53 protein-coding genes and 9 pseudogenes (1 of these 62 cut by a window edge) are annotated in these 51,100 nt (G+C 68.7%); 37 read left to right on the forward strand and 25 right to left on the reverse strand.

The features are described 5' to 3' along the window. From ACIOHP_RS45685 to lpdA, 4 genes and pseudogenes are all read left to right on the forward strand, one after another. Window positions 1-799: the 3' portion of an alpha/beta fold hydrolase gene (locus tag ACIOHP_RS45685; RefSeq protein WP_401897119.1), read on the forward strand. The gene continues 110 nt to the left of window position 1, outside the view; the window shows 799 of its 909 coding nt (coding positions 111-909); its start codon lies beyond the left edge, outside the window; the stop codon is at window positions 797-799. 66 nt (window positions 800-865) lie between these two features. Beyond that, window positions 866-1,066: pseudogene (locus ACIOHP_RS45690) on the forward strand (IS1380 family transposase); the annotation flags it as partial. A 127-nt stretch (window positions 1,067-1,193) separates the two neighbouring features. Continuing rightward, the gene (locus tag ACIOHP_RS45695) at window positions 1,194-1,598 is read left to right on the forward strand and encodes a DUF4345 domain-containing protein (protein WP_401897122.1); all 405 of its coding nucleotides are present in this window, start codon (window positions 1,194-1,196) and stop codon (window positions 1,596-1,598) included. A gap of 244 nt (window positions 1,599-1,842) precedes the next feature. Further along, the gene (lpdA, locus tag ACIOHP_RS45700) at window positions 1,843-3,252 is read left to right on the forward strand and encodes a dihydrolipoyl dehydrogenase (protein WP_401897123.1); all 1,410 of its coding nucleotides are present in this window, start codon (window positions 1,843-1,845) and stop codon (window positions 3,250-3,252) included. A gap of 313 nt (window positions 3,253-3,565) precedes the next feature. Here the strand turns inward: lpdA and ACIOHP_RS45705 are convergent, their stop codons facing one another. Both ACIOHP_RS45705 and ACIOHP_RS45710 read right to left on the reverse strand, forming a co-directional pair. Then, window positions 3,566-3,865 carry an amidase family protein gene (locus tag ACIOHP_RS45705; protein WP_401897125.1) on the reverse strand — a complete coding sequence of 100 codons (300 nt, stop codon included), beginning with the start codon at window positions 3,863-3,865 and terminating at the stop codon, window positions 3,566-3,568. A 215-nt stretch (window positions 3,866-4,080) separates the two neighbouring features. Next, on the reverse strand, window positions 4,081-4,449 hold the full coding sequence (locus ACIOHP_RS45710; RefSeq protein WP_401897127.1) for a hypothetical protein: 369 nt from the start codon (window positions 4,447-4,449) through the stop codon (window positions 4,081-4,083). Between the two features lie 159 nt (window positions 4,450-4,608). Between ACIOHP_RS45710 and ACIOHP_RS45715 the strand changes: the two genes are divergently transcribed. After that, on the forward strand, window positions 4,609-5,487 hold the full coding sequence (locus ACIOHP_RS45715; RefSeq protein ID WP_401897130.1) for a hypothetical protein: 879 nt from the start codon (window positions 4,609-4,611) through the stop codon (window positions 5,485-5,487). Between the two features lie 146 nt (window positions 5,488-5,633). On the opposite strand, the gene ACIOHP_RS45720 is transcribed toward ACIOHP_RS45715, so the two are convergent. Together ACIOHP_RS45720 and ACIOHP_RS45725 are read right to left on the reverse strand one after the other, a co-directional pair. Next, window positions 5,634-5,813 (reverse strand): hypothetical protein, encoded by a 180-nt coding sequence (locus tag ACIOHP_RS45720; protein WP_401897132.1) that lies wholly within the window; start codon window positions 5,811-5,813, stop codon window positions 5,634-5,636. A 139-nt stretch (window positions 5,814-5,952) separates the two neighbouring features. Next, on the reverse strand, window positions 5,953-7,155 hold the full coding sequence (locus ACIOHP_RS45725; RefSeq protein WP_401897133.1) for a low temperature requirement protein A: 1,203 nt from the start codon (window positions 7,153-7,155) through the stop codon (window positions 5,953-5,955). Between the two features lie 308 nt (window positions 7,156-7,463). Here ACIOHP_RS45725 and ACIOHP_RS45730 point away from each other — a divergent pair, with 308 nt between their 5' ends. Next, window positions 7,464-7,823 carry a DUF1214 domain-containing protein gene (locus ACIOHP_RS45730; protein WP_401897135.1) on the forward strand — a complete coding sequence of 120 codons (360 nt, stop codon included), beginning with the start codon at window positions 7,464-7,466 and terminating at the stop codon, window positions 7,821-7,823. Here the strand turns inward: ACIOHP_RS45730 and ACIOHP_RS45735 are convergent. From ACIOHP_RS45735 to ACIOHP_RS45755, 5 genes are read right to left on the reverse strand one after another with little or no spacing between them, the layout of a single operon-like run. Further along, window positions 7,805-8,449, reverse strand: coding sequence for a GAP family protein (locus tag ACIOHP_RS45735; protein ID WP_361558822.1), 645 nt, complete (start codon window positions 8,447-8,449; stop codon window positions 7,805-7,807). The two genes, ACIOHP_RS45730 and ACIOHP_RS45735, sit on opposite strands and share 19 nt — an antisense overlap. Then, entirely contained in the window at window positions 8,428-9,144 is a 717-nt protein-coding gene (locus ACIOHP_RS45740; protein ID WP_401897137.1) for a transposase, read from the reverse strand. The genes ACIOHP_RS45735 and ACIOHP_RS45740 overlap by 22 nt, the downstream gene beginning before the upstream one ends. Further along, window positions 9,063-9,554 carry an IS3 family transposase gene (locus ACIOHP_RS45745; protein ID WP_401897138.1) on the reverse strand — a complete coding sequence of 164 codons (492 nt, stop codon included), beginning with the start codon at window positions 9,552-9,554 and terminating at the stop codon, window positions 9,063-9,065. The genes ACIOHP_RS45740 and ACIOHP_RS45745 overlap by 82 nt, the downstream gene beginning before the upstream one ends. A gap of 40 nt (window positions 9,555-9,594) precedes the next feature. Beyond that, on the reverse strand, window positions 9,595-10,554 hold the full coding sequence (locus tag ACIOHP_RS45750; protein ID WP_401897141.1) for an anti-sigma factor RsbA family regulatory protein: 960 nt from the start codon (window positions 10,552-10,554) through the stop codon (window positions 9,595-9,597). Next, window positions 10,551-11,330 (reverse strand): MEDS domain-containing protein, encoded by a 780-nt coding sequence (locus ACIOHP_RS45755; protein ID WP_401897143.1) that lies wholly within the window; start codon window positions 11,328-11,330, stop codon window positions 10,551-10,553. The genes ACIOHP_RS45750 and ACIOHP_RS45755 overlap by 4 nt, the downstream gene beginning before the upstream one ends. Window positions 11,331-11,883: 553 nt before the next feature. Here ACIOHP_RS45755 and ACIOHP_RS45760 point away from each other — a divergent pair. Continuing rightward, window positions 11,884-12,087, forward strand: a complete 204-nt coding sequence (locus ACIOHP_RS45760) for a hypothetical protein (RefSeq protein WP_401897146.1) — start codon at window positions 11,884-11,886, stop codon at window positions 12,085-12,087. Between the two features lie 323 nt (window positions 12,088-12,410). Continuing rightward, entirely contained in the window at window positions 12,411-12,944 is a 534-nt protein-coding gene (locus ACIOHP_RS45765; RefSeq protein ID WP_401897149.1) for a cupin, read from the forward strand. A 13-nt stretch (window positions 12,945-12,957) separates the two neighbouring features. On the opposite strand, the gene ACIOHP_RS45770 is transcribed toward ACIOHP_RS45765, so the two are convergent. Next, window positions 12,958-14,430, reverse strand: coding sequence for an APC family permease (locus ACIOHP_RS45770; RefSeq protein ID WP_401897151.1), 1,473 nt, complete (start codon window positions 14,428-14,430; stop codon window positions 12,958-12,960). Window positions 14,431-14,480: 50 nt separating this feature from the next. After that, entirely contained in the window at window positions 14,481-15,215 is a 735-nt protein-coding gene (locus ACIOHP_RS45775; protein ID WP_401897152.1) for a FadR/GntR family transcriptional regulator, read from the reverse strand. A 240-nt stretch (window positions 15,216-15,455) separates the two neighbouring features. Here ACIOHP_RS45775 and ACIOHP_RS45780 point away from each other — a divergent pair, with 240 nt between their 5' ends. After that, the gene (locus ACIOHP_RS45780; protein ID WP_401897155.1) at window positions 15,456-16,895 is read left to right on the forward strand and encodes an amino acid permease; all 1,440 of its coding nucleotides are present in this window, start codon (window positions 15,456-15,458) and stop codon (window positions 16,893-16,895) included. Between the two features lie 224 nt (window positions 16,896-17,119). Next, a pseudogene (locus ACIOHP_RS45785) lies at window positions 17,120-17,427 on the forward strand (GlcNAc-PI de-N-acetylase); the annotation flags it as partial. A 119-nt stretch (window positions 17,428-17,546) separates the two neighbouring features. On the opposite strand, the gene ACIOHP_RS45790 reads toward ACIOHP_RS45785, so the two are convergent. Beyond that, window positions 17,547-17,774, reverse strand: coding sequence for a transposase (locus ACIOHP_RS45790; protein ID WP_401897156.1), 228 nt, complete (start codon window positions 17,772-17,774; stop codon window positions 17,547-17,549). A gap of 162 nt (window positions 17,775-17,936) precedes the next feature. On the opposite strand from ACIOHP_RS45790, the pseudogene ACIOHP_RS45795 reads away from it, so the two are divergent. Next, a pseudogene (locus ACIOHP_RS45795) lies at window positions 17,937-18,251 on the forward strand (IS5/IS1182 family transposase); the annotation flags it as partial. 312 nt (window positions 18,252-18,563) lie between these two features. Next, window positions 18,564-18,980, forward strand: a complete 417-nt coding sequence (locus ACIOHP_RS45800) for a hypothetical protein (protein ID WP_401897158.1) — start codon at window positions 18,564-18,566, stop codon at window positions 18,978-18,980. Between the two features lie 603 nt (window positions 18,981-19,583). On the opposite strand, the gene ACIOHP_RS45805 is transcribed toward ACIOHP_RS45800, so the two are convergent. Then, entirely contained in the window at window positions 19,584-19,892 is a 309-nt protein-coding gene (locus tag ACIOHP_RS45805) for a hypothetical protein (protein WP_401897159.1), read from the reverse strand. A 484-nt stretch (window positions 19,893-20,376) separates the two neighbouring features. On the opposite strand from ACIOHP_RS45805, the gene ACIOHP_RS45810 reads away from it, so the two are divergent. From ACIOHP_RS45810 to hypE, 17 genes are all read left to right on the forward strand, one after another. After that, window positions 20,377-20,691 carry a DUF6400 family protein gene (locus tag ACIOHP_RS45810; protein ID WP_401897161.1) on the forward strand — a complete coding sequence of 105 codons (315 nt, stop codon included), beginning with the start codon at window positions 20,377-20,379 and terminating at the stop codon, window positions 20,689-20,691. Next, the gene (locus tag ACIOHP_RS45815; RefSeq protein ID WP_361560505.1) at window positions 20,678-20,935 is read left to right on the forward strand and encodes a hypothetical protein; all 258 of its coding nucleotides are present in this window, start codon (window positions 20,678-20,680) and stop codon (window positions 20,933-20,935) included. Before ACIOHP_RS45810 ends, ACIOHP_RS45815 begins: the two co-directional genes overlap by 14 nt. A 194-nt stretch (window positions 20,936-21,129) precedes the next feature. Then, window positions 21,130-22,911, forward strand: coding sequence for an enoyl-CoA hydratase-related protein (locus ACIOHP_RS45820; protein ID WP_401897212.1), 1,782 nt, complete (start codon window positions 21,130-21,132; stop codon window positions 22,909-22,911). Between the two features lie 63 nt (window positions 22,912-22,974). Then, window positions 22,975-24,063, forward strand: coding sequence for a hydrogenase expression protein HypE (locus ACIOHP_RS45825; RefSeq protein WP_401897163.1), 1,089 nt, complete (start codon window positions 22,975-22,977; stop codon window positions 24,061-24,063). Between the two features lie 89 nt (window positions 24,064-24,152). Further along, window positions 24,153-25,937, forward strand: a complete 1,785-nt coding sequence (locus ACIOHP_RS45830; RefSeq protein WP_057610712.1) for a nickel-dependent hydrogenase large subunit — start codon at window positions 24,153-24,155, stop codon at window positions 25,935-25,937. Then, window positions 25,934-26,452: a hypothetical protein gene (locus ACIOHP_RS45835; protein WP_401897166.1), complete on the forward strand. Its 519-nt coding sequence runs from the start codon at window positions 25,934-25,936 to the stop codon at window positions 26,450-26,452. The genes ACIOHP_RS45830 and ACIOHP_RS45835 overlap by 4 nt, the downstream gene beginning before the upstream one ends. Further along, complete coding sequence (locus tag ACIOHP_RS45840; RefSeq protein WP_361495982.1) at window positions 26,449-27,090, forward strand: DUF5947 family protein; 642 nt, start codon at window positions 26,449-26,451, stop codon at window positions 27,088-27,090. Before ACIOHP_RS45835 ends, ACIOHP_RS45840 begins: the two co-directional genes overlap by 4 nt. After that, window positions 27,087-27,770 carry a DUF6084 family protein gene (locus tag ACIOHP_RS45845; protein WP_361560517.1) on the forward strand — a complete coding sequence of 228 codons (684 nt, stop codon included), beginning with the start codon at window positions 27,087-27,089 and terminating at the stop codon, window positions 27,768-27,770. Before ACIOHP_RS45840 ends, ACIOHP_RS45845 begins: the two co-directional genes overlap by 4 nt. Next, the gene (locus tag ACIOHP_RS45850; protein WP_401897169.1) at window positions 27,767-29,197 is read left to right on the forward strand and encodes a hypothetical protein; all 1,431 of its coding nucleotides are present in this window, start codon (window positions 27,767-27,769) and stop codon (window positions 29,195-29,197) included. The genes ACIOHP_RS45845 and ACIOHP_RS45850 overlap by 4 nt, the downstream gene beginning before the upstream one ends. Next, the gene (locus ACIOHP_RS45855; protein ID WP_401897171.1) at window positions 29,194-29,760 is read left to right on the forward strand and encodes a hydrogenase maturation protease; all 567 of its coding nucleotides are present in this window, start codon (window positions 29,194-29,196) and stop codon (window positions 29,758-29,760) included. Before ACIOHP_RS45850 ends, ACIOHP_RS45855 begins: the two co-directional genes overlap by 4 nt. Further along, a complete protein-coding gene (locus ACIOHP_RS45860; protein WP_388842187.1) occupies window positions 29,757-29,861 on the forward strand; it encodes a DUF6893 family small protein in 105 nt (34 codons plus the stop codon). The genes ACIOHP_RS45855 and ACIOHP_RS45860 overlap by 4 nt, the downstream gene beginning before the upstream one ends. Window positions 29,862-30,004: 143 nt before the next feature. After that, window positions 30,005-30,406 carry a hydrogenase maturation nickel metallochaperone HypA gene (hypA, locus tag ACIOHP_RS45865; protein WP_361560526.1) on the forward strand — a complete coding sequence of 134 codons (402 nt, stop codon included), beginning with the start codon at window positions 30,005-30,007 and terminating at the stop codon, window positions 30,404-30,406. 3 nt (window positions 30,407-30,409) lie between these two features. After that, window positions 30,410-31,165 carry a hydrogenase nickel incorporation protein HypB gene (gene hypB / locus ACIOHP_RS45870; protein WP_401897174.1) on the forward strand — a complete coding sequence of 252 codons (756 nt, stop codon included), beginning with the start codon at window positions 30,410-30,412 and terminating at the stop codon, window positions 31,163-31,165. Further along, window positions 31,162-33,546, forward strand: coding sequence for a carbamoyltransferase HypF (gene hypF / locus ACIOHP_RS45875; RefSeq protein ID WP_401897175.1), 2,385 nt, complete (start codon window positions 31,162-31,164; stop codon window positions 33,544-33,546). The genes hypB and hypF overlap by 4 nt, the downstream gene beginning before the upstream one ends. Window positions 33,547-33,577: 31 nt before the next feature. Next, complete coding sequence (locus ACIOHP_RS45880; protein ID WP_361560535.1) at window positions 33,578-33,880, forward strand: HypC/HybG/HupF family hydrogenase formation chaperone; 303 nt, start codon at window positions 33,578-33,580, stop codon at window positions 33,878-33,880. Then, window positions 33,877-35,004, forward strand: a complete 1,128-nt coding sequence (gene hypD / locus ACIOHP_RS45885; RefSeq protein WP_401897178.1) for a hydrogenase formation protein HypD — start codon at window positions 33,877-33,879, stop codon at window positions 35,002-35,004. The genes ACIOHP_RS45880 and hypD overlap by 4 nt, the downstream gene beginning before the upstream one ends. Beyond that, the gene (hypE, locus tag ACIOHP_RS45890; protein WP_401897181.1) at window positions 34,997-36,079 is read left to right on the forward strand and encodes a hydrogenase expression/formation protein HypE; all 1,083 of its coding nucleotides are present in this window, start codon (window positions 34,997-34,999) and stop codon (window positions 36,077-36,079) included. The genes hypD and hypE overlap by 8 nt, the downstream gene beginning before the upstream one ends. A 50-nt stretch (window positions 36,080-36,129) precedes the next feature. Here hypE and ACIOHP_RS45895 read toward each other — a convergent pair whose 3' ends face one another. Further along, window positions 36,130-36,525, reverse strand: coding sequence for a hypothetical protein (locus ACIOHP_RS45895; RefSeq protein ID WP_361560545.1), 396 nt, complete (start codon window positions 36,523-36,525; stop codon window positions 36,130-36,132). A 754-nt stretch (window positions 36,526-37,279) separates the two neighbouring features. After that, window positions 37,280-37,771 carry a MarR family winged helix-turn-helix transcriptional regulator gene (locus ACIOHP_RS45900; protein ID WP_401897184.1) on the reverse strand — a complete coding sequence of 164 codons (492 nt, stop codon included), beginning with the start codon at window positions 37,769-37,771 and terminating at the stop codon, window positions 37,280-37,282. A 101-nt stretch (window positions 37,772-37,872) separates the two neighbouring features. Between ACIOHP_RS45900 and ACIOHP_RS45905 the strand changes: the two genes are divergently transcribed. Then, a complete protein-coding gene (locus ACIOHP_RS45905; RefSeq protein ID WP_401897186.1) occupies window positions 37,873-39,351 on the forward strand; it encodes an MFS transporter in 1,479 nt (492 codons plus the stop codon). A 106-nt stretch (window positions 39,352-39,457) separates the two neighbouring features. Here ACIOHP_RS45905 and ACIOHP_RS45910 read toward each other — a convergent pair whose 3' ends face one another. Beyond that, the gene (locus ACIOHP_RS45910; protein WP_401897189.1) at window positions 39,458-39,676 is read right to left on the reverse strand and encodes a hypothetical protein; all 219 of its coding nucleotides are present in this window, start codon (window positions 39,674-39,676) and stop codon (window positions 39,458-39,460) included. Between the two features lie 181 nt (window positions 39,677-39,857). Here ACIOHP_RS45910 and ACIOHP_RS45915 point away from each other — a divergent pair. Further along, a pseudogene (locus ACIOHP_RS45915) lies at window positions 39,858-40,443 on the forward strand (transposase). A 30-nt stretch (window positions 40,444-40,473) separates the two neighbouring features. On the opposite strand, the gene ACIOHP_RS45920 reads toward ACIOHP_RS45915, so the two are convergent. After that, the gene (locus tag ACIOHP_RS45920) at window positions 40,474-40,902 is read right to left on the reverse strand and encodes a hypothetical protein (RefSeq protein ID WP_401897192.1); all 429 of its coding nucleotides are present in this window, start codon (window positions 40,900-40,902) and stop codon (window positions 40,474-40,476) included. A gap of 127 nt (window positions 40,903-41,029) precedes the next feature. Continuing rightward, the gene (locus ACIOHP_RS45925) at window positions 41,030-41,509 is read right to left on the reverse strand and encodes a hypothetical protein (protein ID WP_401897195.1); all 480 of its coding nucleotides are present in this window, start codon (window positions 41,507-41,509) and stop codon (window positions 41,030-41,032) included. A 330-nt stretch (window positions 41,510-41,839) separates the two neighbouring features. Between ACIOHP_RS45925 and ACIOHP_RS45930 the strand changes: the two genes are divergently transcribed. Continuing rightward, window positions 41,840-42,139 (forward strand): hypothetical protein, encoded by a 300-nt coding sequence (locus ACIOHP_RS45930; protein ID WP_401897196.1) that lies wholly within the window; start codon window positions 41,840-41,842, stop codon window positions 42,137-42,139. A 43-nt stretch (window positions 42,140-42,182) separates the two neighbouring features. Here ACIOHP_RS45930 and ACIOHP_RS45935 read toward each other — a convergent pair whose 3' ends face one another. Beyond that, a complete protein-coding gene (locus ACIOHP_RS45935) occupies window positions 42,183-42,923 on the reverse strand; it encodes a hypothetical protein (RefSeq protein WP_401897198.1) in 741 nt (246 codons plus the stop codon). Window positions 42,924-43,178: 255 nt separating this feature from the next. Continuing rightward, window positions 43,179-44,006 (reverse strand): helix-turn-helix domain-containing protein, encoded by an 828-nt coding sequence (locus ACIOHP_RS45940; protein WP_401897214.1) that lies wholly within the window; start codon window positions 44,004-44,006, stop codon window positions 43,179-43,181. 112 nt (window positions 44,007-44,118) lie between these two features. Between ACIOHP_RS45940 and ACIOHP_RS45945 the strand changes: the two genes are divergently transcribed. Beyond that, window positions 44,119-44,895, forward strand: coding sequence for an alpha/beta fold hydrolase (locus ACIOHP_RS45945; protein WP_401897201.1), 777 nt, complete (start codon window positions 44,119-44,121; stop codon window positions 44,893-44,895). Between the two features lie 435 nt (window positions 44,896-45,330). Continuing rightward, window positions 45,331-46,173, forward strand: a pseudogene (locus tag ACIOHP_RS45950) (IS5 family transposase). A 51-nt stretch (window positions 46,174-46,224) separates the two neighbouring features. On the opposite strand, the gene ACIOHP_RS45955 reads toward ACIOHP_RS45950, so the two are convergent. Continuing rightward, window positions 46,225-46,503 carry a hypothetical protein gene (locus tag ACIOHP_RS45955; RefSeq protein ID WP_401897203.1) on the reverse strand — a complete coding sequence of 93 codons (279 nt, stop codon included), beginning with the start codon at window positions 46,501-46,503 and terminating at the stop codon, window positions 46,225-46,227. 41 nt (window positions 46,504-46,544) lie between these two features. Next, window positions 46,545-46,808, reverse strand: a pseudogene (locus ACIOHP_RS45960) (hypothetical protein); the annotation flags it as partial. 13 nt (window positions 46,809-46,821) lie between these two features. On the opposite strand from ACIOHP_RS45960, the gene ACIOHP_RS45965 reads away from it, so the two are divergent. Further along, a complete protein-coding gene (locus tag ACIOHP_RS45965) occupies window positions 46,822-47,691 on the forward strand; it encodes an alpha/beta fold hydrolase (protein WP_401897206.1) in 870 nt (289 codons plus the stop codon). A gap of 125 nt (window positions 47,692-47,816) precedes the next feature. On the opposite strand, the gene ACIOHP_RS45970 is transcribed toward ACIOHP_RS45965, so the two are convergent. Both ACIOHP_RS45970 and ACIOHP_RS45975 read right to left on the reverse strand, forming a co-directional pair. Next, window positions 47,817-48,236, reverse strand: a complete 420-nt coding sequence (locus ACIOHP_RS45970; protein ID WP_401897208.1) for a hypothetical protein — start codon at window positions 48,234-48,236, stop codon at window positions 47,817-47,819. A gap of 159 nt (window positions 48,237-48,395) precedes the next feature. Continuing rightward, the gene (locus ACIOHP_RS45975) at window positions 48,396-49,532 is read right to left on the reverse strand and encodes an amidohydrolase family protein (RefSeq protein ID WP_401897209.1); all 1,137 of its coding nucleotides are present in this window, start codon (window positions 49,530-49,532) and stop codon (window positions 48,396-48,398) included. A gap of 421 nt (window positions 49,533-49,953) precedes the next feature. Between ACIOHP_RS45975 and ACIOHP_RS45980 the strand changes: the two are divergent. Together ACIOHP_RS45980 and ACIOHP_RS45985 are read left to right on the forward strand one after the other, a co-directional pair. Then, window positions 49,954-50,158, forward strand: a pseudogene (locus ACIOHP_RS45980) (transposase); the annotation flags it as partial. Between the two features lie 159 nt (window positions 50,159-50,317). Then, window positions 50,318-50,516 (forward strand): annotated as a pseudogene (locus ACIOHP_RS45985) (transposase); the annotation flags it as partial. Window positions 50,517-50,913: 397 nt separating this feature from the next. Here the strand turns inward: ACIOHP_RS45985 and ACIOHP_RS45990 are convergent. Continuing rightward, a pseudogene (locus ACIOHP_RS45990) lies at window positions 50,914-51,100 on the reverse strand (RNA-guided endonuclease TnpB family protein); the annotation flags it as partial.

The raw sequence follows: 51,100 nt of genomic DNA on the forward strand, positions 1-51,100 counted from the left end.
GACCTCCGACTGCTGGCGGCCGGTACTGGGCGAGCTCTCCGCCGACTTCACCGTCGTCGCTCCCGACCTGCGCGGGTACGGTCTGAGCGACAAGCCCACGACCGGGTACGACAAGCGGCGGATGGCAGCCGACATGGCCGGCCTCGTCGAGGCGCTCGGCTTCGAGCGTGCCGCGGTAGTCGGTCACGACCGCGGCGCTCGTGTGGGGCACCGGTGGGCGCTGGACCGTCCGGAGCAGGTGGAACGACTGGCCGTGCTCGACATTGTGCCTACGCGGGAGATGTTCCGTCGGCTGGACGCCTCGCTCGCCTCCGGGTACTGGCATTGGCTGTTCCAGATGCAGCCTGATCTGCCCGAGCGCCTCGTGGGGCGCGACATCCGTGGATATCTCGAGTACTTCTTCGAGCGCTGGACCTACAACCGCCACGGTCTGACACCCGAAGCGGTCGACGGCTACGTCCGCGCCTTCTCCCGTCCGGGCGCCATGCGTGCGAGCTTCGACGACTACCGCGCCATGGAACAGGACGTGACACTGGACGACGTCGACGCCGGGGAGGGCCGCCGTCTCACCATGCCTGTGCTGGCCCTGTGGGGTTCCCAGGGGCTCCCGTCCCGCCTGCCCACGCTGGAGATCTGGCGCGAGTACGCGGACGACGTCACCGGTGCCGAAATCCCGGAGTGCGGCCACTTCATACCGGAGGAGCAGCCGGCAGCGATGCTGGCGCACCTGCGGCCGTTCCTGGCTGACGGAAGGGCTGTTCAGCCCGGGCCTTTCAGGAAGCTTGCCCGCGGTTCATGATCGAAAATGAGGAAGGTGCCTGCTGCCTGGGATGATCTGGCTTGCCGAAGGCCCTGACCGTTCGCCATGGAAGGCACCTGCCGAGCGAGGGCTACCGGGTCGCGCCCGAAGATCATCGTGAGTGCTGACGGGCGTGGCGTGGTAGGTCACGCCGGTGCCCGGCTGCTCACCGACGTCGCCGAAGTGACCGGCCTGACCGCAGCGTGAGGTGATGCCTTGGCCGGGTTGCGGCAGCGCTGCGGTGTGCATGACCCAGGCCGGGTCTCCAAAACAACGCCTCACTTCGGATCTGCCCCGATGCCGGCCATGGCGGCGTCTTCCCCCACCACGAGCAGTTCGTGCCGCATGTTCTGGAGCTTCTTCGATGAGCTCTCACACCGGAGGTATCAGAAAGATGAGTCTGAAGAAGCTGGTTCTTGGTTCCGCGGGCCTCGGGATCGCCGTGATCGGGTTGATCTATCTCCTGGCTCCGCACCTCTTGCTCGACGTCTACGGGGTCGACATCCAGTCGCCATCGGAGGCGAACATTTTCAGGAGCGGTTCCGGGTCACTGTTCGTAGCCGTGGCGATCTTGTTCTGCCTGGGAGCCTTTAACACGCGTTACACCAGGACTTCACTCATCACGCTGTTCACCTTCATGAGCGGCCTGGCTGTGGGGCGCGTGGTCAGCATCGTGGCGGATGGGTGGCCCCATGCGGTGCTGATCGCCGTCCTTGTCGTCGAAGCTTCCTACGCCGTCGCTGCGGCCTATGTGTTGCGGGTGGAGGACTCCTCCCCGCAGCTGAGGGAGGACGCCTGACAGCCAACGCCCCCGTGCGGCAGGGCTCACGACAACAGCTGGCCGGCCATAGATCACCGTTGCGTGGCGCTGAAGCTGACGCCGGGAAGCCGCCGTTCGAGATGGTGGACCATACGGTCACCTCCACCGTTTCGCTGCTGCGGGAGGTGGCGGATGCCGCCGGCGTGTTGATGAACAGATCGTTCGATCGGGAGCACGTCGGCCCCTCACGGGGGGCGGCCGCTCCAGCGGAAAGGAACCGTCCATGGATGAGCAGGAGCGCTTCGACGTCGTGGTACTCGGCGCGGGCCCCGGCGGATACGTTGCCGCCATCCGGGCCGCCCAACTGGGCAAGCGTGTCGCGGTGGTCGAGGAGAAGTACTGGGGTGGCGTCTGTCTGAACGTGGGCTGTATCCCCACCAAGGCCCTGTTGCGCAACGCCGAACTCGCGCACGTCTTCACCCGCGAGGCGAAGACCTTCGGCATCAAGGTCGAGGGTGAGGTCTCCTTCGACTACGGGGAGGCGTTCCGCCGTAGCCGCAAGGTCGCGGACGGCCGGGTGACGGGCGTCCACTACCTGATGAAGAAGAACAAGATCACGGAGATCAGCGGTCGGGGCACGTTCCTGGACGCGCACACACTCCAGGTGACCGACTACGACGGCAACACCCGCGCCATCGGCTTCGATCACTGCATCATCGCCGCCGGGGCGACCCCGAAGCTGCTGCCCGGTACCCGCCGTACGTCGCGCGTGGTGACGTACGAGGAGCAGATCCTCGCCGAGGACCTGCCGCAGTCGATCGTGATCGCGGGCGCCGGCGCCATCGGTATCGAGTTCGCCTATGTGCTGCACAACTATGGCGTGAAGGTGACGATCGTCGAGTTCCTGGACCGGATCGCCCCGCTGGAGGACGTGGAGGTCTCCGCCGAACTGGCCAAGCAGTACCGCAAGTTGGGCATCGACGTCCTCACCTCGACCCGGGTCGAGTCGATCGACGAGTCCGGTCCGCGGGTACGGGTCACGGTCACCGGCAAGGACGGCACCCAGCAGGTCTTGGAGGCCGACAAGGTCCTCCAGGCGATCGGCTTCGCGCCGAACGTCACCGGCTACGGCCTGGAGAACACGGGCGTCACGGTCACCGAGCGCGGCGCGATCGACGTCGACGGACGGTGCCGTACCTCCGTCCCGCACCTCTACGCCATCGGTGATGTCACCGCGAAGCTGATGCTCGCGCACGCCGCCGAGGCGATGGGTGTGGTCGCCGCGGAGACGCTCGCGGGTGCGGAGACGATGGAGCTGGACTACGTGATGATCCCGCGGTCCACCTTCTGCCAGCCGCAGATCGCCAGCTTCGGGTACACCGAGGCGCAGGCGAGGGAGAAGGGCTTCGACGTCCAGGTCGCCAAGTTCCCGTTCACCGCGAACGCCAAGGCCCACGGCCTCGGTGACGCGACCGGGTTCGTGAAGCTGATCAGCGACGCCAAGTACGGCGAGCTCCTCGGCGGCCACCTCATCGGCCCCGACGTCACCGAACTCCTGCCCGAGCTGACCCTGGCCCAGCAGTGGGACCTCACGGTCCACGAGGTCGCCCGCAACGTCCACGCCCACCCCACCTTGGGCGAGGCAGTCAAGGAAGCCGTCCACGGCCTCGCCGGCCACATGATCAACATGTAAGGGGATGCTTGCCCCAGCGGCGACAGGGCCCGCTGGGGCTCAGATCGGCTTCGCGCTCTTGAGCCTGCGAGGCCTCCGAGACTTCCCGAACAGGAGCGCCCGGCAGGATCGCCCTGTACGAGATCTACGACCTGGCCGTGACCATGGCCGGGTTGCGATCTGGTTTGCTGCGGCGCCGAAGACGTCGTGCGCGATGCGGTCGTCGCTGAGGAGGTCGCGGTGTGCTCTGAGAACTGGCAGGCGGGATCGGCAGCCGTGACACGTCGCGGGTCGGGTGGTGTGCGTCGTTTTCCTGGTTGCCTGGGTTGGGCGGTCAGATCTGGACGAGGGCCGGAGGCGGTACGAAGCCGTCTACTTCCCGGCCGAGCAGTGCGGCGAATTCGATTGTGGTGAGATCGCCTCCGCTCGGGCCCATGGCCTGCAGCCCGATGGGCAGTCCGGTTCTGCCCTTGTGCACGGGGATGGTCGTTGCCGGCCCTCCGGAGACGTTGGCGACGGCGCTCCACTTGACCTGGTCCCAGTAAGGGCGTTGTACGCCGTCGACCTCGCGCTGCCGGAGTTCGTCCCGCACCATGTGGGCCCGACGAGGCGTTTCTGCTTGGCGCGGGTGCATTCGATGTTCTTCGGCAGTAGCTTCAAGGTCGAGGACTTCGCACACACCACGGGCCCAGAGAGGGCCAGTGACCTCGTCGAAGACGGCGAGGATGCGGGGGTGGGTCCGGGTACTCGGGCAGGCCGGGCGCGGCGGTCTGGGCCGGGAGGCGGTCCGCGAGAGCAGTGATGGTCTTCCGGGTGATTGTCAGGCCGGGCGACGAACCGGGGGATCGCTCACGACGGCCAGTCGGAGGGAAGTCCGTCGTTTTCGTTGTAAAAGTCTTCCCCCGCTTGGGCGATCGCCGCCATGGCGCTCCGGTAGGCGTAGCCGTATTCGGTGACCGACAGCGACTCGCAGCCGGGCGGCCGGGTCTCCGGCGGGGTCGTCCGCGACCAGTCCGCGGTGAAGAGCGAGTCGATGCCCGTCATACAGGCGCGGATCGCCTCGGCGTCGGCCGGGGGCGCGGTGGTGGCCGTGGCGGCCGTCGGGGAGGAAGCTGTGGCACCGTCCTCCGGGCTGCCGGAGTCCCCTGATCCCTCCGAACAGGCGGCAAGTGTCAGCAGCAGGGCTGCCGTGGATATGAGCGCTGCCGTGGTCCGCATGTCCCCTGCCCCCAGGTGATGTTGAAGAAGAGATCACATAGTGGCAGATGCGATCAGTTGGCGCACTGGTGTGTGTTGTGCCCGGTCTGCGCTCCGGCAAAGGGAGTTCGAGCAGGGGAACGGTGGTTGCGGTGCCGGTTCCCTTCGATGGGGACGGCTTTGGCGGCCGCTCTTACTGCCTCGGGCCCCGCCGGCGACACGCCGCGGCATCTGGCTGCTCTCCTCGGCGACGATGCGGAGGCTTTCGTCGACGGGTACTCGCACCTGTGGTCGGCAACGCTTCGTCGCGAGGGCAAGGCCGGGCCTGCGACGGCGCCCACCGCGCTGCTCGTCGCCGAGCTCCTGGACAATCCGCTGCTGGGGCCGGATGATCCCTCGTTGCCCGATGCCATGCTCGCCTATCTGTATGAGGTCGGTGTCGCCGCCGACCTCGGAGACCGGGCTGCGGAGATCCGTGCTCGGGTCAAGGACCGCGCACCGGAGCTGCGGGCCTGGACTGCCGAGTACGTGTCGACGGATGCGGACGGCAGGGCCCGGATGTGGCGGGACGGCACGGGTCTGGGTGAACTTGTCCTCGATCAGGCGGCGCTTGCCTGCTTCGACCTGGCTCCCGCGCTCTTGCGGCGGACACTGTCGTACCTCGCCTCGGAACGGGCCAGGCGCAGGACATGCGCCGCAGCAGCTGTCGGGTCACTGGCGCGGCATCCCGCAGCCGACGTGCAACGCCGGGAGTTGCCGGACCAGTTGACGCCGATGGCCCGGGCCGCCGATTCCTCGTATGACCTGGCGGCGATTGTGATTGCCATTGGCCACCTCGGCGGCGGCACGCGCCCCTGGCTGGCTGACCCGCATGCAGGCGTTCGGGCCTGCGCGGCCCTGGCGCCCGACCTGGCCGGCGATGACGCTGCCGACCAGGTGCTGATGGAACTGGCGCGGTCGCCGCAAGCCTTCGGCGAGTCCTTTGGCGACATGGCTCCACCCCTGCAGCTCCAGTCCAAGTCGTACCAGGACTTGCTCGCAGCGCGACGCGCGAGCTGATGTCCGGTGTCCGGCACGGGGGTTACGGTCGCGGCAGGGTGAACAGTCCCTGCTCGGTCTCGGCCAGGATTCCCCGCTCGGCGAGCCGCTTGAGCTTCAGGCGGACGTTGTTGATGCTGTTGGGCACGGTCTCCACGTCCATCGCCTCACACACCGCCCGCGCGCAGCGGGGCATTGGCCGCGGCGAAGACCGCCATGATCTGCTGGTAGGCCGGATGGTCCGGCAGTTTCGCGGCCGGCGGCTCGGACGGGGGTGGATCGGGCAGTTCCAGCAGTGCCTTGCGGGTGATCCGGATCTCCTCAGCGGCTGTGTCGAACCCGTCCAACAATGCTGTCAGTTCCGCGATCTCCTGCCGAGCCGCCTCAGCCTGCGCGGGGATCTCAAGCCTTCCTGCGCTCCCCGCGTCTGCGGGGCGCCGCTTGGCTCTCCTCGCTGACCCCCGCAGGGTCTGGCCGGCCAGGGGCTCAGCCGGCGGCGGTCACATGGGGCCGGACGGTGGTGTCCGGGACGAGGATTATGGCGGTCACGAGCGCGGCCAGGAGGGCCAGGGCGACGAGAGAGGGGACGAAGGTGACGGCGGGTCCTGCGACGAGGCAGACGGCTCCGCCGGCGAGGAGGAGCGGGGAGCGGTGGCTCGTGGTGCGGAAGAGCAGGGCTGCCGAGGCGAGGAGGAACATACCGACGCCGCCGGGCAGGGCCCAGGCAACGACACCGTGGAGGGGTTCGGTCAGGTCGTAGTGGCCGGTGTCGGCGATCTGCGTGAGGGCCTTCTTCATGCCGAGGGCGGTGATGACGATTCCGGCTACGAGCGGAAGGTGGAGGAAGGTGTACGCGTCACGGGCCAGCCGGGTGCGGTCGTCGCCGGTCACGGTGGTCAGCCGATGCTCGACCGGCTCGGCGAGTTGACGGAAGTACAGGCGCCACAGCCCTGCGGAAACGAGCAGCCCCAGGGCGGCACCGGCCACGACCGGAGTGCTCAGCGCGAAGCCGGAGACGCCGACGCCGATGGCGACGATCGACTCGCCGAGGGCGATGATGACGATCAGGCCGTGGCGTTCGGCGAAATGGCCGGGTGAGGCGACCCGCCAGCCCGATTTTCCGGTGAGGAAGATGCCCAGGTAGTCGATGAACACGGCGGCGAGCCAGATCAGGATCTGGGTGGTGCCGGTGAACGCCGCACCGATGAGGAGCAGGGCGAACGGCGGGGCCACCGAGAACAGGGCAGTGCGGCGCAAGACGCGGTGCAGTGCCTGATCGGTGGGGTCGGACAGCCAGTACGTGACCAGGTGAAGCACGCGGACGGCGCCGTAGCACAGGACGAAGACCAGGGGGGCGGGCAGTCCGCCGGGCGCATCGTCGTAGATCTCGGGCACGGTCAGCGACACGATCAGGACGACGGCCATGACGGACACCAGCACGGTGAACATCGCGCCGGAGTCGGCCCGTACGACGTTCCCCAGCCAGGCGAAACAGCACCAGCACCACCACAGCAGCGCCAGCGCGACCATCCCGCCGAGCAGCCGCAACCCTCTCGGGTCGGCCGCCATCAGTGCTGTGACCTGAGTGATCGCATACACGAACACCAAGTCGAAGAAGAGCTCGGCCGGTGTCACTCGGTGGCCGCCCTCGGTCGCGACCAGCCGCGACCCCTCGCCATTCGTTACCACAACTTCCCCCTCCGGGGCGCCCCACCGCCCACCGGCGGAACGATAACCCACTGGCTATGGCCAAAGATGGCTATTGCTGGGTACGGGAGTTCGCTTCCCGCGGACACAACGGAAGAGGGAAGTGATCCTCCGTTTCGGGGCCGAGCCCGGCCCGAGAAGACCTTGGAGACACGGCGTCGGGTGTTGGGTGCGGAGCATCCGGACGCGCCGTCCACTGGGCGGCGCTGAGGGTCTGAGCCTGTATGAGCCGGTCGACGGCGCGGGCACGAGCCGCGTCGGATCCGTTCGGATCCACGTGCGGGGTTGCAGTGACAAGCCATCCGGCCCCGATCAGGGCGAGCATCCAGCCGAACACCGCAGGCGGCCGCAGCGGCATGCGCACCCACCCCGACGGCTCCCTGGACATCTACGTCCAGCGCGAGAACCCGGGGCCAGACCGCGAGCGCAACTGGCTGCCCGCCCCCGCGGGCAGATTCAACGTCTTCCTGCGCCTGTACTGGCCCCAGCGGCCTGCCCTCACCGGCGACTGGACCCTGCCGACGCTGCAACGCACCAGCCGAATCCTGCCGGCCCTGGTGCCTCCCCGAAGGGTTCCTCGTCGATCACTCGAGTCCGACGAGGGGGGTGATCGTAGCTGGGGCCGCCTGCGTCAGGTGACCAGCTCGTAGATGCTCGCGGCCGTCAGCCACAGGCCGGCGAGGAGGGAGAGCGTGACGATCAGCTGCTCCTGATGTTGGCCCAGCCAGTTCCTCAGGGCGTTCAGCCTGGCTTCCGCGGCCGCAGGCGCCCAGACCGCGTACATCTCCATGACGATGAGGCTGAGGGTGGCCAAGAGGCAGTAGCCGGTCAGCGCGACCCAGTCGCCGTCGGTGGAAAGGTTCGCCTGAAGGGCCGTCGCAGCACCGGCGCCGACCAGGCCCCAGGGCTGCAGCAGCCAGGCCAGACCGGCTGCCGTAACCCAGGAGGCGTTGTCGATCCGGGTGGCCCAGCGCGGTGGGCCGTGGGGGCGGGGCGGTCGGCGCCGCCGGTGCTCGCCGTACAGCACCAGGGCCAGACCGATGGCGAGTTTCGCGGCGATCGCGCCGGTCGAGGGCACACTGTGACGGGCCGGGGGCTGACCGCCGGTCAGCAACACCACGACGGCAATCACGGCGATCAGGTTGGCCAGCCACGACAACAGGAACGCCAGCCCCTGACGGACACCGCGCCGCGAGGAGAGCAGCAGGATGAAGGCGCTGTTGTGCAAGGGCCCCAGAGTGATGGCCGTACCGATCACCACCAGGTCGAGGACCATCGGATCAGTCTCTCCTGGGCGTCAGGGCCGCCCGCCACCCATGGACTAGGGACCGACCGGCAGAGGGATGCGGCGCTGCAACGGCGCCGCATCCCGACTGTGCAGGCGGCGGCCTGGCGGGTCAAGCAGGACACGCCCACGAGGCCCTGCCGGGCGTTTGGGAAAGGTATCGCCGGCTCACGTCCGCCTCGGCTCCGACGCGGCCACTGAGACGCGATCCGGGGCGCCACCAGGCATCTCTTCACAGCCCGAACCGCCTTTGCGCGGGCCTGCAGCCTGAGCCGCTTTCGAAACTGAGCTGTACTGGGATTCGTGGAGTCCCCGGACTCTCCCGAGTTGGGTGGAGTCGAGTTGCTTGGTTTGAGCTCCAGCCGGGTCCGCCACCGTCTGCGGTTGAGGAGTTCGACCTGGACGCGGGCCCAGAAGGATTCCATCATCGCGTTGTCCACGCAGTCCCTGATGGAGCCCATCGAGGGCAGCAGGCCGGAGGCCCTCGCGCGCTGGGTGAACGCCCAGGACCCGAACTGCACTCCGTGAGCGGAGGGGATGATGGCGTCGCCCGGGCGTGGGGAACGGTTGCCGATGGCCCTGGCCATGGCCAGGGCGTTTGTGGTCAGCGCCGCGGTGGGCGAGGCGTCGATCGACCAGCCCACAACGCGTCGCGAGAACGTGTCCAGGACGACCGTGCAGTACACCTTGCCCTCGAAGGTGGGGTGTTCGGTGCTGTCGGTGACCCATAACTGGTCCCGGGCGTGGCGGGTGAAGTTCCGCTCCACGAGGTCGGCGACGGATGGGGTGACGTGCTTGGCGCGGGGGCGCCGGTTGCCGGGCAGGCCGTGCAGGCCGGCGCGCGCTGCATCAGCAGTTCCACGGTGCCGTGGCTGACATGGATACGCAGGCCCAGACCGAGCTCGGCGTGCACCCGGCGGGAGCCGTAGGTGCCGCGGAATGCGGTGTGGATGCCCACGATGGCCTCGGTCAGCCAGGCGTGCTTGACCAGGCGGTTCGAGGGCGGACGGTTGTGCCAGGCGTAGTACCCGGATTCAGCGACGTGCAGCGCTGAAGTGGACCCCGCCCTCGGCCCGCCCCAGCTGCTCCTCGACACGCTCCCGGGCCTTTGGGTCCAGGCTGCCGCGGGCTCTGGGTCAGTCGGTGAGTTCGGTGTGGAGGCGGATCGTGGTACCGGTGGCGGGGGCGGAGTGGATTTCGACGAGGTCGCAGAGCTGGTGGGCGAGCCACAGCCCCCGCCCGCCGACCTGGGTGCTGCTTGGTCTGTGCCGTCCCACCAGGGGATCTGCGATGTAGCCGGCGTCGCGGAACTCGCACACCAGCCGTTGGTCCTCGCTCCAGGTGCGCAGTGTGCCGTGTCCGCCGCCGTGGCGGATGCTGTTGGCGGCGATCTCGGTGGCGGCCAGGTGCAGCTCGCGCAGTCGGCGGCCGCCCAGTCCGAGTTGTTCGGCGCAGGCCGAGATCTTCTCCCGCAGGGCGGGCAGGTCACCGGTGGCGTAGATGAACTCCTCGTAGGGGTCGCACGGCTGGTTCAGCGGGGCGAAGTCGAACGGAGCCTGCGGGTCGTAGTCCGTGCACGGTGTGTTGCGGCCGCCCGAGCGGATCTGGGGGTGGCAGCGGGCGAGCTGCTCCAGGGCGGTGTTCTCGCCGGCGGTGTCATAGGGGCACAGCAGCCACCAGGCAGGGCCGTCGGCGAATGCCCTGTTGAGCAGCCATTCGTGATAGCGCAGCTGTTCCGCCTGCGCGTGGCTGCGTACTTCCTCCCAGGGAGATTCGCCGATCCCGCGCACGGGCCGCCCTCCTGCGGCGTGCTCATTGATCCATTCCTGCCAGGCTCCGATGAGCCGACCAGGGTGGTGCGCCACGGCGCTGGTGTCGACGTAGCGCACCGCGCCGTCCTCGGGGACCTCGGAGCGCAGCAGGGATGCCTTGGCCTCGGGGACGGCCACGACAACGGCCTCCCCTTCGGCGAGGGCTTCCTGGATGAAGTCGACGGTGCCCTGCAGGAACTCGTCGCGGCCCGCGTACGGGTACAGCTCATGCCGGTACCCGGCTTGCGCCGACGGGGGAGAGTCGGAGCGCGAAGGGGAGGTCACGGCGCCATCACCACCGGAATCGAGGGGACGGCGAAGCCGGACAGTTCCCACGCCAGCCGCACCGTTTCGTTCGTGCCTTCCAGGACGACCTTGCGGTCGGGAAGATGCCGGGAGGCCTCGGCCAGGGTATTCATGGTGGCCGCGTCCAAGAACTCCAGACCGTGACAGAGCAGGCGCACGGTCGCGCTCTGCGCAAGCAGGGTGCGCAGGACCGCGCCGAAAGCGTCGGCGCCTTCGGCGTCGATGACCCCGTTCACCGTCCAGCCTTCCTTCCCCGTCCGGTACACCGTGAATGGCGGTGCCGGACGGCTGCCCACGTAGTGGGGGTGCACACACCTGACTTCTTCCAATGTAGAGGCGTCCCACTCGGCACCGCGGTACGCGCAGACCACCAAGGTGCCACTGTCGGCGGCGAACTCCTCCAGGTCCAGCTCGCTGCGCAGCAACGCCTCAGGGCCCTCGGGCCACGCACCAGGAGTCACGTGGTTCAGCACGCGCAACGACCGGTACCCCTCCCGCCCGGCGCTCTCCGCCTCGCGACGCACCGCACCGATCAGTGAGCCCTCCAGCCGGGCGGGGTCCAGCACCGTCTGGGCGAACTCGCCGGCCGCCTCCACGGCCCGCCCGACGATCATCACCTTGTCGCCGAACAGAGCCCCGTCCGCGACGAAGGCCCGGCTGCGGTCCATGACATCGTCCGCCGGCGCCATCAGCTGGCAGACGTGATCACCGATACCGGCCTCGTCGAGCGTGGCCAGTGTGCGCGCCGCTCTCACCCATCCTCCCTCGCTCTGGTGCGTCTCACCCTACTGGCACACCCCTTACAGGCTCCGGGCAGCTGGACTCGGGACGGGGCGCGCGCAGGCACTGGCAGGTACGCATGCATGGCGCCCGTGGGCTGGCGTCGTCGACGGCCCCCTCGATGGTGTCGGGGATGAGCGGTCAGGCCTCGACGGCGCCGAGCAAGCGGCTCTCGCCTCGCACGTCCGGGCGATGACGCACATCATCCGCGGCTCCTACGACTGGGCGCGGACGGAGACAGCCCGCGGTGACCTCAACGGCGTCGCACTGGCTGTCGCCTCCGGCTACGAGGACATCCACCACTGAGGTCCGGCGAAGGCCTCGGGCGCAAGGTGTCCGAGGCCGGCCAGGTACAGGGAGCACCCATGGAGCCCGGCCAACGCCAGCGCGAGTGTGTCCTCGGGGAACTGGCCGTGGCCCCGGCCGCTGCTTGCCCGCGCAGCGGTCCGAATTTTCTGTCCTGATATTCACGGCGGCACGAGACCCCGGCCGTTGCCATGACAGGCCGGGGTCCCACGGTGCACTTCCTTGACCGGAAAGCCCAACGAGCACGAGACGGCCGTGGTCACGCTGTGGGGCCGCAGCCTGAGGGAGCAAGCCGCCCCGACCGGAGTGGCGGAGCAACACAGCGGGTCCGCGTCGACGGCGTGCGACGCGGGCCCCAGGGCCCTGCCTGACAGTCCGGTACGGATGCTGGTGACCGTGGGGTGGGTCAAGGGCCGCTGGTCATAGCCTGGTTGGTGGCGTATGGCGGCACGGTTCGGGGGACGACGGATGGCGGGTGCGGGGGCGTCTGACGGTACGTCGGATCTGCGGTGGTTCGTCAGTCATGCTGGTGCGGATCGTGTGTGGGCGGAATGGGTCGGCTGGCAGTTGATCGATGCCGGGGATGAGATCGAGCTGGATTAATGGGACTGGGGTACCGGCGATGTCATGGTTCGCCGCCCCAGGGCCCTGTCCGTCCGTCGACCCCGGCAGGCGTCCGAAGGGCGCGAACTTGGTCCCGAGCACGTCCTCTCCGCAAGTTCCGCTCCCGGCCTCACGGGATGATCCCGATGACCTCGCAGTCTTTGTCGCCGCCTCCGCCTGACGGCTTCCACCCGGACCTGACCGGTGGTCCGAGCGGTCCGCTGTCCGAGGCGCGCACGCGGGTGCATCACGTCCGTGCCGATGACCTGGACGGCGGCACCGCGCAGACCGACGGTATGCGTCGCTTCGCCGCGATCGGCGGTGTCAGGGTGGGTTCGGAGGGGATGTGGATGGGGCAGACCGCAGTCGCGCCCGCGACCGTCTCGGCCGACCATCACCACGGTGACTCCGAGACCACCATCTACGTCGTGAGCGGCCACCCAGAGTTCGTCTTCCTCGCTGATCCCGGTCCCGATCTCGCTGAGCGCGGGGCGGGGCCCGAAGCAGTGCGGTTGTGCACCGGGCCGGGCGACTACGTCTTCGTACCGCCTTTCGTGCCGCACCGTGAGGAGATCCCGGACCCGGACGAAGTGGCCGTTGTCGTGATCGCCCGCAGTACGCAGGAGGCTGTGGTCGTCAACCTGCCGGGGCTGTACGTGCTCCGGTCCGGCCAGCAGTGACCGCCCGTCCGGCTTATTCCGCGTCGGCGATGACCGAGCCCACCCGCTCGGCCAGGCCGGGGTCGCGGCGGACCAGGAGGGTTGCGTAGCCGACGGCTGCGAGCAGGGTGGCCAGGGCCGCGTACGGGAACCAGCTGTACGGGGCGGGCTGGCCGGGCTTGGCGAGGTAGTAGAGCGGGACCAGGATGGCGAGGGCGCCGATCGCGGGCAGTACGAGGTGGCGGACGGTCCGGAACTCCTGGGGGCGGTATCTGCGGTAGTACAGCGGCAGCGCGATGTTGGACGCGAGATAGACCAGCAGGATCAGAATGGCGCCCAGGCTCGACGACTCCGTGAAGAAGACCACCGGGTTCATCGAACCGCCCTCGGACCCGAGCAGATGGCCCAGGCCCCAGCCTGCGATGATCAGCAGCGCGGTGACGGCGAAGGTGACGATCGCGTTGTTCGGCGTACGGCGGATGGGGTGGACGTAGCCGAAGAAGGACGGCAGCAGTCCCTCGCGTCCGGCGTTGAACACCAGGCGGGCCTGGGAGTTGATGCCCGCGATCAGTACGCCCAGGGTGGAGGTCAGGCCGCCGACGTAGGCGAGGATCGCCAGCGCGCCGAGCGTGTGGTGGGCGACGTCGATGAAGGGGATCGGGGAGGCGCCGAGCCGCTCCACGTCGTAGCCGAAGCCGGTCACCGTGGCGTAGGAGAAGAGGATGTAGCTGACCGTCATGATCGCCACCGACGAGAACACGGCGCGGCCGACGTTGCGCCGTGGGTTCTCCGTCTCCTCGGCGAGTGCGGCCGAGTTCTCCCAGCCGATGAACAGGTACACCGCGAGCGGGAAGCCGGCCGCCAGCCCTTTGAGGCCGTGGGTGAGGTGGTCGGGCTGGAACGGGGTGACGGAGAGGTCGCCGCGGTGCTCGATGAGCGTGGCGACCGACACCACGACGAGCACCAGCATCTCCACGCCGAAGAAGTAGCCGGCCCACTTGGTGGAGACCACGATCCCGCGCAGCATCAGGACCACCGACAGCCCGGTCAGCAGCAGCGTCCAGATGATCCACGGCAGGTCCACGCCCGTGTAGTGGTACAGGGTGATCTGGACGAAGCCGCCCGAGATCGCGATCACCGAGGCCATCGCGATGATGTAGCCGAGTCCGGCCAGCAGGGCCGTGGTCACCGCGCTGACCGGTCCGAAGGTCTTGCCGACGAAGGTGGTGAAGCTGCCCGCCGAGGGGTGCGCCCGGGAGAACTCGGCCAGTGTGTTGCCGAGCAGCGCGACCGCGACCCCCGACGCCAGGATGGTCAGCGGTGATGCGACCCCCGCGGTGGTGGCCAGGAAGGCGAAGCCGAAGAAGAAGCTCATTGCCGGGCCGACGTTGGCCATTGTGGCGGCGGCGATGTCCGCCATGCCGAGGACGCCGCCGCGCAGCCGCTGGGGCGCGCCGGCGACGGGGCCCGACGTCGACGACGGGCCGACGGCTCCGGGGTCCGGCATGGCGACAGCTCCTTCTGCGGGGTGGCGACACGGGGGAGGGGGAGGAGGGATCAGTTCAGGCCGGCTTGGCGGTGTGCCTTCACCGCGTGTACCGCCGGGTCCATCGCGCCTCGGGTGAGTTCGTCGAGCAGGTCGGCGTGGCAGCGGTTGCGCGCTCGTACGACCGTGGGGTCCGGCGTGGGCCCCAGCAGGCACTGCCGTCCCAGCAGGTCGGCGGCGAACTCACGGATCCCGGCGCCGCCGAGGGCCTCCGCGAGGCCGAGGTGGAAGCGGGTCTCCAGCTCCACCAGCCGGGCCGGATCCTCGACCAGGTCCATCTCCTCGACCAGTGCCCGCAGTCCGTCGAGCCGCCCGTCCGGGACCTCTCCGGTGCTGTGGGCCACGAGACCGCATTCGAGGAGCAGATGGAAGGATTCCAACGCGGCCGCCTCGTCGGCGTCGTGCAGCACGGCGACGACCGCCTCCCAGTCGGCGGCGACGAAGGTGCCGCCCGCCCGGCCCCGACGGCGGTCGAGCAGGCCGTCCTGGCACATGGCCTCCAGCGCGCGGCGCACGGTGATTTCACTGATCCCCAGTTCCTCGGCGAGGACGCCCGCGTCCGGTAGCCGGTCTCCCGGCGCCGCGGACCTCAGGCGGACCCGCAGAGCGATCCTGGACCGGACGAGCTCCGCTCCCGTGGGGCCCCGGCCTGCCAGGACGCGGGTGTCCCACGCCCCGCCGGCCGGCGCGGACCGCGCGGGCACCGGCTGGTTGTAGGGACCGAACTTGCCCGCTGCATTCACCACGACGCCACCCTAACGGCCAGCCGAGCGCGGGTAGGGCCCACGGCGACGACATCCGCACGGAGGGTTCTCGCGGGCATGCCGCAGTGTGGTGCATGGGGGCTCCCCAGGGGACCGGAAGGCGCCGTGCGCGCTGCTCGAAAAATAGAGCAAGGTGAACAGTTAAACAAGTCTTGTTCTTTTAGATCGTACTGAACTAATTTCCAGACTCCCTGGTCCGCCCTCCCTCCCATGGATGTCGAGATGACCGCTACCGTCCCCAAAAGCCCTCCCACCGAACCCGAGTCCGGCCTCCAGGCCGGGCTCAAGAACCGCCATCTGTCGATGATCGCGATCGGCGGTGTCATCGGCGCCGGCCTGTTCGTCGGCTCCGGTTCCGGCATCGCCGCCGCCGGCCCCGGCATCCTGATCTCGTACGCCCTCGTCGGCGTCCTGGTCGTCCTCGTGATGCGCATGCTCGGCGAGATGGCCGCTGCCAACCCCACGTCCGGCTCGTTCTCCGCCTACGCCGACCGTGCGCTGGGCCGGTGGGCCGGGTTCACGATCGGCTGGCTGTACTGGTTCTTCTGGGTCGTGGTGCTCGCCGTCGAGGCGACCGCCGGGGCCAAGATCCTGGCCGGCTGGATACCGGCCGTCCCGCAGTGGGGCTGGGCCCTGATCGTCATGATCGTCCTCACCGCCACCAACCTGGCCTCGGTCAGCTCCTACGGCGAGTTCGAGTTCTGGTTCGCCGGCATCAAGGTCGTCGCGATCGCCGCGTTCATCGTGATCGGCGGACTCGCCATCTTCGGCGTGCTGCCCGGCTCGGACCACCCGGCGTCCGGCTTCACCAACCTCACCGCGCACGGCGGATTCCTGCCCAACGGTCCAGGGGCGATCCTCACCGGCGTCCTGATGGTCGTCTTCTCCTTCATGGGCAGTGAGATCGTCACGCTGGCGGCGGGCGAGACGGCGAACCCCCGGGCCGCCGTCACCAAGGCCACCAACAGCGTGATCTGGCGGATCGCGGTGTTCTACCTGGGCTCGATCCTGATCGTGGTCGCGCTGGTGCGCTGGGACGACCCGGCGATCCTCAAGGACGGCTCGTACGTCGCCGCCCTCAGCTCCGTCGGCATCCCGCACGCCGCCCAGATCATGAACGCCATCGTGCTGACCTCGGTGCTGTCCTGTCTCAACTCCGGTCTGTACACGGCCTCGCGCATGGCCTTCTCCCTCGGCCGCCGCAGCGACGCCCCGGCCGCGTTCGGCCGGACCACGGACCGAGGCGTCCCGCGCTCGGCCATCCTCGCCTCGGTGGTCTTCGGCTTCGTCGCGGTCGCGTTCAACTACCTGTGGCCGGACACCGTCTTCCAGTTCCTGCTCAACGCCTCCGGCGCGATCGCCCTGTTCGTCTGGCTGGTGATCTGCTTCTCCCAGCTGCGGATGCGCAAGATCATCCAGCAGGAGTCCCCGGAGAAGCTGGTCGTCCGGATGTGGCTCTACCCCTACCTGACCTGGGCCACCATCGCGCTCATCACCTTCGTCCTGGGCTACATGCTCACCGACACGGCCGACGGCGGCGGCCGCGACCAGGTCGTCCTGTCCACCCTGGTGGCCGTGGGCGTGGTGGTCTTCGCCGTGGTGCGCCAGCGCCGGGCCGCCCGGAAGGGGACGCTCACCTCGGACCGCGCCAAGGTGTCCTAGCGCCCTAGCAGGACGAAGCACCGCTTCCGCCCCGATCCCCCTCGGTGGTGGCATGAGCCTCCCCAGCCCATGCCACCACCGAGGCGTCGCTTCTGCGGAGGGCGGTGCCGGCCGAACGCGCCGAGCGGCTGCGTCCTGGAACAGCAGGCCGCAAGCTGTATCGAGGTGCATGTTGCCGAGCGTCATGGAGAGCTGGTTGCCGGTGTAGTCCGGCCGGCGCAGGCGGCTTCTACGGCCATCCCGACCACATCCAGGCCCGCCGCATCACGATGGCGGCGCTGGAGATGACCGGGCTGACACCGAAGGTGTACTGGACCACGATGCCCCGCTCGATGATGCAGCGATTCGGGGAGGCGATGCGCGAGTCGGGGGCGGACTGACAGGAGCCGGATCCCGCCGAGGCCGCGCGCTGGCCGAGATCGGCCTTCCCGACGAGGAGATCACCACCTGGGTGGACACCACGGCGTTCGGTGGTGAGAAGTTCGACGCGCTGGCCGCGCACGCCAGCCAGGGCGAGAACGTCTTCTTCCTATTCGTCGCCCAGGCGCCGGGCGGACTTCGGCCGCCTGCGGCGGGCGTTGTATGCCGAGACCGAAAGGCCCAGCTCCCGGCAGACCGGCTCGACCCCGACGTCGTCGCGAAGGTGGTTGATCACCGCGTCGGCCTCGTGCGGGGCTGGTCGAGCTCCTTCGCGAAAAACACCGAGGCGGCTTTCAGGATCTCGTTCGCCCGCCTCAACTCGGCTTTTTCCTTGCGGAGTTGGGCGAGTTCACTCTTCTCGGCCGTGCTGAGCAAGTCGGGCCGGCCGCCCTGGTCGGCCTCGGCCTGACGGATCCATTGCCGCAGGGCTTCCTTGTGGATGCCCAGATCCCGGGCCACGTGCGCGACCGGACGACCCGAGGTTTGAACCTCGCGGATCGCTCACTCACACAGTTCGTCGGCGTACTTCCGTGGTGCAGGCATCGGACCTTTGTTCTTCCATCCGCCGAGGCGATCATGCCTGGCTTCAGGGCCGCTATAAAAATCCGGGTCAGCTCAAACCGGCTGGAGAAGGCCTTGGTGGACCAGGACTTCAAGGACGAAGTCCTCATCCATGGCGCGTTGTTGGACATCGACGTCGAAGTCGTCCGCCGCAACCCCGAAGACCAGGGCAAAGGCTTTGTCCCGCAGCCCAAGCGGTGGATAGTGGAGCAGGTCAACGGAACGTTGATGCTGCACCGCCGCCTGGCCCGCGAGTACGACCACCGCCCCGACACCTCCACCTCGCATGTCTACTGGGCCTCCATTGCGAACATGGCCCGCCGTCTCACCACACCGAGTCCGGCGTGGCGCGACGCCCTCGAGTTGGCCGCCTGAACATCACCGAGCTCCTGGTCGGCCTCCAGGCCCAGCACGAAGAGACCGCCATTCGGGCCGGTGAACTACGTGACCAGAACGCGCACTTGACCGCCACCCTGACCGAGACCGACGCGCGACGCGTTGACCTGGCCACCACTCGAAAGGTCATCGCAGAACTCGCACCGCCCCAAGACGAACCCGAACCTCCCGAGGCGAACACCGCTTACCAGGCCATCGTGAACGCCTTTAACGTCCACTAAGAAGTCAAGTTCGGAGCCGTGATTCCTTATGTAGCCTGTCGATCTATTCGAACGCACTGAGGGGCTGAGGGTGGACAGGGAACACCAGCAAGTTGGCATCCAACTCCCCGAGGGGTCCTGGTGGGACTGGGACGTCATCGCCTGGAACGCTGGTCAGTTCCGTCTGGCGGCCGGACATGACCTCACCTACCACCATGGCTTGGAGCTGGTTTTCGGCGATCCCGCCTTCGTCAGTTGTCCGGCGACGTTTCACGATCCGGTATTCCGCATGCCGACGAACGAGGAGCTGATGCGAATCGCTCGTCAGCTTGGTGAGGAACCGCCGGTTCTCGTCGCGTTCGAAGCGGACGCGGGCGGTCGGGAGCCCGTCTCCTGCCTCATCGCCGCAGAGCGGGTCGAGGTCGTGCACGAGACCGTGCTGAGGTACTGGCGGGACGACGCAGCCCCTGGTCAGCGCTTTGCTTCGTGGGTGCGGCCTCCGATCTAGCCAGCGAGGCGAACTGAGCGGCCACCTCAGGCGCGGCGAGAGCGGTCGGGAAGGCGGTGTGTTCGTCGAACAGAGTGTGGTGCTGGAGGCAGCGGTAGAGCTGGCCGAGCATGCGGTTAAGGGGTTGCGCTGTGCGGCGGCGTGCCAGGCTCCGTCGTCGTCGCGCCGTCGCCGGTAGTAGGTCTTGGCGCCGAGCGAGGCGGTGATGGCGGAGAAGGCCCAGAGGTAGTCGGCTGCGTTGAGGCGGTCGCTTTTGACCCACCGGCGGGTGATGGGCGAGGCGCAGGGCGCGGCTCCACTTCGATGGCCAGCCCCACCGGAACCGGCTGAGCCCGGACCATCACGCGCGTTTCGGGGGCGGAGAAGCGGCATCCGTTCTCGATCAGCTCGGCCAACAGATGGGACAGGTCTGGCCCGACCTGCGGGGCAGCCTGATCGCGGTGCCGGTCTGGCCCGTCACCAGGTCGACCCTCGGGTAGGCGACCACCTCCGAGACCGCGCCGCGCAGCACCACCGACACCGACGCTTGCCGCCTGGTGGCGCGCTGCGACTGGCCTGCCAGCCGCCCGTGCTTTCCACCTGCCGCAGTGTCCTGGTGTTGGACTACGCGCTCTGGTTCACGACCAAAGCAAAACCCTCCAGAACCCCATTCAAGTCCCCTTCCGCCGCTGTAGTGCCCGGCTCGTACAGCTTCACCGGCTCTAGCAGCGTGTAGCTCTGGTTCACCGGCGGGAAACTGCGCAGGTTCGTCTGCAGGCTCGCGGCGACTTCCTGCGGCACGATCACTTCATTCCCGTCCAGTCCGATCGCGTCCGCGTCCAGCCCCTGAGCTTCGGCAGCTTTCGTGAATACCTCCGCGACCTCCTCTGCCGACTGGCCTTCCGCTGGGATGATGTGGATCTCGTCGCTCACTTGGACTCCGTCTTCCGGGTCGATGGTGCAGGGCCGTCCGGCATGCTGCCCGGGCCGGTGATGCCATAGGCGTGGACCCGCCCAGAGAGGCCGCGAGTTCACCCGCACGGGGCCACCACACCGAGCGGCGCCGCTCAGAGGTTCTGTGTGTCCTGCAGCCGGAGTCTGTGGGCCACAACAGCCCGCGCGCAGTATCCGCACACCCGAGCGTCATTAAACCCACCGGCATTCACAGGCCAGGCCCGCGGCCCGGCGGGCGGCGCGGGCCTGTTCGCCGGCCGTGCAGGCGTAGATGGGTGTGGCGCGCGGCGAGGCCCGCTGCGGGCCTTCTCCCGGGGCGTACCCGTGCGGTGTGGGGAATTCGCCCAGCTCCCACCCGGCCGATGTGGGGTCTGCGTCCGGGTGCCCCGGGGTCGCAGGGCCTGTTGTGACTTCTCCCACCTGCTCTTGCCGGGGCGAGGAACGCTTACCTACGTTCGGTCGCATGTCCCCCCATGACCGCGCCCTTCCCGGCGAACCGGACGAACCCGCTGCAGCGAGCAGGCCTGCGGCGGACCGACCTGGCGCCCTCCCCTCGGTCGACCTGGACGTCGACCTGAGCTCACACGAACTGCTCCGGCGCGCTCATGTCCTGGACGCTCTCGGCCCCGACTGGGACCCCGTCGCCGCACTACGCGGCGAGGAAGCGGCGTATGAGCTGCTCTATTCCGGCCTCAGCGCGGAGCAGCAGCGCGTCTACGACGAACTGGTCTCGGCCGGTGTGCTTCCGCGGGGAGGGGGCGGCCATGCTTCCGCTTGACCCACAGGCCGACGTCGGGCGTCGCGCCTGGGTGACCTGCCCGAGCTGCGACGACCGTCGCGGGTGCGCCACCTGCGAGCAAGGGCGCACCTGCTCCGAGCACTGGCGCTACCTGCTCTCCAACGTCGGCAGCCTGCTCCACCTGCAGTGCCGGTCGTGCACCCACATCTGGACACACGAGACCCACTTCGGTGCCACCCGATCCGCGTGGGAGCGCATTACCAGCGGCCTGCGAAGACGGTGATCATTTACAACGGCTGACTCAGTTGAGCCGGGTCGTCGGTGCCGCCGCGGGCTGTGGCCGGTAACGCCGGACGGCGGATCGGCGCCCGCTTTCGGATGACCTCACGGTCTGTCGTCGGGGACGGCGGACAGCCTTGGCCGAGGATCGCGGTCGGCAGCCATCGCTGCCTGCCGTTCGTCCGCCCGGAGGCAGCCGTGCACATCCTGCTCCTAGCCAGCGCGTTCAACAGCCTGACGCAGCGTGCCCACGCCGAACTGCGGGACCGTGGCCACACCGTGGCGGTGGAACTGGCCCTGCCCGGCAGCCCGTTGCCGGAAGCCGTGCGACAGCATGCGCCACAGCTCATCGTGGCGCCGATGCTGAAGACGGCGATTCCCGAGGAGGTGTGGACGGCGCACACGTGTCTCGTCGTCCATCCGGGGCCCGTGGGCGACCGCGGACCGTCCTCCCTGGACTGGGCGATTCACGAGGGCGCCGACGAGTGGGGCGTCACCGTCCTGCAGGCCGATGGGGAGATGGACGCCGGTGACGTGTGGGCCTCCGTACCGTGCCGGGTCCCTCAGGTTCCCAAGAGCGAGCTGTACCGGGGCGAGATCGCCGACGCGGCGCTCGAGGCCGTCATGCTCGCGGTGGAACGCTTCGCCTCGGGAACCCACGTACCGCGCAAGCAGGACGCGGCATGCACGGCCGACGCTCGCCTGCGCGTCCGTCCGTACCTCGACCAGAGCGTACGGCGGATCGATTGGGCCGAGGACTCCACGCAGGACGTCCTGCGCAAGCTGAGAGCGGCGGACTCGCAGCCCGGTGTGCTGGACGTGCTGCTCGGCGGTGAGTGGTATCTGCACGGCGGTCATCCCGAGAGTGTGTTGCGCGGCCGCCCGGGCGAGCTGCTGGCCACCCGGGCCGGAGCGGTCTGCCGGGCCACCAGGGACGGCGCCGTGTGGATCCCCGAGCTGCGGCCCCGGCGCGTGCCCGGGCAGCCGCCCACGTACAAACTGCCTGCCGTGCGAGCACTGGGCGACCTGCTGCCGCCCCTGCCCGATCATGCCCTGCCCGTGCTGCCCGAGGTGAGGCACCGTACCTGGACGGACATCCGCTACCGGGAGGACGGGGACGTCGGGTTCCTCTCGTTCTCCTTCCCCGGCGGCGCCATGAGCACGGAGCAGTGCCGGCGTCTGCTGGACGCCTACCGGGAAGCGTGCGAGCGGCCCACGTCCGTCCTGGTGCTGGGCGGCGAACGGGACTTCTTCTCCAACGGGATCCACCTGAACGTCATCGAGGCCGCGGACGACCCGGCTGCCGAGTCCTGGTCGAACATCAACGCCATCGACGATCTGGTCGAGACGGTCCTGACGACGACGGACCGGCTGGTGGTCGCCGCGGTCGCGGGCAACGCCGCGGCGGGCGGGGTGATGCTCGCCCTGGCGGCCGACGAGGTGTGGTGCCGCTCAGGCGCCGTGCTGAACCCCCACTACCGCCTGATGGGCCTGTACGGCTCGGAGTACTGGACGCACACCCTGCCGCGCAGGGTGGGTCCGGCGACGGCCGAACGGCTCATGCGTGAGGCCCTCCCGGTGAGCTCGGCGGCCGCCCTGCGCCTCGGCCTCGTCGACCGGGTGGTCGACTGCGCTCCGCGGGCGTTCGCGGGGGAGGTCGACGGCCTGGCGGCCCGGCTGGCGTCACTGTCGGCGACGGCGTCAAGGATCTCCGCGAAGAAGTCGGAGCTGGACCGGCTGGAGAGCATGACCCCGCTGGCCGGCTTCCGTGAGCGGGAGCTGGCGCGGATGCGCCGGACCTTCGACGACCCGGATGCCCCGTACCACGCGCTGCGTCGTTCCTTCGTCCACAAGGAGCGGCCGGCGTGCACCCCGCCGCACCTCGGTCCCGCCCGGGTCGCGCAAACCGGTCCGACCCCCTCCACCGCGGATGTCACCGGAATGGCCCTGCATGGCGTCTCGTCGCGGCCGAACGGTTGATACGAAGAGAAGCGATGGTCGAAATCTGGGCTTTCATTCCTTACCTCCCCAGGAGGCGGTCCCATGACTGAGGCGACGCCGGACACGGTCGGCGCTGCGGACGCGAGCGGTGCGCCCGCCGACGAGACACCCACGATCCACATTCTCTGGATCAACGCGGGCCTGAGCTGCGACGGTGACTCGGTCGCGCTGACGGCGGCCATGCAGCCCAGCATCGAGGAGATCGTGCTCGGTGTGCTGCCGGGTCTTCCGAAGATCGCCGTCCACTGGCCGCTCATCGACTTCGAGTGCGGTCCGGTCGGCGGCTCGGACACGTTCATCGAGTGGTTCTTCAAGGGGGAGCGGGGCGAGATCGACCCGTTCGTCCTGGTCGTCGAGGGCTCCATCCCTAACGAGGCGATCAAACCCGAGGGCTATTGGTGCGGATTCGGCGACAACCCGGAGACCGGCCAGCCGATCACCACCAGCGAGTGGATCGACCGGCTCGCCCCGAAGGCATTGGCGGTCGTCGCCATCGGCACCTGCGCCACCTACGGCGGCATCCACGCCATGGCAGGCAATCCGACCGGCGCGATGGGCGTGCCCGACTATCTCGGCTGGGACTGGAAGTCCCATGCCGGCATCCCCATCGTGTGCGTCCCCGGCTGTCCGATCCAGCCCGACAACTTCTCCGAGACGCTCACCTATCTGCTCTACCAGGCGGCCGGCGCCGCCCCGATGATCCCGCTGGACGACAAGCTGCGCCCGACCTGGTTGTTCGGGGCCACCGTGCACGAGGGCTGCGACCGCGCGGGCTACTACGAGCAGGGTGAGTTCGCCCTGTCGTACGACTCGCCGAAGTGCCTGGTCAAGCTCGGCTGCTGGGGTCCGGTCGTCAAGTGCAACGTGCCCAAGCGCGGCTGGATGAACGGGATCGGCGGCTGCCCCAACGTCGGCGGCATCTGCATCGCCTGCACCATGCCCGGGTTCCCCGACAAGTTCATGCCGTTCATGGACGAGCCGCCCGGCGCCAAGCTCTCCAGCACGGCCAGCGGCGCCTATGGAGCCGTGGTCCGCAAGCTGCGCTCGATCACGGCGAAGACGGTGGACAAGGAGCCCAAGTGGCGCCGCACCGGAGAGAAGATCACCACCGGCTACCGGCCCCCGTGGTGAGCATCCGCCGCGAGTGACGCGGTAATCCGCTCCCCGCTTCGTGCACCCCCCACACGAACCTCCCGCGCAACGAAGGGCACGGCACACAGATGGCACCGACGACGAAGGCGGCCGGCGACGGCAGCGGCCTGGTGGAGATGGCCTGGGACCCGATCACGCGGATCGTGGGCAGCCTGGGCATCCACACCAAGATCGACTTCAAGCAGAAGCGGGTCGCGGAGTGCTACAGCACGTCGTCGGTCTTCCGCGGCTACAGCGTCTTCATGCGCGGCAAGGACCCGCGCGACGCCCACTTCATCACCAGCCGCATCTGCGGCATCTGCGGCGACAACCACGCCACCTGCTCGGTGTACGCGCAGAACATGGCGTACGGCGTGAAGCCCCCGCACCTCGGTGAGTGGATCATCAACCTCGGCGAGTCCGCGGAGTACATGTTCGACCACAACATCTTCCAGGAGAACCTGGTCGGGGTCGACTACTGCGAGAAGATGGTCAAGGAGACCAACCCCGGCGTCCTCGAACTCGCCGAGCGCACCGAGGCCCCGCACGCCGCAGAGCACGGCTACCGCACGATCGCCGACATCATGCGCTCGCTCAACCCCCTGGAGGGCGAGTTCTACCGCGAGGCCCTCCAGGTCAGCCGCTACACGCGCGAGATGTTCTGCCTGATGGAGGGTCGCCATGTGCACCCCTCCACGCTCTACCCGGGCGGCGTCGGAACCATCGCCTCCGTGCAGCTCTTCACGGACTACCTCAGCCGGCTGATGCGCTACGTGGAGTTCATGAAGCGCGTCGTGCCCCTCCACGACGACCTGTTCGACTTCTTCTACGAGGCGCTGCCCGGGTATGAGGAAGTCGGCCGCCGACGTGTCCTGCTCGGCTGCTGGGGCGCGCTCAACGACCCCGAGTACTGCGACTTCACCTACGCCAACATGACGGACTGGGGCCGGCGCATGTTCGTCACGCCCGGCATCATCGTCGACGGCAAGCTCGTCACCAACGATCTCACCGAGATCAACCTCGGCATCCGCATCCTGCTGGGCAGCTCCTACTACGAGGACTGGCAGGGACAGGAGCAGTTCGTCACCCATGACCCGCTCGGGAACCCGGTGGACCCGCGTCACCCGTGGAACCAGCACACCATCCCCACCCCGCAGAAGCGGAACTTCGACGACAAGTACAGCTGGGTCATGTCCCCGCGCTGGTTCGACGGCAAGGACCACCTCGCCCTGGACACCGGCGGCGGCCCCATCGCCCGCCTGTGGTCGACCGCCCTGTCCGGTCTCGTCGACATCGGGTACGTCAAGGCCACCGGCCAGAGCGTGGTCATCAACCTGCCCCGCACCATGACCAAGCCGGAGACCACCTTCGAGTGGAAGATCCCGAAGTGGTCCAACGCGCTGGAGCGCAACCGCGCCCGCACGTACTTCCAGGCGTACTCCGCCGCCGTCGCCCTGCACTTCGCGGAGAAGGGACTGGCAGAGGTCCGCGCCGGACGCACCCAGACCTGGGAGAAGTTCGAGGTTCCGGACGAGAGCATCGGCGTCGGCTTCACCGAGGCGGTCCGCGGTGTCCTCTCCCACCACATGGTGATCCGGGACGGCAAGATCGCCAACTACCACCCGTACCCGCCGACCCCCTGGAACGCCAGCGTCCGGGACACCTACGGCACACCCGGCCCGTACGAGGACGCCGTGCAGAACACGCCCATCTTCGAGGAGAACACCCCGGAGAACTTCAAGGGCATCGACATCATGCGCGCCGTCCGCAGCTTCGACCCCTGTCTGCCCTGTGGCGTGCACATGTACGTCGGGGGCGGCAAGACGGTGAAGTCCATGCACGTGCCCACCGGCCTGAGCGGACTGGGCGGATGAGCGCGGTCAGCTCCACGGAGCAGACCGGGCGCCGTGTCGAGGAGGTGCTCGACCGGCTGGCCGCGAGCGGCGACCCGGCCGCCGCCGCGGCGGCGGAGGAACTCGTCCGGTCCCTCATGGACTTCTACGGTGCCGGCCTCGCCCGCATCCTCCAGCTGCTGTCCGGTGCTCCCGGCGAAGCAGCGGCACGCCTCCTGGGCGACGACCTGGTCGCGAGCCTGCTCGTCCTGCACGACCTGCACCCCGAGGACCGCGACACCCGCATCGCCCGCGCCCTCGACGGTGTTCGGGAACACACCCTGGAGGTGGTGGGCTTCGACGACGAGAGCGGCACCCTGACGCTGCGGTCCCGGGAGCCCGGCGGCTGCGGTTGCGGCTCCGGCACGGGTGCCCGGGAGGCCGCGGAGGCAGCGCTCGCCTGCTTCGCGCCGGAGGTCCGGGCCGTCGACGTACAGACCGCACCCGCCGGGCCCACGCTCCTGCAGATCAGCACGGCACCGACGGGGGCTCGATGACGGCGTCCCCGGAAACGCGCACGCCCGGTCTGCGGAGGTTCCTCACCGAGCGACCTCCGCAGACCGAACGGTGCGAGCTGTGCGCCGTGGCGGTGGAGGCGGGCCACCGTCATCTCGTCGACACCGACAAACGCGCCCTTGTCTGCGCCTGCGCCCCGTGCGCGCTGCTGATGGAGCAGCCGGGCGCCGCCGCGGGCCGCTTCCGTACGGTCCCGGCCCGCTACCTCACCGATCCCGGACACCGCCTCGACGAGAGCGCGTGGGAGGCGCTGCAGATCCCGGTCGGCGTCGCCTTCCTCTTCCGTAACGCGGCGCTCGACCGGCTGGTCGCCCTCTACCCGAGCCCGGCCGGAGCCACCGAGAGCGAACTCGAACCGGCCACGTGGACAGATGTCCTCGGTGGCAGCCGGCTCACCGAACTGCTCGAACCCGACGTGGAGGCGTTGCTGCTGCGCCGCACCGACGGCCGCTTCGAGTGCCACCTCGTACCGATCGACATCTGCTACGAACTCGTCGGCCGTATGCGCCTGTTGTGGCAGGGATTCGACGGTGGAGCCGAGGCCCGCGCCGCGCTGGACGCGTTCTTCGCGGACGTCGCGCGACGCGTCCGGCCCCTGGGAGAGGTGGGGCACCCGTGACCGAATTCTCCTTCGCCTGCACCGGCGTCCGCGCCGACCGGTACGCCGCTGGGCCGACCCTCGTCTTCCGGCTGCGCGTCACCGCCGCAGACAACGCGCGCGTGCACGCCCTCGCGTTGCGCTGCCAGATCCGCATCGAACCCGCCCGCCGCGGCTACGAGCCCGCCGAGGCCGACGGCCTCGCGGACCTCTTCGGCGAGCGCTCACGCTGGGGCAGCACGCTCCAGCCGGTGCAGTTCGCCCAGGTCTCGGTCATGGTCCCGAGCTTCACCGGAGAGATCGAGACCGACCTCGTCGTGCCCTGCACTTACGACATGGAGATCGCCGCCACCCGCTACCTCACCGCCCTCACCGACGGCGAGGTCCCCCTGCTGATGCTCTTCTCCGGTACGGCGTTCACCGGAACCGGCGGCTTCCAGGTGGAGCCCGTCCCGTGGGACCGCGAGGCAGCCTTCCGGATGCCCGTCACCGCCTGGCGGGAGATGGTCGAGCAGCACTTCCCCGGCTGCGGCTGGATCCGGCTGCCCCGCGACACCATGGACGCCCTCCTCGCCTACCGCTCCCGGCACGCCCTGCCCTCCTGGGAGGCGACCGTCGCGGCGCTGCTGGAGGGGGCCGACCCGCCCGCGCACGACCCCCTGCGCGCCCTCACCGCCACCACCGGAAGGACCGATCCGTGACCGTGACCGCGTTCGCCCCCGAGACCGAGGAGCGCCTCGCTCTCGCCCGACAGGTGGCCGACGCCGTCCTCTTCGAGGGCTATGTGCTCTACCCGTACCGCGCCTCGGCGGCCAAGAACCGGCTGCGCTGGCAGTTCGGTGTGCTCGTGCCGCCCGGCTGGGGCACCGAGTGCGAGGAAAACGACTTCCAGCACACCGAATGCCTGATGGAACCGAAGGCGGGGGCGACCCTCTCGGCCGAGGTGCGGTTCCTGCACGCCCGAAGGCGCACGGTGCAGCGGGCCCGTCCGGACGGCGGCTTCGACACGGTGCCCGAACTCCGCCTCGACGACCGGGTGTTGGTGCCCTGGGACGAGGGAAGCGAGGAGCGCGTCGCGGTGGTCGCGCCGATTGAGGAGCTCCTCGGTGACGGCGTCACACATCCCTTCCGGCTCCCTGCCCGCGAGGACACCGAGCCGGTCCTGGACGAGGTCGGCCGAACCGTCGGCCGACTGGTCCGGCGCTGCGAGGAGATCAGCGGGACCGTACGGCTCTCCGCCCGCGAACTCGACGGCCCCTACCGGGTGTTGCGGCTGACCGCCGTCGTCGAGAACACCAGCGACTGGACAGCGCCCGAGGGCCGCGGCGCGGACCGGGAGGCGGCGCTGCCGCACTCCCTGGTCGCCAGCCACCTCCTCATGGCCCTCAGCGCCGGATCATTCCTGTCGATGACCGATCCCCCCGAGTGGGCGAAGGGCGCGGTCGCTGCCTGCCGCAACCTGCACACCTGGCCCGTACTCGCGGGCGAGGCCGGCCGCGCCGACCTCGTGCTGTCCTCGCCGATCATCCTGGAGGACCATCCGGCCATCGCGCCGGAAAGCCCCGGCGCGCTCTACGACGCCCTCGAGATCGACGAGATCCTCGCCCTGCGCACCGCGGCCCTCACCGAGGAGGAGAAACGCGAAGCCCGGGGTACGGACGAGCGGGCGGCCGCCGTGATCGAGCTGGCCGACTCGATGCCGCCCGAGGTTCTGGAACGTCTGCACGGGGCGGTGCGGAGCCTGCGTGAGGTGACCGGGCCCGGCCCCGCCGCTCCGGACGACGGCTTCCCCGACGAATACGGGGTGATGCGGCCGGACACCCCCTGGTGGGACCCCGCGAGCGAGGCGGGCTTCGACCCGGCGCAGGACCGTGTGCTCGTCGACGGCCGGTCGGTGGGCCAGGGCAGCCGCGTCGAACTGCACCCGGGCCTGCGGCGCACCGACGCGCAGGACATCTTCCTGCAGGGCCGCGCCGCGAAGGTCGAGGCGGTGCTGCACGACGTGGACGGCGGGGTGCACCTGGCGGTCACCGTGGAGGGCGACCCGGGCGCCGACGTCCGCCGCGAGCAGGGACGGTTCCTGTACTTCCAGCCCGACGAGGTCACACCGCTGGAGGACGACGTATGAACCATCTCCCACCGCCAGGTCCAAGGACTCTCGTGGCGGGCATCGGCAACGTCTTCCTCGGAGACGACGGCTTCGGGGTGGAGACCGCACGCCGACTCGCCGAGCGCGACCTGCCCGGACACATCGAGGTCGTGGACATCGGAGTGCGCGGGGTGCACCTCGCCTATCAGCTGCTGGACGGCTACGACACCCTCGTTCTCGTGGACGCCACGGCACGCGGCGAAGCCCCCGGCACGCTGTACGTGATCGAGCACGACGTCGGCGGAGGGAGCCCTTCACCCGCCGCCCCCGCGCTGGACGGCCACCGGATGACCCCCGACACCGTCCTGGCCCTGCTGGGCACCCTGTGCGCCGGGACCGGCGGCGAGCCACCACGCCGCGTCCTGGTCGTGGGATGCGAACCAGCCTCGGTGGACGAGGGCATCGGTCTCAGCCCGCCGGTGTCCGACGCCGTACCGGAGGCCGTCCGGCTGATCGAAAAGCTGCTGAGGCACGGGGAGCCGGGAGAGTCCGCGCCGCGGGCCACGGCCGGTGGGATCTCGACACGAGGAGAGACGGGATGAAGAAGATCGTCATCGGAGGAGCGGCCCTCGCCGCCCTGGTCGCCGTCTTCGCCGAGGTGCTTCCCGACCTCCGGCGCTACCTGCGCATCCGACGGATGTGACACGTGGGAGCCAGCGGTGCGCCGTGAGGTTGCGTCGAACGGTGTATCTGCCGGCCGGTGACGGCGTGCCGGGCCGCTCGACCAGGCGGCGCCCGCCTCTAATGAAGCCCGGCGGGGGGCCATCTTCGGAAGGACGGAGACCCATGCACGAGATGTCCGTCGCGCTGGCCGTCGTCGACCAGGTGGAAGAGGCCGCCGCGCGGGCCAAAGGCGTCACGGCGGTGCGATCGGTACGGCTCCAGGTGGGCGAGCTGGCCGGCGTCGTACCCGATGCACTCGCCTTCTCCTTCGAACTGGCCTGCGCCGGAACCCTGCTGGAAGGCGCCGAACTGATCACCGAAGCGGTGCCGGGGCGGGCCCGCTGCACACCCTGCTCACACGAATGGGCCGTCGGCATGCCACCCCGGCTGACCTGCCCCGCGTGCGGCGGTACGCAGACTGACCTGCTCGCGGGCCGGGAACTGCAGATCGTCGACGTGCACTGGGAGGACGGCCTCGGCCCCCCGCACGCGCCCGCCCGCGAACCGATCTCCGAGGAGCGCTGAACCATGTGCCGTGTCGTCGACCTGCGGCAGGCCGTACTCGCCAAGAACGACGCGAGCGCCCACGACCTGCGCGCTCGCCTCACTGCCCGAGGCACCGCGGTCGTCAACCTGTTGTCCAGTCCGGGCAGCGGCAAGACCGCGCTGCTGGAGCGCGAACTGCTGCGGGCACGGGAGCGGGCCGTTTCCGTCGCGGCGCTGAGCGCCGATCTGGCCACCGAGAACGACGCGGCCCGGCTGGCGCGTTCGGGGGTCCCCGTCAAGCAGGTACTCACCGACGGACTGTGCCATCTGGAGGCGGGGATGCTCGCGGGGCACCTGGACGGATGGCTGCCCGACGACACCCGGCTGTTGTTCGTGGAGAACGTCGGCAACCTGGTCTGCCCGGCCTCCTACGACCTGGGGGAGACGCTGAGGGTCACCCTCGCCTCCGTGACGGAGGGCGAGGACAAGCCGCTCAAGTACCCCACCGCCTTCGGCCTCGCCCACCTGGTCGTGGTCACCAAGATCGACATCGCGGAGGCCGTCGAGTTCGACGAGGCTGCGTTCCGCGCGAATGTGGAACAGGTCAACCCCGGAGTCGAGGTGGTCCTGACCTCGGCACGCCGGGGGCAGGGAGTCGGCGCGCTGCTCGACAGGGCGATGGCAGCCGCGGACGGCGCCCCCGTCCACTCGCCGGTCATGGCCCGGCTGCCCCATCACCACGGTCACACCCACGCGCACACGGAGGCCATCGGCACGATGGCCCGTACCCACTCGTGAGCGGTCCACAGGCCCCGGCCGCCGTCGCCGACGACAGTCCGCGACGCCGACGGGTCACCGTCCGGGGAGTGGTTCAGGGCGTGGGCTTCCGGCCCTACCTGTACGGCCTCGCCACCGAACTCGCCCTCGCCGGACACGTGACCAACACCCCGGAGGGCGTCGTCGTCGAGGTCGAGGGCACCGCCTCGGCCGTGGCCCGGTTCTGCGACCGGATCGCCGCCCAGGCACCCCCGCTGGCCCGCGTCGAGTCCGTCCACCACCTGGAGATGCCTTCCGTCGGCGGCACCGTGTTCACCATCCTCACCTCCCGCACCGAGGGACCGGCCCGCACCCTGGTCTCCCCGGACTCCGCCACCTGCGCCGACTGCCTCGCCGAGCTGGCCGACCCGGCGGACCGGCGCTACCGCCATCCGTTCGTCAACTGCACCCACTGCGGACCGCGCTTCACGATCGTCACCGGCGTGCCGTACGACCGGGCCAACACCACCATGGCCGGCTTTGCGATGTGCTTCGACTGCGCCCGGGAGTACGCGGATCCGGCCGACCGCCGTTTCCACGCGCAGCCGGTCGCCTGCCCGGCCTGCGGGCCGCGTCTGCGGCTGGTCGTCGCCCAGGAGCCAGGGCTCAGGAGTGTCGACGGTGCGGACCCGGTCACTGAGGCGCGCACACTGCTGACGCGGGGCGCGATCCTTGCCGTGAAGGGCCTGGGCGGCTACCACCTGGCCTGCGATGCCACGAACCAGGCGGCGGTCGCCCTCCTACGACGCCGCAAGGCGCGCGGGGACAAGCCGTTCGCTGTCATGGCCAGGGCCGCGGACGACGTCCGCCACCTTGTCCGGCTGAGCCCCGAGGAGCGGGGCCTGCTCGAGGGCCGGGCCAGGCCGGTCGTCCTGCTGAGGCGGCGTCCGCATCCGTCGTACACCGCCGGGGAGCCGTGGCCCGCCGAGGCCGTCGCGCCCGGGAGCCCCGACCTCGGCGTGATGCTGCCGTACACGCCCCTGCACCATCTGCTGCTCGGCCTGCCCGGCGACCCGGACGGCCCCCGGCTGCTTGTCATGACCAGCGGCAACGTGTCCGGTGAGCCGATCGTCACCGACGACACCGAGGCGCTGGAGCGGCTCGCGCACCTGGCCGACGCCTGGCTCACGCACGACCGGCCGATCCACGTTCCGTGCGACGACTCCGTGGTACGCGTCTGCGACGGGGAGCCGCTGGTGATCCGCCGCTCACGTGGCTACGCCCCGTTGCCGGTGCCCCTCCCGCTGCCCGTGCGGCCGGCCCTCGCCGTCGGCGGAGACCTGAAGAACGCCTTCTGCCTGGGGTCGGGTCGCAGCGCCTGGCTGTCGGCGCACATTGGAGACATGGACGACGTCGGCACGCAGCGGGCCTTCGAGCGCGCGGCGACGCAATTGGAGTCCATCACGGGGGTGCGGCCCGAGACCCTGGTGTCCGACCGGCATCCCGGCTACCGCTCCGCCCGCTGGGCCGACCGGAACGCGGCGCACCGGCCCGTCGTACGCGTCCAGCACCATCACGCGCACGTCGCCGCCGCGATGGCCGAGCACGGGCTCGACGGCACGCGCGCGGTGATCGGCGTCGCCTTCGACGGGACGGGCCACGGCGACGACGGCGCCGTGTGGGGCGGGGAGTTCCTGCTCGCGGACTACGACCGCTTCACCAGGTTCGGGCACCTCGCGTACGTTCCGCTGCCCGGGGGCGACGCCGCGGTGCGCCGGCCATACCGCATGGCACTGGCCCATCTGAGGGCGGCAGGGATCGACTGGTCCGACGACCTCGCCTGTACGGCCGCCTGCCCGCCCGACGAACTCCGCCTGCTGGGACAGCAGCTGGAGCGCGATCTGAACTGTGTCCCCACGTCCAGCATGGGCCGGCTCTTCGACGCCGTGTCCTCTCTCGCCGGGGTGTGCCACCGAGCCGGATACGAGGCGCAGGCCGCCGTCGAGCTGGAGGGGGCGGCTGTGCACGCACCCGCCGAGGACACCACCGCGTACGCCTTCGCCCTGCACGCGTCGGAGGAGAACCGGGGCGGCGTCGTACGGGCCGATCCGGCACCCGTACTCGCGGCGATCGTCGGCGACCTGCGCGCGGGCACCGAGCCGGCCCGGGTCGCGGCTCGCTTCCACCGGGGCGTGACCGGCCTGGTGCACCGGATCTGCGCGCGGGCGCGAGAGCAGCACGGGCTGGACACGGTCGCCCTGACGGGAGGCGTCTTCGCCAACACGCTGCTCTCCTCGGCCTGTGCCGCAGCCCTGCGCGAGGACGGCTTCACGGTACTGCGGCACCACATGGTGCCGCCCAACGACGGCGGCCTGGCGCTGGGCCAGCTGATGGTGGCCGCCCGGGCCACTCCCACCGACTGAGCAACGCGCGACCCACAGCGAGGAGAGGCTCATGTGCCTGGCGGTACCCGGCAGAGTGCTGGACATCGAGGAACGGGACGGCACCCGGATGGCCACCGTCGACTTCGGCGGCGTGGTCAAGGAGGTGTGCCTGGAGTACCTGCCCGACCTCCAGGTCGGCGAGTACGCCATCGTCCATGTCGGGTTCGCCCTGCAACGGCTGGACGAGGAGTCGGCGCGGCAGACGCTCGAACTCTTCGCCGAACTCGGCATGTTGCAGGAGGAGTTCGGCGACCCCTGGGAAACGGCGGCGGCCGAGTCGGGCGAGGACACCGTGAACGAGGTGCGGCAGTGAAGTACATCGACGAGTTCCAGGACCCGGAGCTGGCGCGTCGGCTCCTCGACGACATCCACGCCACGGTCACCAGGCCGTGGGCCCTGATGGAGGTGTGCGGAGGGCAGACGCACAGCATCATCCGTCACGGCATCGACCAACTCCTGCCGGAGAAGGTCGAACTGATCCACGGGCCGGGCTGTCCTGTGTGCGTGACCCCGCTGGAGGTCATCGACAAGGCTCTGGAGATCGCCTCCCAGCCGGGGGTGATCTTCTGCTCCTTCGGCGACATGCTGCGCGTGCCGGGCACCGGACGGGACCTGTTCCAGGTCCGCGGGGAAGGCGGTGACGTGCGCGTCGTCTACTCGCCGCTCGACGCGCTGCGGATCGCGCAGCAGAACCCGGACCGCGAAGTGGTGTTCTTCGGCATCGGCTTCGAGACGACCGCACCCCCCAACGCCATGACAGTCCATCAGGCCCGGAAGCTGGGCATCCCGAACTTCAGCATGCTGGTGTCCCATGTCCGCGTACCGCCCGCCATCGAGGCGATCATGTCGTCGCCGAGCTGCCGTGTGCAGGCCTTCCTCGCGGCCGGGCACGTCTGCAGCGTGATGGGGGTGGGGGAGTACCCGGACCTGGCGGAGCGCTTCCGCGTTCCGATCGTCGTGACGGGCTTCGAGCCACTGGACATCCTCGAAGGCGTGCGCCGGGCCGTCCGCCAGCTGGAACGCGGTGAGTACACCGTCGACAACGCCTACGCCCGTGCCGTCCGCCCTGAGGGCAACCCGGCCGCCCGGGCCATGCTGGAGGACGTCTTCGAGGTCACCGACCGTGCCTGGCGCGGCATCGGGGTGATCCCCGACAGCGGCTGGCGGCTGTCGTCGAAGTACCGTGACCACGACGCCGAATACCGCTTCGCGGTCGGCGACATTCAGACGGCCGAACCCGCCGAGTGCCGCAGCGGAGAGGTCCTGCAGGGGCTGCTCAAGCCGCACGAGTGCGAGGCCTTCGGCACCCTGTGCACCCCGCGCACGCCCCTGGGGGCCACCATGGTCTCCAGCGAGGGCGCCTGCGCGGCGTACTACCTCTACCGGCGGCTCGACGTGCCCACCACCACGGCCCGGGAGGCGACCTCCGTTGTCTGACACCACCGATCTCCCCGTCCCCGCCGCTCTGGACATCGAGGCGTGGACGTGCCCGGCACCGGTACGCGACCGGCCCCGCGTCGTCATGGGCCACGGCGGCGGTGGAGTCCTTTCCGCCGAACTGGTCCAGCAGATCTTCGCGCCCGCCTTCGGAGGCGAGGTGCTCGCCCAGATGGGTGACGCCGCCGTCCTCTCCCTCGGTGGTGCCCGGCTGGCGTTCTCCACCGACTCCTACGTGGTGCGGCCGTTGTTCTTTCCCGGCGGCAGCATCGGTGACCTGGCGGTCAACGGCACCGTCAACGACCTCGCCATGAGCGGCGCCCGTGCCGCCTATCTCTCCTGCGGATTCATCCTGGAGGAGGGCGTCGAGCTGGACGTGCTGACGCGGGTGTCCGAGGCGCTGGGTGCGGCCGCGCGCACCGCCGGTGTGGAGGTGGCGACCGGCGACACCAAGGTGGTGGAGGCCGGACATGGCGACGGGATTTACATCAACACGGCGGGCATCGGTCTCGTCCCGGCGGGCGTCGATCTGCGCCCTCAGCGGGTTGTTCCCGGCGACGTGGTGATCGTCAGCGGCGCCATCGGTGTCCACGGGGTGGCGGTCATGAGCGTTCGCGAGGGCCTGGAATTCGGAGTGGAGATCACGAGCGACTGCGCGGCACTCGGCGGTCTGGTCGACGCCATGCTGGCCGTCACCCCGGATCTGCACGTACTGCGCGATCCCACCCGAGGCGGCCTGGCGGCCTCGCTCAACGAGATCGCGGAGGCTTCCGGCACAGGGGTGGTCATCCGGGAACGCGACGTCCCGGTCCCGACGGCCGTGGCCAACGCCTGTGCCATTCTCGGACTGGACCCCATGTACATCGCCAACGAGGGCAAGCTGGTGGCCTTCGTCCCACGCGAGCACGCCGACGCCGTTCTCGAGGCGATGCGAGCCCATCCTCTGGGCGCGGGCTCCGTGATCATCGGTGAGGCCGTCGAGGCGCACCCCGGCATGGTCGTGGCCCGGACCGGCCTGGGGGGAACGCGGGTGGTCGATCTGCCGATCGGGGAGCAACTGCCGCGGATCTGCTGACACGCGTCTCGCGCGTCGAGGAGCCTGCCGTTCGGGCGCCGAACGGACCGCTAACGCGGTCGGCGTTCGGACGGCGGGTCCTGCGGTTCTTGTGGGTCCACGCCGGTCGTGGCAGAAGCGTCCTTGGTGCCGCTGGGGCGCTGGGAGCGGCCCCTGCGTCCGGCGTCGCGTCTGCCCTTCTCGTCCGCGTCGCCGTACTCCTCGCCGCGTGCACCGCGGCTCTCGACCGTGTCACCCGGGACGGACTTCTTCTCCTCCGCGGACTTCGTCCGGCCCCGGCCTCGTTCGCCGGCCTGCTCAGTCGTACGGAAGGAGCGGCGGGCGCTCGGGTTGTCCTCCTGGCGCGTCTCATCCACATCGGGCGACCAGCCATGCTGCTCGGTGCCCTGATGACGGCTGGGGCCCTTTCCGTGTGGTGGCTCGGACGAACGTGGCTTCTTCGACATGGTCCGATCCGCCTTTTCATGGTCAGAGGGGGGCGCCGGGCACGCGCACCCACGATGGGTAAATTATCCCTCCTTGTGATGTTTCGAGCATGTTGCACTTGGCCCTACCGGGCCAGATGCCCTTTTGGGGTTCTAGAAGAAGCCCATCTTCTTGGGTAAGCAGCTGACCAGAAGGTTCTTCGTCGGCTGGTGGTACAGCCGTTGCGTATCCATGACCTGCATAAATGCGCCAACGGTAGGGGACTTGGCAGGGTACGGCCCAGGATTGGTCTATGCCGGGTCCTGCAGTTACCCACCGGCCGTACTCATCTGCTGAGCCTGCTCGCGGCCCCGGTAGTGCCCGCGCGTGTGCCGCGGGTGCTGGGTGTCGATGCTTCATTCGTCCGTCAGGTCAACTGCCCATCCGACAGGTGAGTTTGGCGACGGCTCACTGTACGGCTGGCCGCTGCCCGTACGTACGGAGTCATCGAAGCCCTTGCCGACGCAGGGCTCAAACGCTGGGCGGACAAGACATGTCAAGGCGCTGGCAAACCCGTCCGAGTACCGTTTCCGCGCCGCCGCCTCAAGAGATGGAAGCGCCGCCGCAACAGCACCCACACCATGATCCGCTGCCTCGGCGAGCGGGCCATGGCCACAGTCAGGGGGCCAAGCGCGGCATGCGCACTGGTGGAACGCCTGCGGAGCCCGCTCCTGGCTGTCGGCTGCGCCGGCCTCACTCGGCTGTGGTCGCCCGGTCGGTTCCTGTCGCGAGACGTCAGGTTCGGGTCTGTGGTCGTGTCCTGGTGAGTCCGTGTTCCACGGCCCTGAGCAGGGAGAGGGCGGCGTCGAGGTTTTCGGAGTCGTGGTGGGCGGCTTCGGAGACGGTCGTGGCCCATTCCTGTCGTACGAGGGCGGCGTTGCGGCGCCCGCGCTCGGTGGAGTGGACCGTCACGCCGCGACCGTCGCCCGAGTGGGTGTGCCGCTCGATGAACCCCTTCTGTTCGAGCCCGCGCAGGACGGTGGACAGGTTGGTGCGCTGCAGACCGGTCGCGTCCGCGATCCGGCTGGGCGGTGCTGCGGGGTCGCTCTTGAGGTAGCGCATGACCATGCCCTCGGACTGCGACAGGTGGACGGCCTGCTCGTCCGTGTAGCGGCGGAACTGGATCTCCCTGCTGATGATCAGCACGAGGTCGGCCAGCTCGGCCCACCGATCCTCGTGGTCCGTCCCTGCTGTGGGGTCTGTCTGGCGTCCTCGGTCCTCCGTCACGGCTTCAGGGTACGGGGTTGCCGCCAATTAGTTATGGGGGCATACTCATTATTTGCTCATAGTTATGAGTCCATAACTTCTTCTGCTCTTCTGGAGTCGTCGTGACGACAACCACCTCCTCCTCACAGGCCAGGGCGACCGCGCTCTCGCCCTTCGCTGTGGCCCGCGCGGGCGGGCTGCACCCGGCCGGAGTGTTCATCCTGCTCGCGGGCGCGTTCCTGCCGATCATGGACTTCTTCATCACCAACGTGGCCCTGCCCAGCATCGACGCCTCCCTGCATGCCTCGGCGTCCGCGCTGGAGTTGGTGATTGCTGGGTACGGAGTGGCGTACGCGACGCTGCTCGTCCTCGGAGGCCGGCTGGGCGACCGCTACGGCCGCCGCCGTGTCTTCCTCGGCGCCCTCGTGGGCTTCGTACTGGCGTCGCTGGCCTGCGGTGTCGCCCCCGGCGTAGGTGCGCTGATCGCAGCCCGCATCGTCCAGGGCGCCACCGCTGCTCTGCTGGTCCCCCAGGTGCTGGCGACCTTCCACCAGGTCCTCGAAGGGGAGCGCAAGTCCCGTGCCGTGGCCTTGTACGGGGCCACCTCCGGCATCGCCGCCGTGGTCGGTCAGCTGGCGGGGGGCCTGCTGGTCAGCGCCGACATCGCCGGCACCTCGTGGCGGCCGATCTTCCTGGTGAACGTGCCCATCGGTGTGATCGTGCTGATCGTCGCGGCCCGGATAGTGCCCGACACCCGCTCGCACCACCCTGTCGGCATCGACCTGCCTGGCACCGTACTGTTCGCCGCCACCCTGACCGCCCTGCTCGTCCCCCTCACGCAGGGCCACTCCCTGGGTTGGCCGTGGTGGACCTGGCTGCTGCTCGCCGCCGCGGTCGTGCTCGGCGCTGCCACCTACCTTGTGGAGACGCGCGCCGAGCGGCGCGGCGAGGTCCCGCTGCTGCCGCCGTCGCTGCTGCGTCTGCCGTCGATGTCCCGCGGCCTGGTCATGGTGTTCGCCTTCAGCATCGGCTTCGGCGCGTTCATGTTCGTCTTCGCGCTCACCGTCCAAAACGGCCTGCACGCCGACGCCCTGCACGGCGGTCTGGCGATCCTGCCGATGGCCCTGCTCTTCTTCGCCGGCTCCCTGCTCGCACCCCGCCTCCTCACTCGCTTCGGCAGGGCAGCCCTGTCTGCCGGAGCCGTCGTCCAACTCGCCGGCCTGGTCTGCCTGGTGACGGTCCTGCTCGTGAAGTGGCCACACGTCAGCCTGTGGGCCATGTCCCTGCCGCTCGCTCTGGCCGGGGCCGGGCAGTCGATGCTGTTCGCCGGTCTGTTCCGCAGCGTCCTCGCCGATGTCCCCGCCCACCTCGGCGGCATCGGCAGCGGCGCGCTGATCACTCTGCAGCAGAGCGGACTCGCCCTCGGGGTGGCCACGCTCGGAACCCTCTACATCGGCCTAGCACCGCACGGCGTCGCACACGCCTTCGCCGGAGTCGAATACGTACACATGGGCATCGTCGCCCTCCTCGCGATCGGCGCCGCCGCACTGCCGCGCTTCACTGCTGCCGCGTCGGCCACCACGCCGGTCGTCGAAGCCTGAACCCGCCCCTCTCGCCCCCCTCGCAAGGGAGCAGCGATGAGTCTTCTCGACTTGTCGCGATGGCAGTTCGCCATCACCGTCATGTTCCACATGACCTTCCCGTCGATCACTGTCGATCTTCCTGTCGGTCGTCTACGGCCTGCACTGGCGCACCGGCAGGGCGGTCTACCTCCAGATGTTCCGGTTCTGGCGGCGCATCTTTCGCCGTCGGCTTCGCGATCGGCGTGGTCGCCAGCGCCGTCATCACCTTCCGGATGGGCCTCAACTGGTGCGCGTACGGGGCGAAGACGGGCCCGGTCATCGGCATGGAGGTCGTGACCGCCATGTCCTGCGTGATGCTTTCGTGTGGGTGACACTCGGATGGGCGAAGACAGCGGATACGCTCCGGACGGCTGCCGTCTGCCCGTGTCCGGGCGCCGCTAGTGCTCTGACCGCATAGGTTCGCCGGGCTGGCCGTGGTGGCGGTTGGATGTGGGGTGACGTCCGATCCGACCGCTGGAGGCGCGGTGGCTGAGCCTGTCCGTGTGCGCAGGTTGACCGATCAGGAGGGGCAGAAGCTGCAGCAGATCGTGCGCCGGGGCAGTACCAATTCGGTGCGCTACCGGCGCGCGATGATGCTGCTGGCCTCGGCCGGCGGGAACGCGTGCCGGTGATCGCCCAACTCGTGGCGGCCGACGAGGACACCGTCCGGGATGTGATCCACCGGTTCAACGAGATCGGCCTGGCTTGTCTGGACCCTCAGTGGGCGGGAGGCCGTCCCCGCCAACTCAGCCCTGACGACGAGGACTTCGTCGTCCAGACGGCCACCACCCGCCCGGTCAAGCTCGGCCAGCCCTTCACTCGCTGGTCACTGCGCAAACTTGTCGCCTCCCTGCGCAGAGTCCACGGCCGGATCATTCGCATCGGCCGCGAAGCGTTACACAGCACCCCAACCACACCGTCCAGACCCGAGCCCTGCACGCCTACCTCCGCTGGCGCAACGCCAACGCCCGCCACCCGGGCGTCCTGGCCGCCGAACGCAAGGAACGCGCCCGCATCCGCAGCGAGAAGGGCATCCGATGGGGCAGACGCCCCCTCGCCGCCGCGGTCTGAACGACCCGGCGAACCCATGCGCTCACAGCACTAGCCAGCCGAACTGACCAAGGTCTCGAAACCTGAGCCATCGCAGTAGGACACTGCCCGACCCTCAGCCCCGATGTCGCCGCCGACCGCGTTGACGGTGTCATCGAGGATGTCGGTGCCACCGTGTTCCAGGCCTGCCCGGTCAAGCCTTTTCGAGGCCTCGATGACCGCATGCCCTGCCGATTCGGTGTTATCGAACTCGGGCGACTGGACACCCGGTCCGTCACCGGCATCGGCGTCTGGCTCGCCGGTTGTCGTGGCGTGCGCCGCGTCCTGCCAGGACCCCAGCTTGGTGCAGTAATCCCGTTGCCGCTCCTTGGCCTGCGCTGGATCGTCCGACGAACAACCGCTCATCAGGACAGCGGCAACGACAACGGCCGCTGCTCGCCTGACTGCTCGTGTAATCCCACCGCTGTGCTGCAAGGACATGCCCTCCCCGAAGCTTCCGCCACAGAGTATGGATCACGAAGGTGTCACCTTGCGCTGATCTCCGCGCATCATCAGCAACGGATCGGCGAGGAGCTGAGCACACGAACAACCCGGCGAACCTATGGGGTCACAGCACTAGCCGCGACTGGTGGCGGGAGAAGTCGGAAACCCGCTCCACACCTTTCAACGGCCACCACTTCACTCTCATCCAGCCCGCCAGAACCCTGCATCGGTGACCAGCGCCTAGCTTCGTCACGCATCGGCGCGCCGGCAGCCGGCGTCGTGAAAGTTCGCCGTGCAGCCGTTCACCGGCTCGCGCGTACGCCTCGTCGGCGGCATTCAGCAGCCTGCTGCGGTCCGGTTCTTCGGCCTGTGTCATCTCGGACGCGGATTTCGCTGCCTCCGAGTGGAGGGTGTGCACTTCCTGGAAGCATTGGGCGAACGCGACGTACGCGGCCCGCTGAGGCTCGCGCAGCAACCGCACGTGCTCGGCGCCGAGCTGTGTCCGAGCCTGTCCACGGCCCAAGAGCCCGGTCGCTAGAGCGGCACCGCCGGTGCCCAGCGCCCCCACGGCCGCGCTGAGCAGCGCAGCAAGTCCCGCATCCATGACCGGTCAGCTCAGGGCCTGCTGGCCTGCTTCGACGGAGGCGCGGCGCGATCGTCCGCCCCGCAGAACCAGGGCCACAGCGGACAGAACTACCGACCCTCTTCCCTTGAGCTGCCGGACGAGCGCAGGCGGGTTAGTGAACTGCGGTGCGGGGTGCGGCACGTCCACAGCCCCAGCGGAGGTCGTGTGCCGGGGGTGCGCTCAGATCCGAGCGACGAGGGCGTGTTGCGCGTACTCCACGCATCCTCGATGCGGTCACCGCCGGCCGCCTCCTTGATGCTTGCCGCTGGGTGTGACGGGCCGTTGTGAGGTCGAGGCTAGGGTGGGCGCATGTCTGTGAACATCCACCTCTACCTGGACATCACGAAGCTTGCCTCCGCTGAGGAAGCCGACGCGGTGGGGGTGACAGTGGAAGAGGTTTTCAAGGAGCACGGCATCGACTCGTGGATGTACGTGGGCGTTTTTCATGACCCGCCCAAGGTCATGACGAGCAGCGAAAACGGACCGATCATCATCAGCGGGTTCGCAAAGTGGTCCGAGCAGTTCGAGTCCGACGTGACCCAGTCGATCCGTGCCACTGCGCCCGAGGCTCACATCGACGTGGAGTGGGGATACCCCGACGAGGGGTGATTGCGAGAGTGTCCGGGTTCTCCGGATGCCCGGGCTGCGGGTGTCAGCTGTTCTTCCTGAGGCTGCGCATGAGGTCCTTCATGTCCTTGATCAGGAGCGGTTCGAGTTCCGTGGGAGTGGGGGCCGGGGGCAGGTCTCCGAAACTCTGGGTGGATATCCCCAGCGTGAACTCGGCTTGGCCGTCGAGCACGTTCAGCTGCATCCAGTGTGAGCCGCCACCGAAGTCATTCGTGACCAGATAGGCGTGGTCCGCGAGGCCGGGAACACGGTGCACCTCGGTTGCCCCGCCACCGCCGCCTGCCGCGAACCGCTTGGTGGTGCCTGCCCGCCGGGCCTCGAACTCGGCTGTCAGGTCGGTCTGCTTGTGCAGGACGACCGAGAGCTCGAGCTGAGCGCTGTGGGCGCCCTTCCCGAGAGCGTGGAGCTCGCCGAAGCAGTCCGCCGTGTCCATGGCGGGGTGCTTCGTCACCGAGGACAGCCAGTCCGGGGACGTGACGAACCGGCTGCTCAGCCCCGGCCAGAGGGTCTTGTCGCACAGTTTGTCGGTCACGCGATATCCGACCACCGGTTCCGGTGTGCCGGCAGCTCCGACCGCATAGAGCCCTCCGCCCCACACGACCGATGCTGCCACGGCGCCCGCCAGCCCGCCCCATGCCCAGGCCTTGAACCGGGACCTGCCCTGCGCGGAGGGGCCGACTGCGCCTGCGGCGTCCGGGGCCGGCGGCTCGGGGAAGCCCGTGATGAGCTCGGGCTCGCTGATGGTGTTCTGCTGGGGGCTGTCCATGGCCGCGAACCTATGTTGATCAGCGCATGCTCAGGCCAGATTGCCGATAACGATCGAATTCCATCGCAGGTCAGTGACGGTTTGCACTCTGCCCCACGACGACCGCGACGATCCGTTCGGGCCCCTATCTCTTTAGAGTCCGCGCAGATAGGCGCGATGGTACCCAAACAGCGAGGCGGGTACTGGGCCCTGGCGATCACGGAGGTGCAACGCTCTGTGATCATGGATTTGAGTGCCCTTCTTAAGTACACCCCCTCACTCGACGGCCACCGTCGCCTGCCATGCGCCCGGGCGCATGCCTGTCGCCTTCCGGAAGAACACCGAGAAGTTGGACGCGTCGGGGAAGCCGAGCGTGTTGGCGCAGGCGGCCGCGGTGAGGCGGTCGTGTGCGAGGAGCCGTTTGGCTTCCAGGACGATCCGATCGACGATGTACGCCTTCGCGCTGCGGCCGGTGACCTGCTGCACCGCTCTTGAGAGGGTGCGGGGCGCGTATCCCAGTGTCCGGGCGTAGTAGCCGGCGTCGTGATGTTCCCGGTAGTGCGCTTCGACGCTGGACCGGAACAGTCTAAACACCGGATTGATCGACCGTGCTTCGGCGTGCGGGGGCCGGAGCCGGGCGATGAGCGCGGAGAGCAGGATCTCGGGCAGCTCCGTCGAGCTATCCGCTGGTGGGGCGGATGCTTCGAGGAGGAGATGGTTGCGGGCGGTGTCGACGAACGGCCAGTCGGCGTCGGGAATGTTCCAGTGTGCAACCAGGTCCGGGGACCCGACGAGCTCCCGGGTGGCGTGGGTGACCGGCGCGGTCGGCACGAACAGCACGACGTGCCCAGCCACGCCAGCGATGTCATCCCATCGGTGCACAGCTCCAGGAGCGACCCACACCGCGGACCGCTCCTGGAGCGGGTGTCGGAGGAAGTCCACGGTGACGGATCCGTGCCCGGCATCGACGACGGCGAGGACGTGGAAGTCGGCACGCTGTGTCCCGCCGTCGTTCAGCTCGCGAAGGCGGTCGAACGTCATGATTTCGACAGTGGCGGCACGGCGCCCGACGGGCTGGTAGGTCATCTGCCGGATCACAGTCATCTGTCCAGTTTCCACCATCAGGCGACCAGTCATGCCGATGCCCCGGCACAGCGGCAGAGATTCAATGAACACACAGAACAACCGCCCCAGAACACTGATCGAGAGATTCACGATGAACACGACGCAGCAGCCGCTACTGCCCGCTTATGACCACCGGCCGGGGACCGGACCGACCCTGGTGTTTCTGCACTACTGGGGTGGATCCGCCCGCACCTGGGACCTCGTCGTCGACCGCCTGGCGGGACGCGACATGCTCACTGTCGACTTCCGCGGGTGGAGTCGCTCGAGCAACCTGGCCGGCCCTTACACCCTCCGCCAACTCGCCGATGACACGCTCGCCGTGATCGCCGACGCGGGCGTCACCGACTACGTCCTCGTCGGACATTCCATGGGTGGCAAGGTCGCGCAGCTCATCGCGGCGACCCGGCCCGCCGGCCTCCGGGGGATCATCCTCGTCGGTTCCGGTCCGGCGAAGCCCGCCGCAGGGATCACTCCCGAGTACCGGGAAGGCCTTTCCCACGCCTACGACTCCGACGAGTCCGTCGCCGGCGCACGGGATCACATCCTCACCGCGACCGAGCTGCCTGAATCGATCAAGTCGCAGATCGCGACCGACTCGCGGGCCAGCACCGACGCCGCCCGCACGGAGTGGCCGCTGCGCGGCATCGCGGAGGACGTCTGCGAGCACACCCGCATGATCAGCGTCCCCGCCCTCGTCGTCGCCGGGGAGAACGACCATGTCGAGCCCGTCGACGTGCTCGTCAACAACCTGGTGCCCTACCTCTCCGGAGCCGATTTCACGGTGATTCCGAACACGGGTCACCTGATCCCGCTGGAAGCTCCGGCCGACCTCGTCGACGCAATCACGGCATTCGCACCAGCAGCCTGACCATCTGCGCGGCCTGAAAATCGACTTCGTCCCCGATCACCCGCGGGACGCCCCGCCGCGTGACAGTGCGAGGCCTAGGCCCGACCCTCCCGCGTTGATACGCACCCCAGCCAGACCTGCTTGCCGCGGCCGACCGGGGCGACGAGCAGGTCGGTCTCATCGCCCGGCGCCGTGCCGAGACACGCTCAGCAGGTGGGGCCCTTGTTCATGGACTACCTGTAGGCCGGTGACGTCGAGGGTCTGCTGTCGCTCTACGAGCCGAGCAGCGACGACTTGACCGCCTCATGGCCCGGGGACGTCTGCGGACCAAGTTCGAGCCCGTGGCATGGCCACGTGGCCTCTGACCTGATCGTCGTGGACACCAGCCGACGAGCAGCGCGAGTAGTTCTCCTGCCCAGAGCCGTGACCACGATGCGTCACTCATTGGGGAGACCTGTGCCTGTGCTGCCGTCATGGCTGACCGAACCGCTCTGGGACCAATTGGCGTCCCTGCTGCCCGAGCGGCCGGAGTACCACCCGGACCATCCGCTGGGCTGCCACCGCCCGCGCATCAGCGACCGGATCATCTTCGACAAAATGCTGTAACTCCTGCGCTTCGGCTGCTCCTACCAGGCGATCGCCGACACAACCTGCTCGGCCACCACGATCCGCAACCGCCGCAACGAGTGGATACGACTCGGCGTCTTCGCCAGGTTCAAGCAGATCGCGCTGGAGTCCTACGACCGAATCGTCGGCCTCGTCCTCGACCAGGTCGCCGTCGACGGCTCGATCACCAAAGCCCCTGGAGGCGGCGAGGTGGCCGGCCGCTCCCCGGTCGACCGCGGCAAACAGGGCCTGAAACGCTCAGGCATGACGGACGGATACGGCATTCCCCTGGGCCGCGTCCTGGCCCGTGCCAACCGCCACGACTCCCCGTTGCTCGCCCCGACCCTGGACCGCCTGGACGACCTGGGGCCGTTACCCGACGACATCACCGTGCACCTGGACGCCGGCTACGACTCGGACAAGACCCGCGCGCTACTCAGCGAACGCGGCCTGCACGGACGCATCGCGCACAAGGGGGAGAAGGCGCCCATCCAAGCCAGCCAGCGTTGGCACGTCGAACGCACCCACGCCTGGCAGAACGCCTTCCACCGCCTCGCCCGCTGCTACGAGCGCCGGCTCACCGTCATTGACGCCTTCTTCGACCTCGCCGACGCCGTCATCACCGTACGTAGCCTGATACGTCAGGCATGGATGACTCACCGCTGGGACGCACGCCCACACCGCAGCCCATGAATACACGCCTATCTGCGCGACCTCTTAGTCAAGCGGAATGGGGGCGTTGTCTCAGTCGGTGGGTGTGGGGGCGATGCCGATGTGTGAGTAGACCCAGCCTGCTGGGGCGTCGGTGGAGCGGACTGCCTCGTAGAGGTGCCAGTCGGGTCCTGCCCGGCCGCCAGAGGTGCGGAAGTGGGCGGGAGGTGTCCCGTCCGGGCCGAGTTGCACGATCTTCGTCCGGCCGTTGGAGGGGCCTCCGACGACCTTGATGCCGACGTTGTTGTAGACCACCTCACCGGCCAGCCAGCGGTGGATGAGCTGCATGTGCTCGGATTCTTCTGCCGCCATGGAGCCAGCCGAGCACGAGCGGGTGGGGAAGGACAAGGTGCTCACCTCATCTCGCGCCGGCTGTTTGAGGCTGGCAGAACGGTGCCGTCGCGGAGTATTGCGAAGAGCACGTTGGTTCGGCGGCGGGCGAGACGGAGGAGGGCCTGGGTGTGGTGCGTGCCCTCCCTGATCTTCTTGTCGTAGGAGGTGCGGGAGGTGGGGTCGGCCAGGGCGGCAAACGCGGAGGGGAAGAAGGATCTCTTGAGCTGCTTGTTTCCTCTCGCGGAGCGACGCCCGCCGCGCCGATGAGTTTCGGGGACGGGGCCGGTCTGCACAGGTATGGAGACTCACACACTCGAGACAGCCGGCGCGGACCTCGTCTATGACGTTCGCGGGCCGCTGCCGACCACAGATGGACGCCCCCCGCTGTTCATGATCGGGCAGCCCATGGACGCTACTGGCTTCGCCGCGCTCGCCGCGCGTTTCCCCGAGCGGACCGTGGCCACCTATGACCCGCGCGGCCTCGGTCGCAGCACCCGTAAGGACGGACGGGTCGACCACACGCCGCAGACCCAGGCCGACGACGTGCACGCTGTCATCGAGGCGCTCGGGGCCGGGCCGGTTGAGATGTTCGCCAGCAGTGGGGGAGCGATCACCGCGCTCGAGGTCGTGGCGAAGTATCCCGCAGACGTGACCACCCTGGTCGCGCACGAGCCGCCGCTCATCACCCTCACGCCGGACGCACCGGCGGCCGTGCGGGCGCGGGCCGGAGTCCGGGAGACCTACGGGAAGCGGGGGTGGGGGGCCGGGATGGCTGCGTTCGTGGCGATGACCTCATGGAAGGGAGAGTTCACTGACGCGTACTTCGCACAGCCAGAGGTCGATCCCGCCGCGTTCGGGATGCCCACGGACGATGACGGCTCACGTACCGATCCGCTGCTGTCCGACCGGTCGTGGGCGGTCAGCAACTACCGGCCGGATCCCGACGCGATCGCTGCTGCGCCGACCCGCGTCGTGATCGCTGTGGGCGAGGAGTCCGAAGACGTGCTGACCGGACGCACCTCCGTCGCGACCGCTGATCTGCTCGGACAGCGGGTGACCGTGTTCCCGAGCCACCATGGCGGGTTCATGGACGGAGAGTTCGGATATGCGGGGAAGCCGGACGAGTTCGCGCATCGACTGCGCCAGGTTTTTGACGGCACCTCGTAAGCCAACCGCCGACCGACGCTTGGACGATCGAGGAATGGATCTACCCGGACGAGTAGCGTCACCGTGGGATACGTAGGTCGGTGGAGTCTTAATGACTCTGTCCAGGGCGAGGCGGGCCTCGGCGGTCAGCTCTCGTCTTCGTTGAGGTCGAACCCGTCCGGGACCTCCAGCAGTGCGTCGCGCCACGACCCTTCCGGTTCCTTCATGGCCGCAGCGCGAAAGAGGTCTGCGAGTCTGTGGCGGTCCCCTGGGCTGAGGCGGTCGAAGAGGTATGCCGGGTACTCGAACCACTGGGACGCTGCGTCCGGTGAGGCTTCCTCGTCCGTGCTGGTGTCGACTGCCGCCATCAGATGTGCCAAGGCTTCGGCCAGCGTGGTGAGCAGCGGATCGCCGTGGGAAGGAGCAGGCCGCCGGTAGGGCGATGACGGCGGGGATGTGTCCTTCTCCCACAGCGCCCCGAGCGGAATCTGTGTGCGGGGGACGGTGCGGTCGGCGGCCTTGCCCAGACCGTCAGGAATCAGCCGCTGCGACAGATCGACACCCACAAGCGGCAATGATGCCGCAGCTCACCACACGAGCACGTGAGACATCCTCTTAGAAGAGCCTGTCCGAGGCCGCGTTATGGGGCAGCCGCGCAGCGCATACTTCGGCCGCACTCTCGCCTTACAGCAAAGCATTCTTTCACTCCGGCCGCCGCTGGCGTATCACTTTACAGACACTTTCATTCTGAAGAGTTTCTCCGCATTTCGGAACGCAATCTTTTCCTTGTCTTCGCGTGGCAAATCGACTCCGCGGAACCAGTCGGTCTGCTCCTTTATGTCTGCGAACGGGTAGTCGGTTGCGAACATCACTCGATCCACGCTTATGTACTTCAGCAGGAGATCGAGCAGTTCGGTCTGGGGGAATGCGCTGGTTGTGACCCAGAAGTTTTCCTTAAAGTATTGCCCGATGGGCTTCTCGAGCGAGTCTTTAGTCGGCTCGCCCATGTCATTGACGATCCGCTCGTAGTAGAAGGGAAGACCCTCGCCCATGTGGCCGATGATGATTTTCAGTTTGGGGAATCTGTCGAAAACCCCGTACGTGATCATCCGAATGCATTGGGTCAACACCTCCTGGTGCCAACCATATCCAGACCCACTGAAAATGTAGTCTTGGTACTCTTCCGTGTATTTGGACCGTGTGGTGCTGTAGTAGATCTTGAAGACCTCGTCAGCTGGATAGCCGGGATGTAGGTAGATCGGCACATCAAGAGCAACGGCACGTGCCAGCACAGGCTCGAAATCGGGATGATCGAGATACTTCTTCGCGATGTGTCCGTTGGTCAGTGCGCCCAAGAAGCCATCTTCTCGAACCGAGCGTTCCAGTTCGTCTGCCGCCGCCTCCGGGCTCTGCAAGGGCAAGGTGGCGAAAGCCTTGAAGCGGCCCGGATATTTGGCGATTGGCCCGTCTACAAGTTGCCGGTTAAGGCGATAGGCAAGGTCGATGCCCCTTTGACCAGGGACATTTTGCACGGAGGGTGTATGAGCAGAGAGTATTTGAACATTGAGTCCCCCCGCATCCATATCGCCGATGCGGCGTTGACCTAGATCCGAAAGACCAATTTCCTCAAGGAACGCTATGTGATCCTGATTGATAGAGTTCAGCTTCAACAACGTGGGAGTCGAAAAGGTCTCCTCCGTGCCGATGAAGGGCAGGTCCTGGTCCCGCCGTGAAATGTCCGAAGTCTTATCCGAAGTCTCGTTCTCGCTCACTTCCGAGACAATGGCGTGCGTGGACAAGCCGGCACCAATGCCAAGTGCCGTGCTGGCGGTGAGAAAGCCGCGGCGTCCCATGGGCTTCATGTCAGTCCCTCTCTTCAGGCGTTTGTGCGGTGAGGTATCCGTACGGCATCCGTCTGCGAGATGCTTCAGGGGGTCTTTGCGTCCTGCTCGCGCACCACGGCAGCGCTCAGGTCGAGGAACCGCTCGCCGGTGCGCAGCGGCTGTAGTGGAGCTGACGACCGCCCGCGTGCGCGCTGTGCAGGCCGGCCGCGGCGCGGCCCGCACTGTTGTTGGCGTGTGACCCCGCATGCGGCGACAGGGAACGCCGTCGCCAGCGCCCTGGTGGCCGCCTCGAACCGCAACCGGCCGGGCTGCGCTTTCCCCGATGGTGCTGCGTCGACTGCCATCACTAGTCTCCTGCAGACGGATTGCATCGCTTATCCGCATGCCTACTTCCTACCGAGCAAACCTGAGACGAACGTTAAAGAGCTGCTCACGCGCTCTGCTAAATGATCCGTTGTGGGAGCTTCTCGAGCCGTTGCTTCTGCCGTGGCCCGATGAAGACGCCCGGCCCGAGGCCGGTGCTGGATCGGCAGTGCCTGCAGGGCATCTTGTATGTGCTGCATACCGGGATCGGCTGGGAAGACCTTCCGCAGGAACTCGGCTTCAGGTCAGGCATGACGTGCTGGCGGCGGATCAAGCGGTGGATCAACGCCGGGTGTTCGACGATGGGGCCTTGACCCGGCCTTGGGTCAAGGCCCCATCCCACTCGCCCCACAGGACAAGCCAGTTCAGATGACCTGCCCCACCTCTGAGGTTCCAGTTCTGGTGGCTAACTGACAGCCCTTCACGGAAGGCTGGCAGTCATGCCTCGTCCCTATCCTCCGGAGTTCCGGGCGCGCGCCATCGCGCTGATCCACGCCGGCAAGCAGGCCAAACAGACAGCGGTGGAGCTCGGCATCCATCCCGTCACGTTGTCGAAGTGGTTGCGGCAAGACGACATCGACAACGGGCGGCGACCGGGAACGCCGTCGAGCGAGTCTGCTGAGTTGCGGGTCGGCCGGCGCGCGGTCGCCCTGGTCCGGCCGCGCACGGCCTTCGGGGTTTCAGCCTGGCCGACTGAGTTCGGCCTTTCGGCTGTTTGTCGCACTGCTGCTCGCCCTCGGTGGCAGCTCACCGGGGGGTGGCATGCAGTGCTGCCCGGCTGCGTCCCAGGGCCCACCGGGCCTGCTGTTGGCAGCCCCCAGGCCGCGCGGGCCTGTCCTGGCGGCCTGGGCTACGAGAAGAGGAGAAGCGAGGAAGTGTCGCCTCCTGACCACCAAGTGACCGCTGCCTGCCAGGCGCTTTGTCGGATCAGGGGAAACGATGGGAGACGTCACCGCGAGCGACCAGCCGCCGACTCACCGCGCGAAATGCCCCGACCGCACCGGAAGGAATCCCACGTCTTGACTTCCTCCCCCGCCTAAAGGCGGGGGATTCCAGCGGTCGCCCGCTGGGGTTCCTGCTTCAGCGACGACTGCCCCGTCCGGGAGGACTCCCGTTGAGGTCCTACATCGTCTCCACAGGCAGACGCCGCCAGCCCGGCGGCCAGGATGTTGCGCGCCGCGTTGATGTCGCGGTCATGCACCGCGCCACAGGCGCACGTCCAC

Source organism: Streptomyces sp. NPDC087859 (assembly GCF_044742595.1).
GTDB classification, from domain to species: domain Bacteria; phylum Actinomycetota; class Actinomycetes; order Streptomycetales; family Streptomycetaceae; genus Streptomyces; species Streptomyces canus_F.

Excerpts from the sequence above, each read along its gene's own strand:
- ACIOHP_RS45695 (WP_401897122.1), top strand. The coding sequence starts at position 1,194 with ATGAGTCTGAAGAAGCTGGTTCTTGGTTCCGCGGGCCTCGGGATCGCC.
- lpdA (WP_401897123.1), top strand. The coding sequence starts at position 1,843 with ATGGATGAGCAGGAGCGCTTCGACGTCGTGGTACTCGGCGCGGGCCCC.
- ACIOHP_RS45705 (WP_401897125.1), bottom strand. The coding sequence starts at position 3,865 with ATGCACCCGCGCCAAGCAGAAACGCCTCGTCGGGCCCACATGGTGCGG.
- ACIOHP_RS45710 (WP_401897127.1), bottom strand. The coding sequence starts at position 4,449 with ATGCGGACCACGGCAGCGCTCATATCCACGGCAGCCCTGCTGCTGACA.
- ACIOHP_RS45735 (WP_361558822.1), bottom strand. The coding sequence starts at position 8,449 with ATGGTCCTCGACCTGGTGGTGATCGGTACGGCCATCACTCTGGGGCCC.
- ACIOHP_RS45765 (WP_401897149.1), top strand. The coding sequence starts at position 12,411 with ATGACCTCGCAGTCTTTGTCGCCGCCTCCGCCTGACGGCTTCCACCCG.
- ACIOHP_RS45770 (WP_401897151.1), bottom strand. The coding sequence starts at position 14,430 with ATGCCGGACCCCGGAGCCGTCGGCCCGTCGTCGACGTCGGGCCCCGTC.
- ACIOHP_RS45780 (WP_401897155.1), top strand. The coding sequence starts at position 15,456 with ATGACCGCTACCGTCCCCAAAAGCCCTCCCACCGAACCCGAGTCCGGC.
- ACIOHP_RS45810 (WP_401897161.1), top strand. The coding sequence starts at position 20,377 with ATGTCCCCCCATGACCGCGCCCTTCCCGGCGAACCGGACGAACCCGCT.
- ACIOHP_RS45815 (WP_361560505.1), top strand. The coding sequence starts at position 20,678 with ATGCTTCCGCTTGACCCACAGGCCGACGTCGGGCGTCGCGCCTGGGTG.
- ACIOHP_RS45825 (WP_401897163.1), top strand. The coding sequence starts at position 22,975 with ATGACTGAGGCGACGCCGGACACGGTCGGCGCTGCGGACGCGAGCGGT.
- ACIOHP_RS45830 (WP_057610712.1), top strand. The coding sequence starts at position 24,153 with ATGGCACCGACGACGAAGGCGGCCGGCGACGGCAGCGGCCTGGTGGAG.
- ACIOHP_RS45835 (WP_401897166.1), top strand. The coding sequence starts at position 25,934 with ATGAGCGCGGTCAGCTCCACGGAGCAGACCGGGCGCCGTGTCGAGGAG.
- ACIOHP_RS45840 (WP_361495982.1), top strand. The coding sequence starts at position 26,449 with ATGACGGCGTCCCCGGAAACGCGCACGCCCGGTCTGCGGAGGTTCCTC.
- ACIOHP_RS45855 (WP_401897171.1), top strand. The coding sequence starts at position 29,194 with ATGAACCATCTCCCACCGCCAGGTCCAAGGACTCTCGTGGCGGGCATC.
- ACIOHP_RS45860 (WP_388842187.1), top strand. The coding sequence starts at position 29,757 with ATGAAGAAGATCGTCATCGGAGGAGCGGCCCTCGCCGCCCTGGTCGCC.
- hypA (WP_361560526.1), top strand. The coding sequence starts at position 30,005 with ATGCACGAGATGTCCGTCGCGCTGGCCGTCGTCGACCAGGTGGAAGAG.
- hypB (WP_401897174.1), top strand. The coding sequence starts at position 30,410 with ATGTGCCGTGTCGTCGACCTGCGGCAGGCCGTACTCGCCAAGAACGAC.
- ACIOHP_RS45880 (WP_361560535.1), top strand. The coding sequence starts at position 33,578 with ATGTGCCTGGCGGTACCCGGCAGAGTGCTGGACATCGAGGAACGGGAC.
- ACIOHP_RS45895 (WP_361560545.1), bottom strand. The coding sequence starts at position 36,525 with ATGTCGAAGAAGCCACGTTCGTCCGAGCCACCACACGGAAAGGGCCCC.
- ACIOHP_RS45910 (WP_401897189.1), bottom strand. The coding sequence starts at position 39,676 with ATGGCGGTCACGACCTCCATGCCGATGACCGGGCCCGTCTTCGCCCCG.
- ACIOHP_RS45920 (WP_401897192.1), bottom strand. The coding sequence starts at position 40,902 with ATGTCCTTGCAGCACAGCGGTGGGATTACACGAGCAGTCAGGCGAGCA.
- ACIOHP_RS45925 (WP_401897195.1), bottom strand. The coding sequence starts at position 41,509 with ATGGATGCGGGACTTGCTGCGCTGCTCAGCGCGGCCGTGGGGGCGCTG.
- ACIOHP_RS45930 (WP_401897196.1), top strand. The coding sequence starts at position 41,840 with ATGTCTGTGAACATCCACCTCTACCTGGACATCACGAAGCTTGCCTCC.
- ACIOHP_RS45935 (WP_401897198.1), bottom strand. The coding sequence starts at position 42,923 with ATGGACAGCCCCCAGCAGAACACCATCAGCGAGCCCGAGCTCATCACG.
- ACIOHP_RS45940 (WP_401897214.1), bottom strand. The coding sequence starts at position 44,006 with ATGACTGTGATCCGGCAGATGACCTACCAGCCCGTCGGGCGCCGTGCC.
- ACIOHP_RS45945 (WP_401897201.1), top strand. The coding sequence starts at position 44,119 with ATGAACACGACGCAGCAGCCGCTACTGCCCGCTTATGACCACCGGCCG.
- ACIOHP_RS45955 (WP_401897203.1), bottom strand. The coding sequence starts at position 46,503 with ATGGCGGCAGAAGAATCCGAGCACATGCAGCTCATCCACCGCTGGCTG.
- ACIOHP_RS45965 (WP_401897206.1), top strand. The coding sequence starts at position 46,822 with ATGGAGACTCACACACTCGAGACAGCCGGCGCGGACCTCGTCTATGAC.
- ACIOHP_RS45975 (WP_401897209.1), bottom strand. The coding sequence starts at position 49,532 with ATGAAGCCCATGGGACGCCGCGGCTTTCTCACCGCCAGCACGGCACTT.